We start from the raw sequence: 55,643 nt of genomic DNA, 5'->3' as shown, positions 1-55,643 counted from the left end.
GCCATCTGATTCTCTCAGGCCCTAAGATAGGCGCTTCCAGCGCTTGCCCTAAGCCTCAGCTGCGGCGCACCAGCTTGCCGTGATCCACCGCAATGACCCGATCCATGTATTTCGCGAGTTCGAGGTTGTGCGTGGCGATGAGAGCCGCCGCACCCTTTTTACGGACGAGGTCCGAAAGCGCCGCGAAAACAAAGGTCGAGGTATCCGGATCGAGGTTCCCAGTCGGCTCGTCGGCCAGGATCAGCACCGGATTGTTGACCATAGCGCGCGCGATAGCGACGCGCTGCTGCTCGCCGCCGGAAAGTTGGGCGGGCTGATGGTGGATGCGCTTGGCGAGGCCCATGACGCCGAGCAAACGCTCGGCTTCGTCGAGCGCCTCACGCTTCGGGCGGCCTGCGATCAGAGCCGGCAGCGCCACGTTATAGAGCGCGTCAAACTCCGGCAGCAGATGGTGGAATTGATAGACGAAGCCAATCTTGTTGCGGCGGATATAGGCGCGGCCTTCGTCGCCCATCGCCCAACCGGATTCACCGCCGATCGTGACGTCACCCGCGCTCGGCTTTTCGAGCATGCCGGCCGCGTGCAGCAGCGATGACTTGCCCGAGCCCGACGGGCCGATGAGACCAACGATTTCGCCCGGCGCAATGTCGAGATCGACATTGTCGAGCACGATCAATTCGGTGTCGCCCGATTGATAGCGGCGCGTGAGTCCTTTGAGGCTCAACACCGGCGCTTTGGCGGAGGATTGGCTTTGCACTTGCACGTCATTCATAGCGCAGCGCCTCCACCGGATCGAACCGCGACGCCCACCACGAGGTGATGAGTGTCGACGCAAAAGTCACGCCGATCGTGAACACGGAGATGAAGGCCACCTCGCCCCATTCGACGCGTGCCGGCAATGTTTCGAGCGAATAGACGGTGCCGGGGAAGAGATCGAACCCTGTGAGCGATTGGATCGTGTTCTGGATGAACTCGATGTTCATGCAGAAACCGATCCCGAGCAGCAGGCCGAGCGAGAGCCCGAGAACGCCAAGACTCGCGCTTGCCATAAAGAACACGCGCATGATGGCGCCGCGTGTGGCGCCGATCGTCCGCAGGATCGCAATATCACGGCCCTTGTTCTTCACGAGCATAATGAGACCCGTAATGACGTTGAGCGCGGCAATCGCGACAAGGATCATCAGGATGAGCCGCATCACATTGCGCTCAACCACCAGGGCGTCCGACAGCCCTTGGCTCTTCGCGCGCCAATCGTAGATGAAGGCGTCCGGCCCCAGGCGCGCGCGCAGATCCATCATAACTTGCAATGTGCGATCCGGATCTTGGACGCGAATTTCCAGCTCGTCCGCGCCATCGCCTTTGCCAAACATCACCTGCGCTTGTTCGAGCGGCATATAGATCAGCGCTGAATCAAATTCGGCCATGCCGACGCTGAAAACCCCGCCAACCAGGAAGGCCTTGCGGCGTGGTGTGAGGCCAAAGGGCGTGGCGGAGCCTTGCGGCGAGATCAAAGTAATCGCCATGTTCTCGGTGACGCCAAGCGCCGCGGCCAGGCGATCGCCGACGAGGATCGAAGGCGCTTCGACGCCCTGAAAATTCTCTAGCCCACCGCCAGGACGGATCGAATCCATCACGATCGGCAGCTGCGCTAGTTCTTCGCGCGGGATGCCGCGCACGATGACGCCGGAGGCTAGCCCCTCCGATGTCGCCAACGCCTGCGCATTGATGATTGGCGTCACGTGGGTAACTTCAGCGGATTCGCGCACGAGAGCCGAGAGGCGATCGATCTCCGAGCCTGGCATGTTGCGCACGTCAATATAGACGTGGCCGTTCACGCCGAGGATGCGCGAGAGCAGCGTTTCCCGGAAACCGTTCATCACCGACATAGTCACGATCAGCGCAAACACGGCGAGCGTGATGGCCACGACCGAGATAACAGAGATCAGCGCCACCCCGCCATGCTGACGCTTGGCGCGCAAATAGCGGCCGGCGAGCATGCGCTCGAACAAGCCGAACGGTTGGGAATTTCCGCTCATCAATATGCCCGCGCGATCAAAATCTCTTCCACGGCCTGTTCGCCGCTAAACATACATGTGCCGAACGAGGATGGTTGCGACGCTGGCGCGTTGCGAATGGTCAGCTTCAGCGCTTTCAGGCGTTCCCCGACCTTTTCCAGCGCATCCCCGGTCGGACGCGCCCAATGCACGCGCGCCCAGCCCTTGAACTCTCCCTCTTTGTCCTCGGTTCCATAATAGGCTTCGAGGTCGGCGAAGGTTTTAAAGTCAGCGCGGATATTGTTGTCCATCCGGGCCTTGGCTTCAGCGTAGAGCTCGGCTTGGGTCTCTTCCAGCAGCTTTGCGGCTTGGGCCACGAAGTCCACGCGGCTGACCGAGTGCGACTTGATCTTGTCGCCTTGGCGCAGCGCGTTGCGCTTGATGAAGGTGACTTGACCGTTAGCGGCGTCGCGCGGGCCGATTTCGCAGATCAACGGCGCGCCACGGCGCACCCAATCCCAGCGTTTGTCGGCGGGCTTGGCGTCTTTGATGTCGACATAGGCGCGCACGGGCCAACCGAAGGCGCTGAGCTTGTTCAACTCGGCGACGAGTGAGGCGCAATACTCCTTCAGCTCAGAATCTTCCGGTTTGCCGCGCAGCATCGGCACAATCACGATCTGGCGCGGCGCTGCAGCCGGCGGCGTACGCAGGCCGTCGTCATCGCCGTGCGTCATGATCACGCCGCCAATCATGCGCGTGGACATGCCCCAGGACGTGGTGTGCGCGAGTGTCTGCCCACCTTCCTTGTCCTGATAACGAATGTTCTGCGCTTCAGCGAAGTGCGTGCCGAGATAGTGCGAGGTGCCGGCTTGCAGCGCCTTGCCATCCTGCATCATCGCTTCGATCGAATAGGTGCGCACGGCGCCGGGGAAGCGCTCATTCTCCGGCTTTTCGCCGTGGATCACCGGCATCGCCAGATAATCTTCCGAGAAGCTGCGATAGAGTTCGAGCGCCCACATCGTCTCGACCATCGCGTCGGCTTCATCGACGTGAACCGTGTGGCCTTCCTGCCAAAGGAATTCCGCCGTGCGTAGGAACATGCGCGTGCGCATCTCCCAGCGCATCACGTTGGCCCATTGGTTCAGCTTCAGCGGCAGGTCGCGATAAGATTTTACCCAGCGACTGAACGCGTCACCAATGATTGTCTCCGATGTTGGGCGAATGATCAACGGCTCGGTAAGCTCCGCGCCGGGATCAGGCTTCAACACGCCGTCGATTTGCTTCAGGCGATGGTGGGTGACGACAGCCATCTCCTTGGCAAAACCATCGACGTGTTCGGCTTCCTTGGCGAAGAATGAGAGCGGGATCAGGAGTGGGAAATAATAATTGTCGTGGCCCGCGTCCTTGATGCGGCGATCAAGTTCGCCCTGGATGCGCTCCCACAGGCCCATGCCCCACGGCTTGATGATCATCGAGCCGCGCGTCGGCGAGAGCTCCGCCAGATCGGCGTCGCGCACGACGGTTTGATACCACTCAGGAAAGTCTTGGGCGCGCGTGACGCGGAGCGCATGCATGGAGTGCTAGTTCCTCAAATATGAGGCGCTTGGATAGACTGGCCGACGCCCGCCCGCAACGCAGCCTAGCCCGGACGCATGCCAAATAGATCGACCGAAACGCCCCAATACACGAGCAGCCACAAAACCGCCGCGATCCCGGCCGCCCAGAGCGCCTTCTTGCGCACATTGTGCACCTTCGGCGCGCCGACCTCGGAGCCAGGCTCCACCGTCTCGCCCGCCTCATGCGGGCTCTGCGCGCCCACTGGCAGCATCACGAAAAACGAGAGCCACCAGAGGATGACGTAGATCGCGACGCCGAGCAGCGGGCTCATCAGTGCGCGCCCTTCGGTGTTTCCATCAGCTCGATGAGGACGCCGTTGGAATTCTTCGGATGCACGAAAATGATCGGCGTACCGTGGGCGCCGATGCGCGGTTCGTTCAGCACGGTGGCGCCGCGCCTCACCATCTCATCGCGGGCGGCGTAGATATCGACGACTTCGAAGCAGACGTGATGCTGGCCGCCGCTTGGGTTCTTTTCGAGGAATTTGCGGATCGGCGAGTTTTCGCCGAGCGGCTCGATCAATTCGATCTGGGAATTGGCGACGTTGACGAAGGCGAACTTCACGCCTTGCGCGGCGAGTTCGCGCGTCTCGGTGATGTCGTTCTCCGGCACGCCATAGAGCGTGCGGTAGGTTTGCTTGGCTTCCTCGATGGAAGGCACCGCGACGCCAACATGATTGAGCCGCCCGATCATGGCCTACTCCCTTTGTTCAATTCCCGGCCAGCTTAGATGCGCAGCACCGTGACGTCGACCAGGGGCCGCTTGCGCCATAAGCGCTCAGCCGCCTTACGCACGGCGCGCATCAGATTGGCCTCCACGGTCTCGTCGTCACCGCGCTCCGAGCTATTGAGCTTGGTGAAGGCCGCCTTCGCGGTGCGTTCCAGCTCGTCCAGCGCAATATCCATATCCTCTTCGTCGTCCATCGAGAGGCCGCGGACGTTGACAGTGGGGCCTGCGAGGATGGCGTTCTTGCCGCTAACGGCAAGTGAGACGTTGACCGCCCCCTCAGCGCCCAGGCGCTTGCGATCCTTCAATGCATCGTCATCGGACCCGACAATGACGTTGCCATCAACATAGAGACGCCCCCACGGCACTTCATCGATCAGCGCCACTGGGCCAGGGGCGAGGCGGATCAAATCACCGTTGTTCGGCGCGATCTGCTCGGGCACCTGCATTTCCTGCGCGAGCTTCACGTGCTCGCGGATGTGACGCTTCTCGCCATGGACGGGCACCGCAATCTTCGGCCGCGCCCATTGGTACATTTGGCGCAATTCATCGCGCGCCGGGTGGCCGGAGACGTGAACAAAATGATCGTCCGCCGTAATGAGTTCGACGCCCCTTTCCAGAAACGCGTTCTGCATGTCGTGGATCGCCGCCTCGTTGCCGGGGATCACACGCGACGAGAAGATCACGGTGTCGCCCTCGCGCAGAGACACGTGGCGATGCTCGCCGCGCGCAATGCGTGAGAGCGCTGCGCGCGGTTCGCCCTGGCTGCCGGTGCACAGATAGAGCACGTGCTCGGGATCGAGCGCACCTGCCTCCTCCTCATCGATCGTCTGCGGGACGTCTTGCAGGAGGCCCACATTTTTCGCGGCGGCGAAGATGCGATGCATGGAGCGGCCAACAAGGCACGGCGTACGCCCTGTGGCTTTAGCGGCTATCAACGCCGTCTCCACGCGCGCGACGTTAGAAGCAAAAGCCGTCACCGCAACGCGGCCTTTGAGGCCCGCAATGACCTCGGTGAGCTTTTCACGTACTTCGGCTTCGGATCCGGCTGTGCCCTCCACCATGACGTTCGTGCTGTCGCATACCATCGCGAGCACGCCCTCTTCGGCCATCTCGCGCAGTTTCGCTTCGTCGGTGGTTTCGCCGATCAGCGGATCGGGATCGATCTTCCAATCGCCCGTATGCCAAACCAGCCCAAGTGGCGTGCGGATCGCCAAGCCATTCGGCTCCGGGATCGAGTGCGTCAAAGTGACGAAGTCGATCTCGAACGGCCCAAGCTTCAGATGGCCTTTGAGCGGAATTTCGGTGAGCGGCACTTTCTCGAGCAGATTGTGCTCCTTGAGCTTTTCGCGCACGAGCGCCGCCGTGAACGGCGTTGCATAAACGGGCGCTTTGAAACGCGGCCAAAGCCAACCGATGGCGCCGATATGATCCTCGTGCGCGTGGGTCAGCACGATGCCGATAATGTTGTCGCGCTCTTCTTCGAGGTAGGTCGGGTCCGGCAGAATGATGTCGACCCCCGGCGTCGCATCTTCGCGACCGAAGGTGACGCCGAGATCGACGATGATCCATTTGCGCGCGTCCGGCGGGCCGAAGCCGTACGCGTTGAGATTCATGCCAATCTCACCAGAGCCGCCAAGCGGCAGAAACACCAATTCGTCGTCGGGCTGCGCCTTCATCAAAACGTGCCGCCATTCCTTTTGTAAATTTCCAGCAGGCCGCGCGACGTCACATCTTGATCGAAGTGATCGATGTACGGGAACGAGCCTTCGAAGATCGACGCCACACCGCCGGTGGCGATCGTCTTCATCGGCTCACCGTACTCCGCGCGGATGCGCCGGCACAGCCCTTCGATCATGTCGATGGAACCCCAATAGATGCCCGATTGCATGGCGCTGACCGTGTCCTTGCCGATGACGCGGCCCGGATCGCGAATTTCAACACGCGGCAGCCGCGCCGCCGCTTCGTGCAACGCCTGCAGCGATAGATTGATCCCCGGCAAGATGATGCCGCCTTCAAAGGCGCCATCCTTGGCCACGATGTCGAACGTTGTGGCCGTGCCGCTGTCGATCACGATGCACGGCCCGCCATATTCGACGTACGCACCAACGGCGTTCACCAGCCGGTCAGCGCCGGCTTCGCTGGGCTTATCGATCCGCACCTCAATGCCAAGCGCCACGCCCGGTTCACCGATCACGAGCGGCTCGGCCTCGATGTAGCGACGCGAAAGATTGCGCAGATTGAACAGCGCTTGCGGCACGACCGTCGAGACGATGCAGGCGTGCATGTCGCTGAAGCTTAAGCCCGCGAGCGCCATGCTTTGGGAGAGCCAGGGCGCGTATTCGTCCGCGGTGCGGCGTGAGTCTGTAGAGGCGCGCCATTGTGCGCGCCATTCCTTGCCGTCATGGACGGCGAATTTCGTGTTGGTGTTGCCGACGTCAATCGCCAGAAGCATGGTTCAGCCCGCACTCTTGGGCAGTAACACATCGCCGGCGGCGATGAGCTTTCGGCCCGTCTCGGTGTCTAGTTCGAGTTCACCGCGCGCCGAGATACCAGCGATACGGCCTTCAATGCTATTTTCGCCCTGAACGATACGCGCTTCGCGGCCCAGGCCGTGCGCGCGTTGCAGCCACGCTTGGCGCAGCGGCTCAAAACCATCGCGTTGTGCGCGGGTGGACCAGGCCTCCAAGCGCGGGCGAAGTTGGGCGAGGAATTCGAGCGGCTCAGGCGCTGGCGCGTCAGGCGGAAGAATTGCGCGCAGGCTGATCGTGTCTTGGTCAAGATTTTCGGGCGCAGCGGCGAGGTTCACCCCGAAAGCCAGCGCCACCCACGCGCCGCCGCCCGGCAGCGAGCCGCTATCGAGCAATATGCCCGAGGCTTTAGCGCCATCGACGAACACATCGTTCGGCCATTTCAGCGTGGCGCTGCCCGCGCCGATAATGCTGTCGATGGTCTCCGCGATGGCGACGCCGGTGGCGAAGCCAAGCAGCGCGATCTCTGCTGGCGGTCGATCGGTGGTGAAGAGATAGGTTGCGAGCAGATTGCCGTCGAGCGAGGCCCAAGGCCGACCGCGACGGCCGCGGCCTGCGGTTTGACGTTTCGCAATGAGCCAACTAGGTCCGAGTTCGCCACGTTCGGCGCGCCGACGCGCCTCCAGAATAGTGGAGTCGATCTCGTCGAAGACTTCGACCGGCGCTTGGCCGTCGATCATCAGACCTGCTTTCTCAGTTCCACATCCGCACGGCTGTTTCGGCCCAACGCTGCAGCGCGCCAAGCGCCAACACCAGGACGGGGAAGCTCAGCACCGCAGCCACCGTCGCCGTGAGCGCCACGGCGCCGCTGGCCTTCTGCAACGCCGGCGCGGGCGCGGCAAACCACACTGACGCAAGGATACGCAGGTAATACGCCGCCGAGATCACGGCCGCGATCGCGCCGACGATGGCGAGCCACACGAGGCCCGCGTCCACCGCCGCCGAGAACACCAGAAACTTGCCGATGAAACCCGAGAAAGGTGGAATGCCGGCGAGCGAGAAGAGCAACAACGTGAACAGCCCCGCCATCCAGGCGCGCTTTTGCGCAAGGCCGGCGAGATCGCCGATCGTTTCGGCCGGTTCGCCATTGCGCTGCATCGAAATGATGAGCGCGAAGATGCCGATGTTCGCCGGCAGATAGAGCGCCAAATAAATCAGCGCCGAGGCTGGCCCCTGCTCTGGCCCAGCCGCGAGCCCCATGAGCGCGAAGCCCATGTTGGTGATCGACGAATACGCCATTAGGCGCTTCAGATTGGTTTGCAACAGCGCGCCGAAGGCGCCCCAAACCATCGAGATCGCGGCGAGCGCCATCACGACCTGCTGCCATTGCGCGATCATGCCGCCGAACGGCTCGTACAGAACACGCGCCATCAGCGCGACGGCGGCGACCTTTGGGGCTGCGGCGAAGAACGCCGTCACCGGAGTCGGCGCGCCTTCGTACACATCCGGCGTCCACATATGGAATGGCGCCGCAGACATCTTGAAGCCGAGCGCGCAGAGCATGAGCACCAGGCCGAAGACGAGACCGATGCCGCCAGCGCCTTCATTCACAGCGGCGGCGATCTGGTCGAAGCGGATCGAACCGGTGAAACCGTAGACGAATGACGAGCCGAACAGCAGGAGACCGGACGAGATCGCGCTCAGCACGAAATATTTGAGGCCGGCTTCCGAAGAGCGCGCGTCGTCACGACGCCACGCCGCCAGCACGTAGGCAGCCAAGCTTTGCAGCTCAACGCCAACGTAGAGGCTGATCAGATCTTGCGCCGAGACCATGACGAACATGCCGAGTACGGCCAGCGCCATGAGCACGGGATATTCGAAGCGCCTATCGCCCACGCGCGAGAAATGATCGGCGCCAACGAGTAGAGCCGCAGCAGCCGAGAACCCGATCAGCACTTTAGCGAAGACGGCGACGCCATCGACAACCATGGCGCCCTGGAAGATCGTCGCCGGCGCGCTTGGGTTTTGCATCCAGGCGATCGCGCCAGCAGCGGCGAGCACGCCCACGCCCAGAAGCGACAGCAGGCCAAACACCTTCTGCCCGCCCCATGCGCCAATTACGGCGCCGAGCAGCGCGAACGCCACCAAGAGCAATTCCGGCCGTGCGTACGGCAGCGAATGAAGGAGATCGTTCAGCGGGGTCATGGAGCGGCTCCCGCGAAAGCGGAGACAATCGTTTCAGCCGAAGCCTTGGTGAAATCGAGCACGAGGCTCGGCGCAAAGCCCATCACCAGCGTGGCGATGATCAGCGGCACGAACAAAATCCATTCGCGTGCGTCGATGTCGGTGATGCTGTCGAGCTTCGGGTTCTCGATATTGCCAAGCGCGACCTTGCGATAGAGCGTGAGCGCGTACGCGGCCGATAGAATGACGCCGAGGGCCGCAATCGCGGCGAACCAGGCGTTGGCCTGGAAGGCGCCCAGCATGGTGAGGATTTCACCCGGGAAGCCGCTCGTGCCCGGCAAGCCGACATTGCCCATCGTGAAGAGCAGGAAGATCGCCGCATAAACCGGCATGCGGTTCACGAGGCCGCCATAGAAGGCGATCTCACGCGTGTGCATACGGTCGTAAACGACGCCGACGCAGAGGAAGAGCGCGCCGGAAATGATGCCGTGTGAGAGCATCTGATAGATCGCACCCTGCACGCCCTGCATGTTGCCCGAGAAAATGCCGAGCGTAACGAAGCCCATGTGCGCCACAGACGAGTACGCGATCAGCTTCTTCATATCGAGCTGACGGAACGCGACGAGCGAGGCCCAAACGATCGCGATTACCGAGAGCGCGAACACGAAGTACTGGAAGTAGTGCGACGCGTCCGGGAACATCGGCAACGAGAAGCGCAGGAAGCCATAGCCGCCCATTTTCAGAAGGATCGCCGCCAGCACGACCGAGCCGGCCGTCGGCGCTTCGACGTGCGCGTCCGGCAGCCAGGTGTGGACCGGCCACATCGGCATCTTCACCGCGAAAGAGGCGAAGAAGGCAAGCCAGAGCCAGATCTGAATATCCGCACTGAAGCCGCCTTGCGCCGCGAACGCCGTCAGCGCCGGGATGTTCGACGGGTTTTCGATGCCGGCGTTGCGCGCCATCGCCATCATGGCGACGATCGCCACCAGCATCAGCAACGAGCCGAGCAAAGTGTAGAGGAAGAATTTGAACGCCGCATACACGCGGCGCTGCCCGCCCCACACGCCGATCAGGATGAACATCGGAATGAGGCCGCCTTCGAAGAATATGTAAAAGAGCACGATGTCCTGCGCGCAAAAGACGCCGATCATCAGCGTCTCGAGCACGAGGAAGAGCACCATGTAGCTCGCGACCTGCTTCTCGATGTGCCAGCTGGCGAGAATGCAGATCGGCATCAGGAACGTCGTCAGCAGCACCAGCGACATGGCGAGCGTATCGACGCCCATCGCGTAAGACATGCCGAACGCCCACGGCACATTTTCCGTGAGCTGGTAAGCGGGGTTGTTGGGGTCGAACACCGCAAACGCGAAAAGTGAGGCGATGAATGTCGCGAGCGTCACCACCAACGTGATGATGCGGACGCCCTGGTCGAAGCCGGGATTTTCGCCACGCAGCATGGCGCGCGCCGCGAGCACCCAAATGGCGCCCGCCGCCGGCAGGAAGGTGACGATGGAGAGCAGCGGCCAACCCGCGAGAAACTCGCTCATGGCGCGCCTCCGATGCCGGCGAAGATCGCATAGGCGCCAAACGCCACCGCCGCGATCAGCATGAGGAAGCTATAATGGTACACAAAGCCCGTCTGCAGACGCCGCAGATTGCGTGAGAAGAAGCGCGAGGTCGCAGCCACGCCATCGGGGCCGAGACCATCGATGGTTTTCTGGTCGCCCCACTTCCAGAAGATGTCGCCGATGGCGCGCGCGCCTTTGACGAAGATGAAGTCGTAGATCTCGTCGACGTACCACTTGTTGTAGAGGAACGCGTGCAGCGGGCCCTTGGCCATCGCCTTCGAAGCGCCGGGCTTCCAGAGATAGAAGATAATAGCGAGCAGGAAGCCCGTCACAGTCACGACCAGCGGCGCCCACAGCACCCAAGTCGGGAAATCGTGGTGGCCTTCGTGGAACGGGATGGCGTGGTCCCAGAATTCACCGGCGTGATGGCCGAGGAAGTAAGGATAGAACACGTAACCCGCGAGCACCGCGCCCGCCGCCAACACAAACAGCGGCACGAGCATCACCCACGGCGATTCATGCGCCGGCGCTGAACCGTCAGCCGGTTTGTGGTGATCGTCATGGCCGTGGTGGCCATGATCCTCATGCGCCACATGCGCGTGATCATCGTGCGCGGCGTGCTTGTGATGGTCGTGATGATGCGCGTGGGGATTGCCGCGATACTTGCCTTCGAAGGTCATGAAGGCGAGACGCCACGAATAGAAGCTGGTCATCAGCGCTGCGCTGATGCCGCACCAGAACGCGAATTGAGCGCCGATGCCGTGGCTGCCGTAAGCGGCTTCGATGATGGCGTCCTTCGAGTAGAAGCCGGCGAAGCCGCCGATGCCCGGAATGCCGAAGCCGATCAGCGCCAATGTGCCGATCGTCATCATCGCCCAGGTGATCATCATGGGCTTACGCACACCGCCCATGTAACGCATGTCCTGCTCGTGATGCAGGCCGTGGATGACCGAGCCCGCGCCGAGGAAGAGCAGCGCCTTGAAGAAGGCGTGCGTGAAGAGGTGAAACATCGCCGCGTTGTAGGCGCCGACACCCGCGGCAAAGAACATATAACCGAGCTGCGAACAGGTCGAATATGCGATCACGCGCTTGATGTCGTTTTGCGCCAGACCAACGGTCGCCGCGAACAGCGCCGTGACGGCGCCGATAATGGTGACGAAGCCCGACGTGAGCGGCGCCATTTCGAAGAGTTCACCGCAGCGCGCGACCATGAACACGCCGGCGGTGACCATCGTGGCGGCGTGGATGAGCGCGGAAACCGGCGTCGGACCTTCCATGGCGTCCGGCAGCCAGACGTGCAGGAAGAATTGCGCCGACTTGCCCATCGCGCCGATGAACAAAAGGAACGTCACCACTTCGATGGCGCGGAATTGCACCTCGCCGACGCCGAGCATCATGTCGGGTGCTGCGGCAGCCGCTTCGAACACGGCGTCGTACTGGATCGAGCCGTAGCAGAAGAACGCGGCCATGATGCCGAGCGCAAAGCCGAAATCGCCGACGCGGTTGGTCACGAACGCCTTGATCGAGGCGTCGTTGGCCGAGCGCTTCTGGAACCAGAAGCCGATCAGCAGATACGAGGCGACGCCCACCCCTTCCCAGCCGAAGAAGAGCTGCAGGAAGTCGTTCGCCGTCACGAGCGCGAGCATCGAGAAGGTGAAGAACGACAAGTAAGAGAAGAACCGCGCGCGGTGCGGGTCTTCGGCCATGTAGCCGATCGAATAGACGTGAACCAGGAACGAGACCGTATTCACGACCACGAGCATGATCGCCGAGAGCGTGTCGATACGCACGCTCCAGGTGGAGGTAAAGCCGGCAACGTCGATGAAGCGGAAGAGCTCGATCACGCGCGCTGTCTCATCGCCCCAGACGAAGCCGACGAAGATCGGCCACGAAAGCGCGAGCGAGACGCCGACCGAACCGGTGGTGATCGCCATAGCGACTTTGTCGCCGATATAGCGCTGCAAGAGACCGGCGAACGCGGCCGCGAACAGCGGGCCGAGGACGATCAGGACTTCGGGGGAGAATTGCACCGTCTCAGCCCCTCATCTGATTGATGTCTTCGACGGCGATGCCGCCGCGATTGCGGAAGTAGGTCACGAGGATAGCCAGGCCCACCGCGGCTTCGGCGGCGGCCACCGTGAGCACCATCATCGCGAAAATCTGGCCCTCGAGGTTCTGCAGGAAGGCCGAAAACGCGACGAGGTTGATGTTCACCGAGAGCAGAACCAGCTCGATCGACATCAGGATGATGATGACGTTCTTGCGGTTCACGAAAATGCCGAAGACGCCGATCGTGAAGAGGGCGGCGGCGACGAACAGATAATGGGCGAGCGTTATTTCCATCAGCCGATCCCCTGCCCTGGGCGGATGTCCTTAAGCTCGACACCATCGGAGCGCTTGCGGCCGACTTGGGCGGCGATGTCTTGCTTCTTGACGCCCGGACGATGGCGCAGCGTCAGCACGATCGCGCCAATCATGGCGACGAACAGCACCAAGCCGGCGAGTTGGAAGACGAGCAGATAGTCCGTGTAGAGCACGCGGCCGATGGCTTCGGCGTTGGTGACGTCGCCGGGCGCGGCCGGCGTCAGCGCGATCGGGGCGCCGTCTGCCGACATTGCAGCGCTGGCGACTAAGCCAAGCTCCCCCAGCAGCGCCGCCGCGACCAGCGCACCGATCGGCGCGTAACTCAGGAAGCCCTGCTTCAGCTCGGCGAAATCGACGTCGAGCATCATGACGACGAACAGGAAGAGCACCGCCACCGCGCCGACATAGACGACAATCAGCAGCATCGCCAAAAATTCGGCGCCAAGCAGCACGAACAATCCCGCCGACGTGAAGAAGGTCAGGATCAAAAACAAAACGGAGTGCACAGGGTTGCGCGCCGAGATCACCGCAAACGCGGATAAGATCGCAGTCGCAGCCAGCACGTAGAAGGCGATGCTCGCCAACATGCGTTACGCTCTCCTCTCCTCACCCGATTGCGGGGGAGGTGTCGTGAGCGAAGCGAACGACGGAGGAGGTGCGTCCGGCGGATGCCAGGCACCTTCGCCCCCTCAGTCCGCTTCGCGGACAGCTCCCCCGCAAGCGGAGGAGCATGATTAGTAGCCGCGCCCTATCGGTAAGGCGCGTCCAGTTCCAAATTCTTCGCTATTTCCCGCTCCCAGCGATCGCCGTTCGCGAGCAGACGTTCCTTGTCGTAATAGAGTTCTTCGCGCGTCTCGGTGGCGAACTCGAAGTTCGGACCTTCGACGATGGCGTCGACCGGGCACGCTTCCTGGCAATAGCCGCAATAGATGCACTTCACCATGTCGATGTCATAGCGCGTGGTGCGGCGCGAACCGTCTTCGCGCGGCTCGGCTTCGATGGTGATGGCTTGCGCCGGGCAAATGGCTTCGCAGAGCTTGCAGGCGATGCAGCGCTCTTCACCGTTGGCGTAGCGGCGCAGCGCGTGCTCACCGCGGAAGCGTGGGCTAAGCGGGCCCTTCTCGAACGGGTAATTCACCGTCGCTTTGCGGGTGAAGAAATACTTCATGCCGATGGCGAAGCCACCGATCATGTCGAGCATCAAAGCGCCCTTCGCGGCTTGGAGTAAGCGCGACATCTCTATCTCCCCGCGCACCGATAGGTACGGTACGCGAAACCATCGTAACGGGTGGCGGCGGACACGAACGTCGCAGCGCTTCGCCCACAATACTCATTTGCGCGCGCATCGACCTGCGCCTCGCTCTGCACGGCCGCGTCGTAGCGCACGTCGAACGTGTCGCCACCGGTCACGACCACCGCCGGCAGCGTCTGGCACGCGCCGAGCGCGGCGAGTGAGGCGAGAGCAAGCGCCACGCGCATCAGCCCCCCGCCACGGCTGTTGCAGCAGCGTCGGGCTGCAGGAACGCCACGTAATAGCCAAGCGCGATGACGGCCACGAGCGAGGTCGGCAGGAAGATCTTCCAGCCCAAACGCATCAGCTGATCGTAGCGGTAGCGCGGCACGATCGCCTTCACCATCGCGAACATGAAGAACATGATCCAGATCTTCACGTAGAAGACGCCCATCGCGATGAACGATGTCCAAAATGGATTTAGGCCCAGGCTCTCGATCGAACCCCACGGCAGGTGCCAACCGCCAAGGAACAGGATCGACGTCATCGCGCACATCATCACGATGTTGAGATATTCGCCGATCATGAAGAGCAGATAAGGCGTCGAGCTGTATTCGACCTGATAGCCAGCGACGAGTTCAGATTCCGCTTCCGGTAGATCGAACGGCGGACGGTTGGTTTCGGCCAGTGCAGAAACGAAGAACATCACCATCATCGCCAGCATGACGACGCCGACCAGAATGTTGTTCGGGAATTCCGCGAAATTGAACAGGCGAAAGCCGTGCCACATCCAAATGCCGTCGCTTTGATTGTCGACGATCGTGGTCAGGTTCAGTGAGCCGACCAGCAGCAGGACGGTGATGATGATGAAGCCGATCGAGACTTCGTAGGACACCATCTGCGCTGCCGAGCGTAGGCCGCCAAGGAACGGGTACTTTGAGTTCGAAGCCCAGCCCCCCATGATGATCCCGTACACGCCAAGCGACGAGATCGCGAAAAGGTAGAGAATGCCGACATTCAAGTCGGCGATCACCACGTCAGGGCCCCACGGCACCACCGCCCAGCCGATGAAGGCGAGCACAAAGGTGATGAGCGGCGCTAGGATAAAGACGGTTTTGTTCGCGCCTGCGGGAATAATGATTTCCTTGAACACGAACTTAAAGAAGTCCGCGAAGGATTGAAGCAGGCCGAACGGGCCGACGACGTTCGGGCCCTTGCGCAGCTGCACTGCCGCCCAGACCTTGCGGTCGAACAGCAGCAAGAACGCCAGCGAGATCAGCAGCAGGATCATGATGGCGAGCACTTGGCCCGACTTCATCAGCGTCCATTCAACTTCCACCGGGAAGTTGAAGAACGGAACGTAGTCAGCGTTCGGATTCATTCCGCCGCCACCTTGTCAGCCCCGGCGCGCAGGCGTGAGCATTCCGCCATCGTCTTCGAGGCGCGCGCGATCGGGTTGGTGAGATAGAAGTCTGCGACGCTGCTGCGGAACGGCTCGTTCGAGATCGTACCGTCAGCGCCAATGAGTGCGGCGTTGAAGCCGGCGGCGTCCGCCGCGCCCGGCGCGTAATCGACTTGGCCGAACGTCGGATGATCGGCGATCATCTTTTGGCGCAGCGCGCCCAGCGTGTCGTACGGCAGCGTCTTGCCGAGCGCACCGGAGAGCGCGCGCAGAATTGCCCAATCTTCCTTAGCGTCGCCCTTGGGGAACGTGGCGCGACGGCCGTATTGCACACGGCCCTCGGTGTTGACCCAGGTGGCTTCCTTTTCGGTGTACGCAGCGCCCGGAAGGATAATGTCGGCGCGGTGCGCACCGGCATCACCGTGCGTACCGACATAAATCACCGTACCGGTGTTCGGCAGCGCGACTTCATCGACGCCGAGCAACAGCAGCGTATCGAGGCCGCCCTTCAGCATATCCGAGGCGCTCCTGCCGCCCTCACCCGGCAGGAAGCCGAGATCGAGACCGCCAACGCGTGACGCCGCGCTGTGCAGCACGTTGAAGGCGTTCCAGCCCTCTTTCGCCACACTCGCCGCCAGCTTGCCAGCAGCGCGCAACACAGCGGCGCCATCGGCACGCATCAGTGCGCCGCTGCCTACGATGATCATCGGCTTCTGCGCGTTCTTCAGCACGTCACCGAAGGCGCCGAGATCGGCCAGCGATTGCGGGCCGGCGCCGAGATGCTTGTATTTATACGAGAGGTTCACCGCCTCGCCGACGACAGCGACTTCAGCGCCGCGCAGCCAAGCCTTGCGTATGCGTGCGTTCAGCACGGGCGCTTCAAGACGCGGGTTCGCGCCGATCAGCAGGATTGCGTCGGCTTCGTCGATGCCGGCGATGGTGGAATTGAAGAGATACGATTGGCGCGCGCCGCCGCCGATCTGGGCGCCATCGGCGCGACAATCGGTATTGGGCGAGCCCAGCGCACGGAAGAGATCGAGCGTCGCCTTCATGCTCTCGGCGCACGCGAGATCGCCAGCGATGGCGCCGATCTTTTTCGGATCGCCCGAAAGCGCCTTCGCCGTCGCTTCAAGCGCCTCAGCCCAGGTGGCTGCGCGGAGCTTGCCGTTTTCGCGGATATATGGGCGATCCAGACGTTGGCGCGACAGGCCGTCTTCGGCGTAGCGTGTCTTGTCGGAAATCCATTCCTCGTTGACGCCCTCGTTCACGCGCGGCAGCACGCGAAGAACGGCATCGCCCCGCGCATCGACGCGGATGTTCGATCCCAGCGCATCCATCACATCGATGGTTTCAGTCTTGGTGAGTTCCCAAGGTCGTGCATTGAAAGCGTACGGCTTCGAGGTGAGCGCGCCGACTGGGCAGAGATCAATCACGTTGGCGGAAAGCTCGCTCGTGAGCGACGCTTCCAGATACGTGGTGATTTCCATGTCCTCGCCGCGGCCCGTCGCGCCCAGTTCGGGCACGCCGGCGACCTCCGTCGCGAAGCGGACGCAGCGCGTGCACTGAATGCAGCGCGTCATCACCGTCTTCACGAGCGGGCCCATGAATTTCTCTTCGACCGCGCGCTTGTTCTCATCGAAGCGCGAACCGCCACGGCCATAGGCGACGGATTGGTCTTGCAGATCGCACTCGCCGCCCTGGTCACAGATGGGGCAATCGAGCGGGTGATTGATGAGCAGAAACTCCATCACGCCCTTGCGCGCCCTGTCGACGACGGCGCTGTTGGTGACGAGTTCGTTGAGCTTGTCGTCGCGCGGCGGCGGCAAATCTTTCACTTGCTGCGCGCACGACGCGACCGGTTTCGGGCCGGATTTACCGCCGACCTTCACCTCAATGAGGCACATCCGGCAATTGCCGGCGATCGACAGGCGCTCGTGATAACAGAAGCGCGGAATCTCAGCGCCCGCAGCCTCGCAAGCCTGCAGCAACGTGTATTCGGGAGGTACGTCGACTTCAGCACCGTCGACGAGAATCTTCGTCATTTCAGAGGCCCGTTTCGCGGACGCGCATGAACGATTTATTGCGTCGCCGCAAGGGGGCGAAACGTCCGTACTCAGACGTGCTTTTTGCGAACGGTTCGCACATGTTCGAACGTCACCGAAACGATCCGTGCGGATGTTCCGCTTCACTGCGTAAGCATCGGACGGAACTGCGATTTTGCCGGAACGGCCGGCGCCCTCAAGGGTTGGTGGCGCAAGGGCGGGCAACACAGGAGCTACCCATGGCGAACCAACAACAGCCGAACCAGGAACGCGAACGCCAAGCGCAACCCGACCGGCCGGATCAAGGCGATCGCCAACCGGGCCAAGAGCGTCCGGAACGCGACCAGGAGCGGATCGATAAGAATCGCGACGGCGACCAAAAGCGCCCGCAATAAGTTCGCACCGAAACGCTTGAGCGAATGGATCGGAGCGGTGAGAACCGCTCCGTTTTCGCGTGCAAATATGACCACGCCGACAACTGCCGCTAACGCGGCCTTCACCCTCTTCGACGGCCCGAATTTTAACTGCGTGCGTGAGATAAGCGCGCTCTAGAATTCTGGCAGACCGATGAACGTCATTCCTTTTCGCCCTCGTTCGCAGCCCCAGGCTGAGCCACTTGCCTTCGCTATTGGCGCGCGCGTTGACCTGCGTATCGGCGCTTTGGCCGCCGGCGTGGTGCGACCGCGTGGCGAGCTGGAAGATCTCTATTCCTTCTCAAACCTGGCGCGCACCCTCCGGGGCGCACGCATGGCGTGGCGCGAGCGTGGGGCGCAGGCGCCGCTGGTGCTCGCGATCGCGTCAGAAGTTCAGAATACGCTTGAAGCCGATCTGTTGAGCGAAGCCGCCTTCGAGGCCGGCTGCACGCGCCACATGATTGGCTTCGAACTCAACGAGCGTGAGATCGTCAATGCGGGACCCGCCCTGCCGGAGGGTCTCCGTGCCCGTGGCTGGAACGTGCTGTTGCGTGGCGATCCCCAGTGCCCGCTGCCGTTCGGCGCGCGCGTACGTGCGCTCTACAATGAGATTGTGGTCGACGTCCCGGATACGCCGGACCCGTTCCTGGCGCTCGAAAACGGCGACCGGACGCCACTTGGCCGTCGCATCCTGGCGGCGCGTGAAGCGGGCATGTTGATCACCGCCGAAAGCGTGCGCAGCGCCGCCCAAGCGCGCATTCTGGCGATCGCTGGTTTTGATCGCGGCGGCGGTCCGCTGGCCGAAGCCGGCCTGCGCTAGATCGCGGCCGCGCGTTCCTGCTGCAAACCGGACGCGTCCAGCTTCTCCAACAGATAATCGAGATCGTCTTTCGGGACCGATTGGAAGAGCGTGAGCGTGCGCTCCAGCATGCGCTTGCGGAAGGTAATGCGATCGCGCGCCGCACCTTCGCGCTCGATGCCGTGATAGACGTCAATCGCGGCGCGAATCGATGAGAAGAGACGCGGCGGTAGCCCTGCCCGCTCGCACGCCGACTTCAATCCAAGCGGTCCGCTATCGTGCATCATCAGCCACATGCGCTGATGCGACATGCCGGCAAGTTCGGCCATCGCGTGCTCAACAAAATCCATCTGCCCCAAGCACAAACCGCGCATCAGGATCGAGGGCGTCAGGCGTCCGTTCAGGTTCAATTGCTGCACGAAGCGCGGCAGGTCGCTTTGCCGAATCGCCTGTTCGACAATGTCGAGCGTGGCGCGCTCGCGCGACGCCATTGAGAGATCAATGGCGATCTGCGGCGGCAATTCGTGATTGTTGACGAGGTGATCAAACAATTCGCCCGTCACCATCGAGACGAGCTTTTCCGTCACGCCCACCGGCAGCACGCTGCGACGCACCATTGCCTGCATGATGTTCGACGTGCCGGCGAAGCGATAGAGCGCGGTGTCGAGCCCCTCTTCGTCGAACAGCGCGTTGTCGTTGGCGAGCGCGCGTTCCACGGCTTCGGTGACGGCGTATTCCGCAATCGCGCCGGTGACCTTCGTCGACAGATGTTCGCGGCTCGCGACAGCCACCTGTTTCGACGGCGGACACGCGCGAATGATCTCGATCAAATCCGCATCGGTCAGCACCGGCGAATTCATGATCACGGGCAGCGCGATCGTGTCTATATCTTGAGCAAGCTTATTGGCGATGTCGCGCGGCAAGCGCGGCGAATTCTTGAGCGCCACAGCGAGCGCGCGCCGCACCAAAACGGCCGCGTCAGCAGCCATGATGCCGATGATGCTTTCAGCGTGCTTGCGTTCCTCAACGGAAAGGTCAGCCTCGTCAATGCAGCGGCAGAGCTTATGCGCGGCTTGCGCGCGATCGTCGATCGTCGGCCCTTTGATAAGGGTACGGATATCGCTCTCGGTGAGATGAGCGCGCATGGTGACGATCGACATTCCGGCCTCTGACAAGTCACAGGTTCGGCGGCCGACTCTGGCCACCCCGCAGAAACACCCTTGATCCTAGCCCTTAACGAAAGCTTGATTGCGCCAACAACAAAGGGAGGGCCCGGTGCTCGAAGGCCTAAAGATCGTCGAATACGCCACCTATGTGGCCGCACCTGGCGCTGCGGGGATTATGCGCGATTGGGGCGCGGACGTAATCAAGGTCGAGCCGCCTGGCGGCGACCCGATCCGGCTCTTCTTCTCGTCACTTGGTGTCGATGCCGAAACCAATCCGATCTTCGAGATGGATAATCGCGGCAAGCGCGGCATCGTGCTCGACACGACAAAACCTGAAGGCCGCGATGCGCTGCTCAAGCTGATTGATCGCGCGGACATCTTCATCACCAATGTACGGCCCGGCGGATTGAAGCGTGCGGGCCTCGAGCCGAAGAGCGTGTTGAAACGCTGCCCGCGCCTGATCTACGCAACGCTCACCGGCTACGGTCTTGAAGGCCCTGACGCAGATCGCCCCGGCATGGATGCAGCGGCGTTCTGGGCGCGCTCGGGGCTCGCCGCGATGTTTCGACCGAAAGGCGGCGATCCAATTCAATTGCGCACGGCGTTCGGGGATCATGTTGCATCGCTCGCGATTGTCTCAGGCGTGCTCGCCGCCGTGCACGAACGCAGCACGACCGGCAAAGGCCGCTTGATCGATGCATCATTGTTGCGCACCGCGCATTATGTGGGCGGCAGCGATCTGGCCATCCAACACACACGCGGCCGCGTGGCGTCCAACCGCCCACGCAACGCCGTGCCCAATCCGCTCGTGAATACCTTTCGCACCAGCGACGATCGCTGGATCAATCTGTTGATGCGCCAGGGTGATAAGGATTGGCCGAAGATCGCGCGCGCCATCGGCGTTGACCCCTTGGTGAGCGATCCACGCTTTTCGAGCAGCCGCGCGCGTCGCGAGAACGCGGCTGCGCTCGTGTCGTTGCTTGACGCGGCGGTCGAACGCTTCACGTACGATGAGGTGACAACAGCGCTGGATCGAGAAGAATTGGTGTGGGCCCCTATTCTATCGCCCAGCGAAGCCGTGAGCGATCCGCAGGCGATTGCCGCGGGCTGCGTGGTGCAAACGCCGACGCATGAGGGCGGCGTGTTTAACGCGCCTGCTGCGCCCGTGCGCTTTCCCGGCGCCGATGACGGACCCAAGGGCCCTGCACCGCGCTTCGGCGAGCACACACGCGCGGTTCTTGCGGAGCTGGGATATTCAGATGCTGAGATCGATGCGCTCTATAAGAGCGGCGCGGCCGTTTAGTCGCGGCTCGCGCGCGTGTAGGCGGCAAGCGCACGCAGCGGATCTTGCGTCTCTTGATCATCGCCCGTGCCACGCAGGAGCGGCAGCAAAGCCATATTGAACAACGCTTGCGCGAGCGCAGGCGACATCGACTCGCCGCTGTCGCGGCCATACTCGATCCGACCGTGGCTACCGGCGCCCATGCTGGCATCCGCATCGAGCGACAAGCGATCGAGCAAACCTTGCGCGGAGCGCGGCTCACCGTTCGTATAAAACAAGCCACGATTGGCGGCCGCTTCCCGCGGGAAAATCGCGGCGGCACTCGTCGCGCCTTGCTGCGCCGCTTCGATCAAACGAATGGCGCCGCCTGATCCCATCACGTGCGCAGCGTAGAGTTCGCCAGCATTTGGCGCGCGCCCCAAACGCGCCTGCAGCGCGTTGGCGTTCTCACGCGCGAGTTCGGCGGCCATGCGCGCGGAGAGTTCTGGGTCGCTGCGCAATGCTAGAATATCGCGACGGGTCGCGGCGTCCGCGCCATTGCTCAACGCCGCTGCTTGCGGACCAAGGCCATGATTGCCGCCGTGACGGCGGACCATGTCGAGCCACGTGCTGTCGATGAATTGGAAAAGCCCCGTCGCGCTCGATGTCGCGGCGCGTGCATTCGGGTTCATCGCGCTCTCGCGGCGCGCGGTTTCAACAAGCAGCGAGAAATTCACGCCGGTCGCATCCGCTGCGCGGCGGATCGCGGTGCGGACGGCGTCTTGGGCGAGAGGCGCGATCGGATCGCTCATGCCTCACGCGTCGACCAATTCGATTAATCGCGCGTTAACCACGTTACATCGCCGCATTGGTGCGTGGGCGCAACGAGTTCAATAGCTCTTCGGCAACCCCAGCACGCGCTCAGCGATGAAGTTCAGGATCATTTCGCGGCTGACCGGCGCGATGCGCGCGATCATGGCTTCGCGGAAATAGCGCTCGACGAAATATTCCTTCGCATAGCCCATGCCGCCATGCGCCAGCACGGAGGCTTCGCATGCACGGAAACCGGCTTCGGCGCCCAGATACTTCGCAGCGTTGGCTTCGGCGCCGCAATCTTTGCCGGCGTCGTAGAGCGCCGCCGCCTTGAACGCGAGCAAATCAGCCGCTTCCAGCTCAGCCCACGATTTTGCGAGCGGATGTTGGATGCCTTGGTTCTGACCAATCGGGCGGCCGAACACGACGCGTTCTTTCGCGTATTGCGCCGCACGCTTCAAAGCAGCGCGGCCGAGGCCGATCGCTTCCGCTGCAAACAACACACGCTCTGGGTTCAAGCCCGTCAAAAGAATTTTGAATCCAGCGCCCTCTTCTCCGATCAGCTCCGCATTCGAAACTTCAAGGTCTTCGATGAAGAGTGTGTTGCACTCCACCGCCTTGCGACCCATTTTTGGGATCGGATTGGCTTCGATCTTGCTGCGATCGAAATCGGCATAGAAGAGCGACAGGCCCTCCGTCGGCCGCTTCACTTGATCCTTCGGCGTCGTACGCGCGATCAGCAAAATCTTGTTCGCGCGTTGCGCATTAGTCGTCCAAATCTTGCGTCCGCGAATGCGATAGCCGGTGTTGGTGCGCTCGGCCTTGGTTTCAAGGCTCGACGTATCGAGGCCGGAGTTTGGCTCAGTCACTGCGAAGCAAGCTTTGTCCGTGCCGTCCATGGCTGGCGGCAGGAAGCGCGCTTGCTGCTCTTCTGTGCCGAACTTCACGATCGGCATGAGGCCAAAAATGTTGAGGTGGATCGCGCTCGCGCCGGAAAACCCGGCGCCCGATTGCGCGACCGTCTGCATCATGAGCGCAGCTTCCGTGAGGCCAAGCCCGGCGCCGCCGAAGCGTTCTGGCATTGCCACGCCGAGCCAACCGCCGGCGGCGATATCAGCGACGAATTCTTCTGGGAATTTTCCGGTCTCGTCCGTCTTCAGCCAATAATGATCATCGTACTTCGCACAAATCTTTTGGATCGCTTCCTGGATCGCGGCCTGCGCTTCAGTGAGTTCGATACCGATGGTCATGACGCCTCAAATCTCGATGGCGCGAGCGCTGCCCACGCGGGCTCGATCTCGCGGCTGAATACGTATGCACTAATGATCTCTGCCGTGAGCGGCGCCAAGAGCCAGCCGTTCCGCGAGTGCCCTGCCGCGACGAAAACATCGCCAGAAGGCCCGACCACCGGCCATCCATCCGGCGACATCGGGCGAATGCCGGCCCAAGCGCGCCCCTCGGCCTTTACTTCGCCCGGCAAGAACGCGCGCGCCGCATCGAGCAACGCATCCACTTTGCTCTCATCGACGCGACGATCGTAGCGCCCAGGCTCCATCGTCGCGCCAATTACGACGTCCTCACGACGGCGCACCATGTAGAAATCTGGCGCATGCAGGTTCGGCCCGAGCGTCGCATCCGTTTCCACGGCGACGACGTGGCCCTTTGCAGGCTGCACATGCTTAAGCGCAGGCGCGGCGCGCATCAATTTTTCGGTCGCCCAAACACCCGGCGCCAGTACGACAGCATCGCCTTCATAGACACGATTGTCATGCGTCATCACGGCCGACTGGGTGACGTTCTCGACGTCGCGGTGATACTCGATCACCACGCCCATTGCGCGCGCCTGCATGGCGAGCCCTGTCAGCACACGCTGCGGATCGGCTGTGCCTTCGTCTCCGACGAAAATCGCGTTCTCAAGTTTCTTCGAAAGGCCAAGCCGCTTACGCGCCTGCCCCGCATTGAGCGCGCTGACGTCGAGACCCAGGCGCTGCGCGTTACGGAAAAAGTTCTGCGCGTCGTCGGCGTTCGCACGCACATGCACGCCGCCATCAAAGCGAACGCCGTCGGCCCATTCCGCGCCAGGCCGTAATTCGCGCCAGAGCTTCAGCGATTCAATCGCGAGCTGTTCGTGCGGTGAAGGCACTGCATCGAGTACGGCCAACATGCCGGCGGCGGCGGCTGAGGCGATTGGCCCGAACGGCGACGGATGCTCAGCTTCGGCCTCAAGCAACGTCACCTGCGCGCCGGCGATCCGCAGCCGCACGGCGCAGAACAAGCCAACGACGCCGCTGCCGACGATGACGACCTTTTTCATGGGGTCTCATGTCCACCCTGGGGCGGAGGCGCGCAAGGCCGGTGCGGCAGCCGGTCGCGTGAATTCGCGCTTAGCGCTTTTTCGGTTTCGCCTCAGCGGCGACCGCGCCGCTCACGGCGACGATGGCTTCGAGGCCGGCGCTCAAAAGCGCTTCAGGAGCGACAGTGCGACCCGTGAGTTTGGAGAGCTTCGCGGCGGCGGCTTCGAGCTTGGCCCAATGCTTCGCTTCGATGCGCACCGTCTTGAACGCCGGCGCCTTGGCCTTGCGCGGCGCCACAACCTTGGCGCTCTTCCGCGTCGCGGCGATCGCCTTCTTCATGTTGTCGACGTGCGCGCGGTCCTTGTCCTTCTCGACCTCGGACAGCTTCGCGTACGGCTTGAACAATGCCTTATCCAAGCTCTTGTCGTGCTTATTGCGCGCGATCCATGCCTTGTGCACTTCGATCGACGCGGCTTCGCGGTCGTTCGGGAATCTCATCACGGCGGCGTACGCATCGCGCGCGGCGATCTTGTTATCAGCCTTGGCATTCGGGTGCAGCTTCGACCATGGTTGATTGATATCAACCATAATCCCTCCGCGCATGCGCATGCGCGGCTGGCCCTTCTGCTCGGGGTTGGTTTTCAAAAGTTGTTTGCGCCACGCATCGTGTGAGCGACCAGCGAAATAATCGACCGCCGCATCCATGCGCGGATCGGCTTTAGTGGTTTGCTTTTTCTTAAGCGCGGCCATCAGCAGACCTTAACAAAAACTCGTAAGGCGATCGTTAGCTCGCGCGCCATTCGGCGAGATCGAACCTCGGATCGGGATAGGTCGCATCCACATAGGTTTTGCCTGCTGCGATACCCACCTCAAGCAAGAGCTCCATGTTGGCCTTCTTGCCGTTGTCCATCAGGTCAAGCCCTTCAAGCGTGATGGCGTCGAGTTCGCGCCCGAGCATGCGCTCAAGCTGTGTCATCGGCGGCGCCGGGTCGCTGCGCTTCTTAGCGCGCGGCTTCACTTCAAGCATGACGTCCATGCGCTGATAATCGAGCAGCGGCTCGCCTGTGATGCAGACGCCGTTCATGTCGCCGATCTCGGAATTGATGCGCCACGGTTTGCGCGGGTTCGAGAACGCCTGCATCAGCATGACGCCTTGCACCTGCGTATCATAAACCATCGCCCGTAGTGCATGAACGCCGCGTAGTCCCGGCGGCAGGCCCTGAAACGCTTTGCCGTCCACCGTCGGTCGGCGCATACCGGTTCCGCAAGATGTCATCATCAGATTGTCGGCGCCGGACTTCCAACCAAACTTATAGGAAGGTTCCAGCGCCAGCATGAAAAGCTGCAGGCTCGGATTGTTGTTCGCACTCACCGCGCCGTCGACGAAGAAACCCTTCTGGATTGGCCGGCGCTTCTCGTCGAACTCCACATCGATGGTGATTTCGTCGAAGAAAGTCGGCGCAGCGGCGCTCGCGAGCACAAGGTCCGCCAAGCGATAGCGCTTGTTCGGGAATATGCCGCTCTCCGCTGGCGGATCGTAAAACACTCCGAGCGGGTGATTGGTGACGACCCAGGCCGAACCCGTATCAATGCGCTTGGCGTGGATCGCGAGCCCCGTTCGAATGTCTTGCGAGCCAAGCGTCTTAGTTGAGAGCACCGATTGCAGCGCGCGGCGAAGCTTTTTGGATTCGAATTTCGATTGCAGAAAAACGCCGTCGCCCGCTGTCTTGCCGAACACGTCGGGGCCGAGCTTCATATAAAGCTCGATCATCTCATCGATGCTGAGGCCCAGCGACAAACCCGAGGCGATAATCGCGCCCGTCGAGGTGCCGCCGATCAGATCGTAATAATCGCAGAGACGAAACGCCGGATCGTCACCGGCGCGGCGACGCAATTCGTCCTCCAACGGCTTCAGCATGCCGAGCGTCAACACGCCCTTCACGCCGCCGCCGTCGAGCGACAGAATGCGTTTAGCCCCGGTGTCGGGCGATAGGTGCTCGAACAGCGTCTTGGGCATTGGTCCCCTCATGCCCTTTGTAGCCGGCCCGGCGGGTCAAAAGAAGGCCAAGCTCGCCGGATCGCGCCCAAGGTGGATCGCCCTGAACTCCGCCGCCAGAAAAAGCCCGCCGGCGACGAAAATCGACCGCCCAAGCGCCTTCGAAAACGCCAATTGGCGGGCGTCGGCCACGGATTCCGCTATGATTGTTTCGGCTTGCCGGTTCGCCGCCTGGGCGCAAGCCGCGATCTGGGCGGCGGCAGCGCCTTTGTGGCGCGCGGCGGCACAGATAATTGTGGAGAAGCCGGGCGCGAGCGCAGCGACGATCTGGTCCGCGTTTTTGTCATGCGACGCGCCGCACACGAGTACGGCAGGCGCCGCCATCGCTAGAAAGCCCTCGCGGGCGGCGCGAACGCCATCGGGCGTATGGCCGACATCGATCACGGTCAGCGGATCATCGTTGATGATCTCCAACCGACCGGGCCAGCGCGTCTTGAACAGTGCAGCACGCGCTTGTTTATCGCTGATCGCGTGTAGGTCGCGCGCGAGCGCCAATGCGAGCGCTAGATTTTGACGTTGGTGCGTACCTGATAGCGGCGCCTCCAGGTCGCTTGCGTTCACCCATTTGACTGAAACGCGTCGTTCGGCGCAGTGCGCTTCGATACTCGCATGCTCGTTCGCGCAACTGTCGCTGACGAATACACCAGCGCCGCTTGGTGCTGCATCAAGCTTGTCGCGTGCGATCTCCGCGCGCGTCTCACCCAAGAGCTGCGTGTGCTCCAGATCGAGCGAGGTAAGCGCAAGGCGTCGCGCTTCGATCAGGCGCACCGGATCGAGCCGCCCGCCGATCCCCGCTTCCCATATTGTGTGCACACAGCCCCGCGCCGCGAACCAATCCGCCGCGATCAGAAACAGAAACTCAAAGCCGCCAAGTTTGTCGCTTTCGCCCGTGATCGCTGCGGCTTCAACGACACGCCGCCAATGATGATCCAATTCGGCGTCGGTTATGTCCTCGCCATCGATACGAAACCGCTCGTTCAGAGCAAAGAGATGGGGCGAGGTGAAGAGCCCTACCGGCGCACTCACCCCTTGTAGCAGGGGTGCGCACATCGCCGCCGTCGAGCCCTTGCCGTTCGAGCCGACAATCACCGCGCCCTGCGCACCGAACCCAGCCAAGTCGACACCAAGCTGCGCGGCAATTCTCTTCACGCGTTCCAACCCCGGCCCGGCGCCGAATTTGGGATAAGGCACGCGCCAGATATTCATTGCAGCGCCGTCGCGAAATTCGCTTTCCATATCTCGATGATCAGATCCCAGCGCTCCACGTCTTCGAGCGTCGCGATCATCGGATTCGAATTGACCTCGATCACGACAAGATCGGAGCCATCACCGTTGGCCGACACGTCGAACATATCGACCGCCGCAAGCCGCAATCCCACCGCATCCGCCGCCGCAAGCGCTAAACGCGCCATCGCTTCGGGCGCACCATCGCGTACGCCAGCCGCACCCCCGCCGGCTGCGCGATTGGCCGGACCTTCCAGCGTCACGCTCGCACCGTTTGCCGGCACTGAATCGGTGCTGATCAGATGGCCTGATGCATCTCTTGCGCGAATTTTCGGGACAGGTGCGCCGGCGTCGCGCGGAAGCGTCGCGACGAGCTCCGCAACACTCAATCGCCCGTCGCCGACAACACTGGGTAAATGTTTGCGATAAGAGAAGAGCGCACGCCCTTCGAGTACGAACACGCGATACTCAACACCGCGCACATAGGGCTGGATCAGCACTGCGAAATGTTCGCGCGACACACGCTGCACGTAGTCTTCGAACACCTCGACGCTCTCGATGACTTCAGCGTAGAGCCCGTTCGACGCCGCCAGCGGTTTACAAAACACGGGAAGCGCAGCGCGCCGTACATAGTCCAAGGCATCTGCCGGTTCGCGTCCAGGATTGCGCATGTCGGCCCAACGCGACGTCACGAAAAATTTCTCGCCCGCCAGCACAGGCACGCCAGCCCCACGCAGCACCTCGGCCGAAAACGCCTTGTCCCGCGCGATCGAGGCCGCGCGAGTGTCGTTCAGCGCATAGGGCGTTCCCGCGCCGGCTGCGAATTGCGCACGCCGCTCCCCGTCGCTGACCTCGAAAAGATAGCCGTCCGCGCCATCAAGAGAACGGAACTCAAATCCGCAAGCGGCCGCAGCACGCGCCGCATAGCGCGCTTGAGCACTACGATAATCTACCAAAAACGGGGGCTCGATCGACACGGCTCAAAGCGCCTGATTGCGAAGCAAGCGGAGGCTGGTACCGCCTGCTGGGCTTGAACCAGCGACACCCGGCTCCACAAACCGGTGCTCTACCAACTGAGCTAAGGCGGCACTCTAGAAGCCTAGGCTTCCAAGGGCGCGGAAACTAGCCGCGCCCCCTGCCAGAAGCAAGGCGGATGCTGGGCTTAAACCGGGCCCCAGCCCTGCTGGTTGATATAATTGCGCAAACGCTCGATCCGGTTGTCCGGATCTGGGTGCGTGGAGAGGAATTCCGGGCCACGCGCGCCGCCGCCCGACTGCATACGCTGCCAGAACGGAATGGCTTGGCGCGGGTCGTAGCCGGCGCGCTGCATGTAGTTGAGACCGAGAATGTCGGCCTCGCTCTCCTGCTCGCGCGAGAACGGCAGACTCAAACCCACCTGCGCGCCAAGGCCGAGGGCGGCCATCGCCAATTGACTGTTGATCTGCGCACCAGCCACTTGCAGCGCTGTTTGAGTCGCCGCTTCGCGGCTGTAGCGCTCCGCAGCGTGGCGGCCCGTGACGTGGCCAACTTCGTGACCGAGCACAGTCGCCATCCAATCGTCGCGCTCGGAAATCTCATACAAACCACGGTAAAAGCCGACTTGGCCACCGGGCAACACGAAAGCGTTCTTCTCGGGGCTGTCGAACAACACGAATTCCCAATTCTGATTGCCGCGTCCTGCCGCGTTCACAACACGTCGGCCAACGGTTTCAAGCCGGCGCTGCGCAGCTGCGTTATTCCAGGTGCGCGTTTGCTGGCGCATCTGCGACCAGGCGCTGAGCGAGGCCTGCTGCAATTGCGCTTCATCGATCAAAATCAATTGGCTGCGGCCGGTCTCGGCGTTCGTGGCGCACCCCGACACCAGCACCAAAGTCCCGGCGGCGAGGCCCCGGAGCAGAAGCCGTCGATCCATCTTGGAAACGTCGACCAACTTCGCCTCGGCGGCATGATGTTCACACATACGTCTTCCTCCCACGCCGCGCGACCGAGCCCGCGCGGTAACTATCTTCCGTCCCAACGCCGCAGAGGCAAGGACCGTTTCGTGGCGACGGAAACTTCTGCGCCCGGCGGTGCAACCGGCGTGGACAAACCGGGGGCGGCGCGGCTATAGACCCTCTCCCGTCGGCCAGGGCCCCGCCCGAAGCCCGGAAACGTGGAACGCCTGGGTAGCTCAGTCGGTAGAGCAGCGGATTGAAAATCCGCGTGTCGCTGGTTCGATTCCGGCCCCAGGCACCACTGCCCTCCACACCTCTTCGATCTTTCAGCCGCACACACCGCTCGCGCATCCCTTCCTGGCTTGACAACCTTCGCACGCAACTATACCTTTTTATCACAAGGTAGCTTATGTCGGATGCGAACGAACAATTTGCCGGGCTTCGTAAGGGGCTTTTGGAATTTGCTCTCCTGACCGTGGTGTCGGGGCGGACGGTTTATGTCGGGGACATTCTCTCGACCTTGGCCCCCACCCCGTTCGCCACCCAGGAAGGCACGCTCTACCCGCTCCTCTCCAAACTCCGGCGCGAGGAATACGTCGATTACGAATGGGTCGAGAGCGGCCAGGGGCCACCGCGCAAATACTACCGGCTCACGGAGAAAGGCGCGGCGCGCCTTGAAGAATTGGCGGCCTATTGGCGTCGTCTCACCACCACCCTCGAAAGCTTGGGGCGCTAAGAACAATGGAACGTGTTGTCACCATCAATCTCAACGGCAATCCGTACCAGCTCGAAGAGCCGGCTTACGACGCGCTGCGGGCGTATATCTCGCGCGCGGAGACAGCGCTCGGCGCCAATCCCGATAAAGCTGAGATCGTGCGCGATCTGCAGCAAGCGATCGCCGACAAGTGCAATGGCTATCTCTCGCCGAGCAAGAGCGTGATCTCCCTCGCGGAAATGGCGCGCATCATCGAAGAGATGGGCCCCGTCGAGGGCGAGAGCACAGCCCAAGAAGCGCCGCGCGCCGAAGACACGAGCTATGATGCCGCAAGCGGCTCTATCGGATCAAGGAAGGCGCCAACATCGCCGGCGTTTGCACCGGCATCGCCGCCTATTTCGATCTCGATGTGAACATCATCCGCTTGCTCTTCATCATCGCGGCGATCGCGACGTCGGGGGGCATGATCCTCATCTACATCGCCATGATGTTCCTGATCCCTTCAGCCAATACGAGCGCGGAATGGGCGGCCGCACGCGGCGTCCCTTTTAACGCGCAGGAGATCATCGATCGCGCCAAGCACGAATATCGCAATTTCACCGAAGACAACGGCAAATCGTGGCGCACGCAAATGCGCGCGCAGCGTCGCGCCTGGAACGCGCAGATGCGCAGCTGGGATCAATCCTGGCGCAGCAGCGATCACGGCGCCGGCCCCTCCGCCGCGCCCGCGCAACCGGCAGGTTACGTGACGCGTGTGTTCGCCGGCTTCATGGCGTTCGTGTTCAGCATCATCACGGCAGCACTCTTCATCGCCTTCCTCGTCGCGTTCTTCTCACTGCTCGGCGCAGGCTCGATCCTGAGCTGGACGCCGCCAGCTGATGTGCCGATCTGGCTCGCGATCGTGGTGCTCTGCGTTGCCTACGCAGCGATCTCGGCGCCCTTCAGCGCGCTGCGCAAAGCTTCCTACGCCACCGTCAGCGGTCAACCGCAAAGCGGCGCTGGCGACGGCATCGTGACGCTCATCATCGTCGCCATCACCGCCTGGTTTGCCTGGATGTATTGGCCGGAAGCCCGCGAGTTGATGGAGGGCGCCTATCTCGTGATCCGTGATTTCGCGACGCACTGGGCCAATTTCTGGAACTAGCGCTCGCGTACCGCTCCATAGCCCTAGGGCGCGGCTTTCGGGTCGCGCCCAATTTTTTGGCTTAGCCCCAGGGGCCGCGTTTGCGTGGGGGCTGCGGCGCAGATGGTGTCGGCGCAACCGGCTCGGTTTGGCGCACAGCAACGCGACCGCCGGCGAACTTCACTAGTGCGTCGATGCGCTTCCCGATGGGCGGATGCGTCGCAAACATTGACGCGAAGTCCGAGTGCGGGTTCTCAATAAACATCTCGCGCACCTCAGATGGCGCGTTCACCGCCGCATTGCCTGAAATCTTCTGCAGCGCCGAGATCATCGCGTCGGGGTTCTTTGTCAGTTCCACCGCGCCGGCATCGGCCAGATATTCCCGCCGCCTCGACAACGCAAAACGAATGACAATAGCCAGCGCATAGGCGATCGCGATCATCGCGAGCGCGGCCAGAATGGCGATGAAGGCGCCGCCGGCATTCCGGCTATCGCCCGACGATGAAGACGACCGCGTGCGCGTTCCGCCGCCCGAATGCCAAAGCCCGCGAAACGCGACCTCGCCCACGAACGAGAAGATACCGACGAACACCACCGCGATCACCAGCAAGCGCACGTCGGCGTTTTGAATGTGCGTCAGCTCGTGCGCGAGCACAGCTTCAAGCTCTTCATCGTTGAGCCTATTCATCAATCCCCGTGTTACGGTGATCGAGTATTGTCCCTTATGGAGTCCGGTCGCGAAGGCGTTCAGCCCGTCCGTCTCCATGATCCGCAGCGCAGGCATGGTGATGCCGCGCGAGATGCACAGATTCTCAAGCAGATTGTAGAGCTTCGGCTCCTGGCTGCGCTCGACCTTTCGCGCGCCAGTCGCCGCATCAATGATCGCTTGGTACGACAGATACGCGATCCCAAACCAAACTAGCGCACCGACAAGCGCGAACGGCCAAGCGCCAGCGAGCGCGTCGCCCGCCCAGATGAACGGCCCCGCGATTGGATCAGGCCCATAGCTCATCCCGGTGAGACCGGCGAAGAGCAGAAAGAGCCCGTAGGTCAGCAACAACAACAGAATTGGAAAACCGGCCATGAGCAGGACGGTCTTCCAATTGTTGTTCCAGATATGAGTCTGGAGGCCGAAGGCGCCGCCCACTGGCGTCGATCCTTAATTGAACTTCACCTGCGGGGGCGCAGCGTCCATCGACGCGCGGCTGTCTTCACCGACATCGAAGAAGTCACGCGGGCCGAAGCCGAACATGCCGGCAAAAATAACAGCCGGGAATTGTTCCCGCGCGGTGTTGTATTCGCCGACGGCGTTGTTGAAGAAGCGACGCGCGGCGGCGAGCTTGTTCTCGATGTCCGAAAGCTCAGCTTGGAGCTGTTGGAAATTCGTGTTCGCCTTCAAGTCCGGATACGCTTCCGACAGCGCGATCAAGCGGCCGAGCGCTTGGCCCAGAATGCCTTCAGCCGCGCCCATCGCTTTCGGATCGCCGGTGCGTTCGGCGCTGACGGCGGCGTTGCGCGCCTTGATCACGGCTTCGAGCGTGCCGGATTCGTGGGCGGCATAGCCCTTCACGGTCTCGACCAGGTTCGGGATCAGGTCGTGGCGTTGCTTCAGCTGCACATCGATGTCGGCGAACGCTTGATTGCAATTCTGCCGCAGCGCGACGAGGCGATTGTAGATGCCGATCAGCAGCACCGCCAAAACGACGACGATGATCAGGACGATAAGTAGGACGCTCATTGACGCTCCCTCGGATTACGAGTCAGAGGCCTACATATATCAAAGCCCTGTGGGGAGCACGTTTTTCCAGTGTGACCGCGGTCTCTAAAAAGAGGCCCCTGGCTTCCTATGGACGACTAGCCGATCACGTCCGAGAAACGCCCGGAACGCGAAAAGCCCTTCGGCGCCACCTTGCCAGCCCCGCCGCGCTTGCCGCGATACTCCTTCCACTCCGCCACCACACGGGTGCGGCCAGCGGAATCCTCCCAACTCAACCCTTCGTCCTTGGCGAAGGTCTTCACGTCGGCTAGGCCGCGATCGGCATAGCTTTGCAGCTTCACGCCCTTGCCGCGCGTCATCTCCGGCAGCTCGGAGAGCGGGAAGATCAGCATCTTTTTGCGCTCGCCGATGACAGCCACCTGATCGCCCAACACCTTCGCCGCCTGCATGGCGCGCCCGTTGAGGATTTGTTTGCCGGAGCGCTTGGTCGCCAACATTTCGCTTTCGGGAATGATGAAGCCGTAGCCTTCGTGGCTCGCCACCACGCGCTTTGAACCTTCCTCGTATTTGAAAAGCGCCACCGCCTCGTCGATGTCGCCAAGCTCAACGGAGAGGCGCACCGGCTCACCGTGCCCGCGCCCACCTGGCAGCTTGTGCACGTCCAGTGTGAAGGCGCGGCCGTCGGACGCGAACATCAGAAGCTTGTCGGTGGTCTCGCATTGCACGATGTGCTGCGGCCCATCGCCTTCTTTGTATTTGATCTCGGAGAGATCGGCGAGGTGGCCTTTCATGGCGCGGATCCAACCCTTTTCGGAGAGCACGACCGTTACCGGCTCGCGCACGACGAAGGCTTCGACGTCGATCTCGGTCGGCACTTCACCGGCTTCGCCGAGTTCGGTGCGGCGCTTGCCCCACGGCGTGCCGGCGCCGAACAGCTTTTTGGTTTCCTTCAACTCGCCCGCGATCTTGCGCCATTGTTTGCGCGTGTCTTCGAGCAAGCCTTGCAGCTCCGCCTGCTCGGCACGCAGCGCAGCGTCCTCGCGGCGGATTTCCATTTCCTCAAGTTTGCGCAATTGGCGCAGGCGCGTGTTGAGGATGGCTTCGGCTTGCGTTTCGTTCAACTTGAAACGCGCGATCAGCTTCGCCTTCGGATCATCCTCATTGCGGATGATCCGGATCACTTCGTCGAGATTGAGGAAGACGATGAGCAGGCCGGCCAACACGTCCAAGCGCTGGGCGATCTTTTCAAGGCGGAACGCCGTCCGGCGCTGCAGCACGTCGCGGCGATGATCGAGGAAGGCGCGCAGCACGTCTTTCAAGCTCATCACGCGCGGCACGCCAGCGGCGTCGAGCACGTTCATATTCAGCGAAATGCGGGCCTCGAGTGCTGTGAGCTTGAACAAGCTCTCCATCAGCACGGCCGGTTCAACCGTGCGCGATTTTGGCTCAAGCACGAGGCGCATATCCTCGGCGCTCTCGTCGCGCACGTCGCCCAGCAACGGCGCTTTCTTGTTTTCAATCACAGCCGCCAAAGCTTCGACGAGCTTCGACTTCTGCACCTGGTACGGAATTTCGGTGACGACGATGCGCCACTGGCCACGGCCTAGATCTTCCGTCTGCCAGCGCGCGCGCACGCGGAAACCACCGCGCCCGGTTTCGTACGCGTCAAGAATGCTCTCGGGCGGTTCGACAACAATACCGCCTGTCGGGAAATCCGGGCCCGGCATGATCGTCAAAAGATCAGCTGTCGTCGCTTTCGAGTTGTCGATCAGCAGCAGCGATGCATCGATCAGCTCAGCCACGTTGTGCGGCGGCACACTGCACGCCATGCCCACGGCAATGCCCGATGCGCCGTTTGCCAACAAGTTCGGGAACGCCGCCGGCAAAACGGAGGGCTCTTCCTTCGAGCCGTCATAGCTTGGACGAAAATCCACCGCGTTTTCGTCGATGCCTTCAAGCAGCGCTTCGGCCGCTTTGGTCATGCGACTTTCGGTGTAGCGCATGGCGGCGGGGCTATCGCCATCGATGTTGCCGAAATTGCCTTGGCCGTCGATCAGCGGATAGCGCGAGTTGAAATCCTGCGCCAGGCGCACCAGCGCGTCATAGATCGATTGATCGCCGTGCGGGTGATAATCGCCCATCACGTCGCCAACGACTTTCGCGGATTTGCGGAATGCGGCGTCGGCGGTGAGGTTCAGCCGCTTCATCGCGTAGAGCACGCGGCGGTGCACCGGCTTCAAACCGTCGCGCACATCCGGCAGCGCCCGGCTCGTGATCGTGGAAAGCGCATAGGCAAGATAGCGCTTCGCCAGCGCCTCGCCGATCGGCTCCTCAACAATGCGCCCGCCTTCTTCCGGCGTGCGGGTGGCGTCATCAGCCATTCTTGGCTCTCCGAAACGATCTTGTGCGTTCTTGGCTGGTTAGATCAGAGTCGGCCAGCAAAACCCAATCGTTCGATCAGGCGGCGCCGAGTTTCTGGCAGGTTCTCGCCCCTTTGGTCGAACACGCGCCGCTCAAGGAAGTAGCCGGCGAGTGCAAAAGCATCCGCTACGTCGCCCTCTTCTAGTTCCGCCTCCGCATCAACGAGGAAGGGCGGCAGGCGCAACAGCAACTCGGCGTGCGGGGCACCCGCATCATAAGTGGCTGCCCGACCCGTGCGCGGGCTGACCCATGCAAGATTCTCGGTCTCTCCCGTCACCGCGCAGCGGCTAAGATCGAGCCCGTATCCCATCGCCGAAAGCAGGCCGAGTTCGAAGCGAGCATAAATCGCCGGCCAAATCTCGTGATGCGGCATCGCCTCGATCAACACGATCAGCGCGTCATAAAGTTGGGGATAGGCTTGCCGTTCGGGTGTAGCGCTGCGGATTAGGGTCACGGCCGAGGAGAGCCCTGCCAACGCAATCGGGTCGTCCAATAGGCGCGTCGCGTGCGGCTCGATGAGTTCAAGCGGCGAGTAAAAGCCAAGCTGCTCGGAGAGCCGCGCTTTCCACCCCGCATGCACGACGTTGCCCGCCTGCAGGATCGGTTGCGATTTACGGCCCGCATGCACGACGCCGCCATAGCGGCCATGCTCACGCGAGAACACTTCCGCCACCAGTTTGCCTTCACCGAAATGGCGCGCGCCCAGCACAATGGCGTCGTCGACCCATTCCATCGCCTAAGCTTCGTAATCCAAACCCAGCCGCTGATAGAGCGCGCGCTCTTCGGACCAGTTTTCGCGCAGCTTCACGTGCAGGAAGAGGTGAATGCGTCGGTCGAACGCGGCTTCCATTTCCTTGCGTGCGGCCTCGCCGATGATCTTGATGGTTTGGCCGCCGGCGCCGATGGCGATTTTGCGCTGGCTTTCACGCGCGACGAAAATGGTTTGATCAATCTTGGCGGAGCCGTCCTTGCGCTCTTCCCACGTCTCGGTCTCGACGATCATGTCGTAAGGCAATTCGTCATGCAGACGGAGCATCGCCTTCTCGCGCGTGATCTCGGCCGCGAGCACGCGGGCCGGCGCGTCCATCGTCTGATCTTCGGGGAAGAGCCAAGGGCCTTCCGGCGCACGCTCGGCGAGCACGCGCTTAATATCGTCCACGCCGTCGCCCTTCTTGGCGGAGATCATGAAGACGTCGGTGTATAAACCCTCTTCGACGAGTTTGGTCGTGAGCGCTAAGAGTTGAGGGCGCGAAACCGCATCGACTTTGTTGAGCACCAGAATGGAGGCCAATTCCATCTGCTTCAGTCTCGCTGAAATCGCGGCGGAATCGGCAATTGCGAGCGCATCTTGACCCTTCGGCGCATCGGCGACGTGCGCGGCCGCATCCACCACGTGAATGATCGCGTCGGCGCCTTCCAGCGCGCTCCAGGCCGCCGCCACCATCGCGCGATCCAGGCGACGCTTCGGCGCGAACACGCCGGGCGTGTCGATCAGGATGAGTTGGACTTCGTTGTGCATGGCGATGCCGCGCACGAGCGCGCGCGTCGTCTGCACCTTCTGCGTCACCGCCGCGACCTTTGCGCCGACGAGCGTGTTCACGAGCGTCGACTTGCCCGCGTTCGGCGCACCCAGCACCGCAACCACCGCACAGCGTTGCTCAGCCATGCTTCTCACGCTCCTTCAAGAACGCGGCCGCTGCCGCGCGTTGCGCATCGCGCTTCGAACCGCCCTCGCCGCGCACCGGCGGGTAACCATCGACCACCGCGTCGATAACGAAATGCGGCGCGTGCTCCGGGCCGGTTTGCTTGATCATAACGTAGCTCAAACCACGTTTCCGCGCCGCCGCCCACTCCTGCAGCGCGGTTTTTGCATCACGCGGCGCGGACTTCACATCGTCAAAGGCCTCGCCCCAGAATTTGGTAACGAAAGCGCGCGCTGTCTCGAAGCCGCTATCTAGGTAAAGAGCTGCGATCACGGATTCGCAGATGTCGGCCAGGATGGCTTCTTTACCCCGCCCGCCATTCGCCTCCTCGGAAGGGGAGAGCACGAGCGCCGCTCCCAAATCGGCCGCACGGGCCGCGCGGGCGCAGGCGTGCTTGTTCACCAGCGCATTGTAGCGCGGCGCAAGTTGGCCCTCTTGTTCGTTCTGGTGCTCGTCCAGCAAACGCTCGGCGACGATCAAGCCAAGCACGCGGTCGCCGAGAAACTCCAACCGATCGTAATCGCGCTTCTTCCGAGCACCATTGTCCACGCTGCCATGCGTCACAGCTTCGCGCAGCAGCGCGCGATCGTTGAACACATAGCCGATGCGTTGTTCCAGCTCAGCGAGCCGGGCGTCGTGATCGCGCCCGGTCATGGCCGCAAGCTCATTCGACCGCCTTCAAGAAGCGATCGCCGCGGAAGCCGGTGAACAGCGTCCACGGACGGAAAAGCGACGTGGTTTCGTCAAACGACACGACAACGAATTGTGCGGGGCCGACCAAATTGTCGTACGGTACATAACCCACCACAGAGGGCACGCGGCTGTCGGCGGAATTGTCGCGGTCGTCGCCCATCATGAAATAATGGCCTTCCGGCACTTCATAAACGCGCGTGTTGTCGAGTTCGCTGCGCTCGAGCTTGTCGCACGTGACGTAGCTCACGCCATTCGGCAGGGTCTCGCGATACATCGCCACCTCTGGCCTGGGACCGCCAGGGCATTCGTCGGTCATGCCGAGCAATTCACGCTGCACCGGCTCGCCGTTGATGTGCAGCGCGCCATTGATGATTTGAATTGTATCGCCCGGCAGGCCGATCACGCGCTTGATGAAGTCGCGATCCGGCTCCGGCACCGGGCGGAACACGACGACGTCGCCGCGCTCTGGTTCGCTGCCAAACAAGCGGCCGTGCGGCAGCAGGCCCTCAAGAGGCGCGAACGAGAAGCGGCCGTAGCCGTACGACCATTTCGTCACGACGATGTAGTCGCCGACAGCCAGCGTCGGCTGCATCGAGCCCGAGGGAATCCGAAACGGCTGCGCAATCGTGAAGCGCAGCACCATGGCAAGCGCGAGCGCATAGAGGATCGTTTTCACGTTATCCCAAAAGACGGCCATCGCCGGTTCTGAACTGCCCGTGGTCGACATGCTCATACGTTTCTCACTCGCGACCCGACCCGGCGGCGGCCCGGGCGGGCGCCCAACGAAACGAGCGTCTTTTCACTGACGTAACGGGCCCCAGCGCGGCCAAGCTTTTCCCCATTCGGGTGGAGGGTCCTCACGAGCCAACCCCCGGCTCTGTCGGGGTCAACTCGGCCGAAATAATGACGAAACTGACAGCAAGCGGGTAGTCGTCGGTCAATGTGACATGGATGTATGCGGTATGCCCCGGTGGCGTGATTTTCGCCAAACGCGTAGCCGCGCCATTGGTCAAGAGCATGGTCGGCTGGCCGCTGGGCATGTTCGCCACCCCCATGTCACGCCAAAACACCCCTTGTTTCAGGCCGGTGCCGAGCGCCTTGGAGGTCGCCTCCTTGGCCGCGAAACGCTTGGCGTAGGTCGCCGCGCGCTGCTCCGGCCGGCGCTCGGCTCGGGCGCGCTCCTTTTCGGTATAGACCCGATGGGTGAAGCGATCGCCAAAGCGCTCCAGCGCCTTCTCGATCCGGCGGATGTCGATGATGTCGGAGCCGATGCCCAGGATCATGCGCCGCTCCGCCCCAGATCAATGTGGCGGCGCATCTCCGCGATCGCAGTGGGCAGGCCGACGAAGATGGCCTCGCCGATGATGAAGTGGCCGATGTTCAGCTCACGCACTTCAGGCACGGCCGCGATCGGGGCCACGCTCTTATAGGTGATGCCATGGCCGGCGTGGATTTCGAGACCACGCGCCGCGCCATCTTTCGCGGCGACGCGAATGGCTTCCAGTTCGCGCGCGGCGCGAGCTTGGTCGCCTTCGGCGACGGCTTCACAATATGCGCCAGTGTGTATCTCGACGACGGGCGCGCCTAGACTTTGCGCGGCTTCCATCTGGCGCACATCCGGATCGATGAACAGCGACACGCGCACGCCCGCTTCACGCAATTGGCGCACGAAGGGCGCGACGTGATTGTGGTGACCCGCGACGTCGAGCCCACCCTCGGTGGTACGCTCCTCGCGCCGCTCCGGCACCAAGCAGACCGCGTGTGGTTTCACTTTGAGCGCGATGGCGAGCATTTCTTCCGCGCAGGCCATTTCCAGATTGATCGGCAATTTCACCGCTTCGACCATGCGGAATAGATCGTCTTCGCGTACGTGGCGGCGATCCTCGCGAATGTGCAACGTGATGCCGTCCGCGCCCGATTGTTCAGCGATGATCGCCGCCCGCACCGGATCGGGCACGGCGCCGCCGCGGGCGTTACGAATGGTGGCGACATGGTCGATGTTCACGCCAAGCCGCACGTGCGTGCTCATGCGGCGAGACCTCGTGAACCAGGCTTGATCGCCGGCAGCGCGGCAAGTTCCGGCGGCAATTGATCGGCGGGATAGGCAGGCGCCGAAACGCTCGCGAGCGAGACGAGCTTGGCGCCAATGTCGGCTTTGCCACCCGAACGATCGATCAGGCACGCGGCGCCAACGAGTTCGCCCGGATGACCACGAATGGCGTCGAGACATTCGCGCGAAGAGAGGCCGGTGGTGACGACGTCCTCCACCATCAGCACGCGTTCGCCCTGCTTGATCTCAAAACCGCGGCGCAATTGGAATTCACCCTTCTCGCGCTCCACAAACATCGCGCGCGCACCCAAGTGCCGCGCCGTCTCGTAGCCTGGGATGATCGCACCCACTGCCGGCGACACCACCGCATCGATTTTGCCGAACGCCGCTTGCGCCTTCTCGGCCAGCGCCTTGCAAAGGCGCTCCGTGCGCGCGGGATCCATGAATACTGCGTTCTTCTGGAAGAAAACGGGGGAGTGGAGCCCGGAGGAAAGAATGAAATGCCCTTCCAGCAGGGCGCCCGCCGCGCGGAATTCGTCGAGAACTTGGTCTTGATTCATGGCTGCCTAGATAGCCTTCCGCCCGAGCCGCGTCACGTGGCGCTTAACCTTTGACCCGCTCGGCTTCCTTCACCGCCCGAATAGCGCGCAGCGCGGCCAGGATGTTGGTCAGGTGCTTGGCGTCGGCGACTTCAATGTCGAATTGCATGTCGAAGAAATCCGCGGTGCGCTTGGCCAGCCGCAGATTGATGATGTCACCTTCGTTTTCCGCGATGGTGCGGCACAGGTCAGCCAGAACGCCGCGCTTGTTTTCCACAGTCACCAGCACGCGGCTGGTCGCGAGCGCACGGTTGAGCGCCGCCGGCGTCCAGGCGAGATCGACCCAGGTGACGTCCTTATCGTCTTCCAAAGCCGCAAGCTGTTCGCAATCGATCGTATGAATCACGACGCCCTTGCCGGGGATCTGCACACCGATGATGCGGTCGCCCGGAATGGGCGAGCAGCACTCGGCAAAGTGCAGCGCCACGCCCGGTGTAAGCTCGCTCCCTTTGACGTAGAGCTTGGCTTTCTCAGCTTCCATCGGCTTGCGGCCGGAATCCTTGCGGACTTTTTCCTCAAGGCCAGGGAAAGCAGCGACAGCCACAGCGTTCGCTTTCAGCGTGCCTTCGCCGACGGCGATGAAGAGCTCTTCCTCATCCTCCTTGCCCAGGCGCTCCGCCGCTTTTTGAAGCGCGGTGTCAGCAAGTTCGTGACCGTAGCGATGCAGCGCGTGTGCGACGAGGTCGCGGCCGAGGCGCATGAATTCATCGCGCTTGGCTTGACGCTCCAGGCGACGCTGTGCGGACTTCGCGCGGCCCGTTTTTGTCAATGCTTCAAAGCCCGGCACGGGCGCAACTTTGTCGCCGATGATAACTTCAACCACGTCGCCATTCCGCAATGAGGTGCGCAGCGGGCGCTCCACGCCATTGATCTTCGCGCCGGTCATGCGGTCGCCAATGCCCGAGTGCACGGCGTACGCAAAGTCGAGCGGTGTGGCGCCTTGCGGCAATGGGATCAGCGCGCCCTTCGGCGTGAAAGCGAAGACGTGATCCTGATACATTTCGAGCTTGGCGTGCTCGAGGAATTCCGACGCGTCACCGCCATGCTCTGCAATCTCAAGCAACGAGCGCGTCGCCTCACGCGCGTCGAGGCCAACGGAAGCCGCGGTCTCTTCGTCAAAACCGTAAGATTCGTTCTTGTAGCGCCAGTGCGCGGCGACGCCGTTTTCCGCAATCTGATCCATATCGTCGGTGCGGATCTGGATCTCGACGCGGACGTTGCCCGGGCCAATCACGATCGTGTGGATCGAGCGATAGCCGTTGGGCTTCGGGTTCGAGATGTAATCCTCGACCTTATCCGGCACGCAGCGCCACGTCTGGTGCACGAGCCCCAAGGCGCGATAGCAATCGTTCGCATCACTCACGATGACGCGGAATGCATAGACGTCCGCGAGATCGGAGAATTCAACACTCTTGCGCTGCAGCTTGCGCCAGATCGAATAGGCCTGCTTCTCGCGCCCATAGACGCGCGCGTCGATGCCGGCGAACTCGAACACTTCCATGATCGTCTGAATGATGATGGCGACGTTGGCGCCCTTCTCGACCCGCAATTGCTCAAGGCGCGCGTTAATCGCTGCTTCAGCTTCTGGATACGCCTCATGGAACGAGAGGTTCTCCAATTCCCGCGCCATCTTCTCCATGCCGATGCGGCGCGCGAGGGGAGCGTAGATTTCGAGCGTCTCGGTGGCGATACGGCGGCGCTTGGTCGGGTTCGGGATGTGAACCAAGGTGCGCATATTGTGCAGGCGATCCGCCAGCTTCACGATTAGGACGCGCACGTCCTTCGACAAAGCCAAGATAAATTTTTGCAGGTTCTGCGCCTGCTTGTTTTCCTCGGACTGGATCTCAAGCTTCGAGAGCTTGGTGACGCCTTCAACCAGATCGGCGATCTGTTCGCCGAAACTGCCTTCGATCTCTTCACGCGTGGCGTCGGTGTCTTCGATCGTATCGTGCAGCAGGCCGGCGACAATCGTGGCCGCGTCGAGTTTGTATTCGGTGAGTATGCCCGCGACCTGGATCGGGTGGGCGAAATACGGGTCGCCCGAGTGCCGCTTCTGACTGCCGTGTTTGACCGTCGCGTACACATACGCGCGGTTTACCAGGCTCTCATCGAGTGAGGGATCGTACTCACGCATCCGCTCCACCAATTCGAACTGGCGGAGGAAGCGTGCTCGTGGCGGCGCATCTCCCGCGCCAGCTGGTTTAGAGCCGGCGGGGATTTTGGCGGCGACAGCGTCGTCACCGCCCGCCATCGGCTCAGTACCGTTCGTCGCGCTGCGCTTCGGCTTCTTGTTGGAGCGCGCGCAGGACGTCTTCTTCGCTGGTCTCGACCGGAGCGGCGAGCGCCAGGCGATCCTGCTCGTCCTCGGCTTGAGCAGCCGGGGCGACGTCTTGGTAGAGGTTCACATAGCTGTCGCGCAGCTCTTCCGGGCTGATCGCCGAGTCAGCGATTTCGCGGAGCGCCACGACCGGGTCTTTATCGCGGTCGCGATCGACCAGCGGCTCGGAACCCGAGGAAATATTGCGCGCACGATGCGCGGAGAGGAGCACCAGCGAGAACCGGTTCGGGATTTTATCTACGCAATCTTCGACGGTTACGCGGGCCAAGGCGTGCTTCCTCCAGGTCAATTTGACGGATCGGGCGCATAAACTAGTGCCCCGGGAGGTATTTCGCAATGCGAAGCACGACCGCAGGCGCGAAAAGGACAGCCCTCCCCTACCCCACCGACGGGGGGAAATCACTAATTCGCCGGTAACCCCCTGTCGCCGCGAGGGCCGCAAGCAGCGCAGCGGCGGTCTGCCCCAGTTCCGGGTGCCGCCAGCCCGGCTCCAGCTCGGCCAGAGGCGCAAGCACGAAAGCCCGTTCCGCCATCCGCGGATGCGGCAGCTCGATGCCGTCAAACGACCCGGCTAGATCGCCCATCGCGACGATGTCGAGATCGAGCGTGCGGACGCCCCAGCGCTCCCGACGCTGCCGCCCGAAGCGCCGCTCGATCGCGCGCAGCACCGCGTAGAGCGCGCGCGGATCGCGATCGCCGGCATCTGCCTCCAACAGGGCGTTGAAATAGTCCGGCTGATCCGTTCCCGCAGGCCAAGCATCGCTTTGCCACACCCCGGAACAACGCAACACGTTCACGCCTTCATTCATCAGATCATCACGCGCGCGCGCAAGCAAAGCGGCGCCAAACACGCCATCGAACGGCATGTTGGTTCCCATTGCGATCCAGGCGCTTGTGCTGTGCATGTCCGTTTATTGAATCGCGCGCGCGGCGCTGATGGATAAAGAAGAAAAATGAATTTGCTCGACCGCCTCATTCATCCCGACGAACGCATTGCGCTCTTCATTGACGGCGCAAATCTCTATTCGGCGGCGAAGGGGCTGACCTTCGACATCGACTACCGCAAGCTCTTGGACGAGTTCAAGCAGCATGGCCGCCTCGTGCGCGCTTATTACTACACGGCGCTCGTTGAAGATCAGGACTTCTCACCGATCCGCCCCTTGGTCGATTGGCTCGATTACAACGGCTACTCGCTCGTGACGAAGCCCGCCAAGGAATACACCGACGCCAATGGCCGCCGCCGCTTCAAAGGCGACATGGACGTCGAAATCACCGTCGATCTGCTGCAAGCGACGGCATTCGTCGACCACGCCTTCTTGTTCTCCGGCGACGGCGATTTCCGCGCCGCGATCGAGGCGGTGCAGCGCAAGGGGATGCGCGTCAGTGTCGTCTCCACAATCAAGTCGAATCCGCCGATGGCGTCCGATGACGTGCGGCGCACGGCAGACAATTTTGTCGATCTGGTCGATTTGGCTAATCTGATTGGCCGCCCGCCACGGGAGCGCTCGGAAGGCCGACACGATTATGCCCAGGAAGACAAAGACCGAGACTAAAGCGCCGCCAGACCCCCAGGCCAAGTGTCCGCTTTGCCCGCGCCTTGTCGCGTATCGTGAAGCTAACGAACGCGCCGAGCCGACTTGGTTCAATGGCGCAGCGCCTTCGTTCGGTGATCCTAACGCACGGCTCCTGATCGTCGGCCTCGCGCCCGGCCGCAGCGGCGCCAATCGCACAGGGCGGCCATTCACCGGCGATTACGCCGGCGACCTGCTCTACGGCACGCTGAAGAAACTAAAGCTCTCGGAAGGGGAGTTTCGCGCCGACCCGAACGATGGCCTGAAACTCAAAGACGCGATGATCACCAACGCAGTGCGTTGCGCGCCGCCGGAGAACAAGCCGACCCCGGCGGAGATCGCGACGTGCCGACCGTTTCTGACGTCGCGCACAGAAGCATTATCGAAGCTGCGCGCCATCATGGCGCTCGGCTCGATCGCGCATGAAAGCGTGCTGCGCGCACATGGTCTCAAACCCACCGCGGCCAAATTCGCACACGGTGTCGAGTTCGAGCTGCCGAGCGGCGTGTGGCTCGTCTCCAGCTATCATTGCTCGCGCTACAACACCCAGACGCGCCGGCTCACCACCGAGATGTTCGAAACCGTGATGACGCGCGCGAAAGAACTGGCGTTCGCTTAAGACGCCAGCGCGACCGGCGCGTGCGCCACACCTTCCGCCTGACGCGGCAGGATGAGCGAGAACGTCGAGCCCTTGCCCGGCGCGCTCACCACTTCCACTTCGCCACCCATCAAGCGCATCAGACGCTGCGTGATGGAAAGCCCAAGGCCGGTGCCGCCATATTTGCGCGTGATGCTGGCGTCGGCTTGCGTGAACGGCTGGAAAAGACGCTTCACTTGCTCGTCCGTCATGCCGATGCCGGTATCGGTGATCGCGATCTCAGTGCACCCGACGCTCTGCTTTACCGCGATGGTGATCACGCCGTTCTCGCAGAATTTCGCGGCATTAGACGTCAGGTTAAGCAAGCATTGCTTCAAGCGGAAAGCATCGGCTTGAACCGGCTTTAGCCCCGGCGAGAGCGAGACAACAAGCGTGTTACCGCGTGCGGAGGCCACGGCGCGCATCGTGTCGCTTACGTCGCCGGCCATGGCGCTCAAGTCGCACTCTTCCACCATCATCTCCATGCTGCCGGCTTCGATCTTCGAGAGATCAAGCACCTCGTTCAGCAATTGCAGCAGATGGCGCGCGGAGCGGAGAATCCGCTGCGCATCTTCACGCGTGGGCGCTTCCTCGCTCTCCTCGCTGATGAGCTCGGAATAGCCAATGATGGCGTTGAGCGGCGTACGCAACTCGTGGCTCATGTTGGCGAGGAATTGTGACTTGGCGACGTCGGCCTGCTCGGCGCGCTCGGCGCGGCGACGCATGGAAACGTCGCGCACGGCCGTGACGTAAAGGCCTTCCGCCGCGTTGAACAAGCGGCTGTGCACTTCAACATCGACCGGGCCATGCTTGCCCAACAACACAGCTTCCACCGGATATTCGCGACGGCCCGCGCGCGCATCGGCCAAGTCCGGACGCGAATGCGGCGCGATCAGATCGAAGATCGGCGTATGGATGAGATCACTCGGCTCAAAACCCAACAGCGCGCAGAAGCGCCCATTGACGTCGAACACCTTGGTGTCGTCATGCAGCAAAATGCCTTCAAGTGCGGCGTCCGCAAGGCGCTGTACGCGCTCGGCGCCCGCCAACCTTTCCGCGGCCAAGCGGCGATCCAGGAAGGAAAATACCGCGGCGACGAACAGCATGATCATCGCGCCGATCACGATGGCTTCGGCCAGCTCACCACGATTGAGCACGTCCGCTGCATCGGCAAACGGGTCCGGCGCCACGGTGAGCGCGCCCATGCCCGTGAAGTGCAACGCGACGACACCGCCCACGAACGCGAGCCCAAGAAACACCTTACCGCGCAGACCCTTTGCGCGCTCCAACAGCGTGAAGGCTACGATGAAGGCCGCCGTCGATATCAAGACGGAGGCCACGATCAAATCCCAGGCCCATTCGCGCTGGATGGCCACCACGCCGGCCATACCGATATAGTGCAGGCCTGTGACGGTGAGCGACATCGCAGCGCCCGCCGCAATCGCGGGGCGCGCCGTCAGATGACGAGATGCAATTTCAAAAGCGCCCCAGGCGCCTGTCACCGCGATCAAGGCAGAGATTACGGTCGTGGCGAGGTCAAAGCCCAAATTCATTTGCGGCTGGTATGCGAGCATGGCGACGAAGTGCGTCGCCCACGTGCCGCCGCCCGCGGCCACGCCCGCGAGCAACAACCAAAGCATGCGGATGCGCGCCGTCGCCACCTTGGCGCGTTCAAGCACCATCAGAGCGCCCGCCCAACTCAGCACACAGACAAGTGCTGCAACGCCAACGAGCCACAGATCGTGCTGCTCAAAAACGCAGCCGAAAACACGCATCATAAAGGAGAGCCCGCCCACCGTAGTGGACGCTACAATACGAGAAGAGCCTTAATGGACGCTCACCACGGCTGCGTTCTCACTGCAAATCGCGACGGCGAGCGATCCCGTCAGAGTGACAAATTGTACGTTGCGTATTGCACGCCGATGCCGGGTTCCATCGTTTCGGCTTGGCGCATATCCGCATCGGCCAAGTCCTTTCGCCCCATCGCGCGATGCGTGAGGCCACGACCATAGAGATAATGTCCGTTGTTCGGCTCAATCGCTAACGCGGCCTCATAGTCTGCAAGCGCCCGCGCGTAGTCGCCGCGCTTTAGATAAACGAGACCCCGGCTATCGAGCACGGCGCTGTAGCGCGGCTCGCGTGCAAGCGCTGCGTTGCAATCGGCCAGCGCGAGATCGAGGTCATCGCCGTTCACTGCCCGCGTCCAGCAACGATTGTTGAGCAATTCGACATTGTTCGGGTCGCGCAGTAACGCTTGGTTCAGCATGTTGAGCTCTCCGCGCCACGGCTCGACCGTATAGCCCATCGCTTCTTCGCGACGTTGCCAGGCGATATCGAGACCCGGATCGAGATCGAGTGCGGAGTCATAGCTTGCCACGGCGCTGTCGAAGGCGCCGCGATCCTGGTGGACGATGCCGCGCTGCAAATAGGCGTTGGCGTTTTGCGGATCGATGCGCAGAGCCCGACCAAAATCAGCGACCGCGCGCCCGTGCTCACCCAAACGCGCACGCTCCACGCCACGATTTATGAAAGCTTGCACGCGTTGCTCTGGCGAACTGGCGGGATCGGCGATGATGGCCGAGCACGCAAGCATGCGTTGATTTTCGAACGCGCTCGTCGCGCAGGCGCCAGTTCGCTGTTCGGCCAGCACAAGCGGATCGCTAGGTCCGCACGCGGCGAGCGCCAACACCAAAAGCCCAGCCGCCGCCCGTTTCATCAGCCCCGGTCCCGTAACAATCGCCCCTGCTGGCGTTTCCAATCACGATCTTTCGACGCTTCGCGCTTGTCGTGGGCTTTCTTGCCCTTGGCGAGCGCAATCTCAAGTTTAGCGACGCCGCGCTCATTAAAATAGAGTTTGAGCGGCGCAATCGTGCGGCCGTCGCGCTCGACCGCACCCATCAGCTTCTTCAATTCGCGCCCTTTGACCAAGAGCTTACGCCTGCGCCGAGGCTCGTGATTGAATTGCGCGGCGGGCGCGTATTCGGGAATGTGCGCGTTGACCAGCCAGAGTTCGCCCTTTTCTGGCGCGGCATAACTCTCGGCGATATTCGCGCGCCCAGCGCGCAGCGCCTTGACTTCGGTGCCGAGCAATTGAATGCCGGCTTCCATCGTCTCTTCGATCAGATAATCGAAGCGTGCGCGGCGGTTCTCGGCCACGAGCTTGCGATTATCGGTGTCCTTCTTCTTCGCCATGACTAGATCAACCCTGTCTGCGTCATGGCCTGGCGCACTTGCGCCTTGGCGCCATCCGTCAATGTCAGGATCGGGAGCCGCACTTCATCGGTGCACAGGCCGAGCAGCGAACAAGCGTACTTGGCCGGCCCCGGCGACGGTTCAACAAACATCACCTTGTGCAACGGCGCCAGCGTGTCATCGATAGCGCGCGCTGAATCGAAAACGCCCTGCGCGGACAGATTCTGAATTTGAGCGCAGGGCTTCGGCGCCACATTGGCCGTCACCGAGATAACGCCCTTGCCGCCATGCGCGTTGAAGCCCAGCGCGCTCGGATCATCGCCAGAGAGCAAAATGAATTTGTCACCGGCGAGCGCGCGATGGCGCGCAAGACGCGTCATGTCGCCCGTCGCATCCTTGACGCCGAGCCCATGCTTCAACCCAGCGATCTTGCCCATCGTCTCGACGCTAATATCCACCACCGTGCGCGACGGCACGTTGTAGGCGACGATGGGAATATCGACCGCGTCATTGATCGCTTTGAAATGCGCGAAGATACCGTCCTGGCTTGGCTTGCTGTAATAGGGCGCGACTACCAGCACCGCATCGGCGCCGACGCGCTTCGCGTGCCTAGCGAGTTCGATCGAGTGAGCGGTATTGTTCGAGCCCGCGCCCGCAATCACCGGCACGCGCCCCGCTGCGGCTTCGACGCACAGCTCGACCACGCGCACGTGCTCCTGGACACTCAGAGTCGAGGCTTCACCGGTCGTCCCGCATGGAACAAGCCCATGGGAACCTTCGGAAATCTGGCGCTCCACAAGCGCTTGAAAAGCCTGTTCATCTACGATTCCGTTCCGGAAGGGCGTAATGAGGGCCGGGATCGAACCGTGAATCATCTGTGCTTCTGGTTGAGGTGGCATTGGCGCGATTCCTGCCACAGTGTTGGGCAAGGTTAAATAGTGGTCGGCCGTCTCCGGGGGATTGGAGCGCCGGTGTTTCGGAATGGTGCGGAGGGAGTGACATGGACACAGCAAAGCTGATCCGCGTCGGCTTAGCGGCGGTGGCGTGCAGCGCCCTGCTTGGCTCCGGCAGCGCCGGACAATCCACAGCCCAGCCCGGCCCCGCGACCGCGCAGGCCGTCGCCTACAATGCGCCGCCCGCCCTGCCCGAATCGGCCGAACGCATGCGCCTGCGCGACGGGTTGGCCGCCGCAGAACAGCGCGATTGGGTGGGCCTTGCCCAATTGCGCGACAACGCCTCCGATCCGCTGGTGCGCCGCATGCTGCAATGGCGCTGGGCGGCATCGACGGACGCGCCCCTCTATTTCGATGACCTCTCGCGCGCCTTGAACGATCTGCAGGGATGGCCCGGCCGCACGACGATGCGTCAGCGCGCCGAGCAGGCCATTCTGGATTCACGCCTTTCAGCCTCTGAGCGCATCGCATTCCTGCGCAGCGACAATGGCCCCGCCACTGGCGACGGCCGTATCGCACTGGCGATCGCACTCCAGGATGCGCGCCAACGCTCCGAGGCCAACGAAATCGCGCGCGCCTCGTGGCGCGAAGATGTGCTGAGCACCAACGCCGAAGACCGCGCCATGGCGGCGTTCTCTTCCGTATTCACGGCGGAAGATCATGCCGCGCGCGTCGACGCGCTGCTGTGGCGCGATCAACGTACGGCGGCGCAGCGTTTGATGCCGCGCATTCCCGCCGCGGACCGCCTCGTCGCGAACGCGCGCATCGCGTTGCAAACGCGTCAACGCGGCGGCCTGCAAGCGGCCGTCGATGCGGTGCCCGCGTCGCGCGCCGACAATCCAGGCCTCATGTACGACCGCGCGCAATATCGTCGCCGCACCGGCAACCCGGAAGAAGCACTGCCGCTGATGGTGGAAATCGATCCGCGTCAGGCGCCGCTCGCCGCGCGCAGCGACATCTTCCGCGAACGCCGCCTATACGTGCCGCGCGCTATGCGCGCCGGCAATTATCGCCAAGCCTACCAGCTTGTTTCCAACCATGGCCTCACGTCTGGTGAATCCTTCGCTGACGCCGAATGGCTCGCAGGCTGGCTCTCGCTGCGCTATCTCGACCAACCGCAGCGCGCGTTGGAACATTTCTCGCACCTCAGTGAGAACGTCTCATCGCCCGTCAGCCTGTCGCGCGCGCTTTACTGGCGCGCCGAAGCGACGCGTGCGCTGGGCCGCAGCGGGGAGGCTGACCAGCTTTACGACCAAGCCGCCCGCTTCAACTTCACTTACTATGGTCAGCTCGCAGCAACACGCGGCAACCGCACCGCCATGCTCTCGCTGCCGGAAACCGCGCAAGTCACGACCGAAGCGCACAATCGCTTCAACAGCCGCGAATTGGTGCAAGCGCTGCGCCTCATGTCCGAAGTCGGCGCACAGCGCGATTTCGAATCTATCGCCTTTTATCTCGACGACACGCTGGACGATCCGATGGAGCTCGAGCTGCTTGCCGCAATGGCGCGCGAGCAAAATTACCATCGCACCGCGCTCCGCAGCGCCAAGGCCGGCCTCTTCCGCAACGTCGTCGCCACCAACGCCGCCTATCCGACCATCGAGCTGCCGCCTGTCGTGCGCTCGAGCAATCGCATCGAGCCCGCGCTGGTGCACGCCATCATCCGCCAAGAAAGCGAGTTCGATCCGAACGCCATCTCCAGCGCCAACGCGCGCGGCCTGATGCAACTCATTCCCTCAACCGCGCAAATGCAGGCGCGACGCGAGGGCATGACATTTGAGCGGGCGGCGCTGACGAGCAATCCCGAATATAACGTCACGCTTGGCTCGGCGCACCTCGCCGATCTCGTAAATGACTTCGGCGGCTCATACGTGCTAGCGATCGCCTCGTACAATGCGGGCTCACAGAACGCCCGCAATTGGATCAATGATTGGGGCGATCCGCGTTCACCTTCAGTGGACGTGGTGGATTGGATCGAGCTGATCCCGTTCTCGGAAACGCGCAATTACGTGCAGCGCGTGACTGAGAACCTTCAGGTCTATCGCTATCGCCTCGCCGGCCAGCCGACCGAAATTCAGCTCGAACGCGATCTGCAGCGGGGCCGTTACTGAACCGCGAGCGCGGTCGTAAACGTCTCCGCATCCACATTGCCGCCGCTGGCGATGATCGAGACCGTCTTGCCTGCGATATCGACGCCGCCTTCGAGTGCAGCAGCCAACGCCGCCGCGCCCGAGGGTTCGAGCACGATCTTGAGATTGAAGAACGCGAACTTCATCGCGCGCCGCGCCGCGTCGTTCGACACGACGACGACGCGCTCGAAACGCTGGCGTGCAATCTCGAACGGGATTTCGCCCATGCGCTCGGTCAGCAGGCCATCGCAGATGGAGCGGATGCCGGGTGGGTTTTGTTGAATTGAGCCCGCCGCCAATGTGCGCGCGATGTCGTCGTGCCCTTCCGGCTCCACCGCGATCACGCGCGCGTTCGGTAGCGCAAGCGCCACGCCCGACGCCAAACCTCCGCCGGATGCTTGCACGAACACGATGTCCGGGCTGATCTCTTCGCCGATCTCGAGACCGGCCGTGCCTTGGCCGGCGATGACGAACGGATCGTCGAACGGCTTAATCAGGCTCCCGCCCTTCTCGCGCAACAAGCGCGCGCCGATCTCTTCGCGGCTCTCACCGACGCGATCATAGGTCACCACGTCGGCGCCCAAAGATCGCGTCGTCTCCAACTTAATCTTGGGCGCGTCTGCTGGCATGACGATGGTGGCGGCGATGCCGAAATGCCTGGCCGCGGTCGAAACCGCGATCGCGTGATTGCCCGACGAGAACGCGATCACGCCCTTGGCGCGCACGTCCGGCGCAAGCGCCGAGATGGCGTTCGCCGCGCCGCGCATCTTAAACGCCCCGCCGCGTTGCAAGCATTCGGCTTTCACGAACGCCTTGGCGCCGAGTTTCGCGTCGAGCACATCGTTGCGCACCAGCGGCGTGCGCACGGCGATGCCTTTGATGCGCTCGGCCGCGGCTTTCACGTCTTCGATCGTCGGCACGTACATTAGGAGCCTCGTGGTTTGGCGCGACGCGTCGGCGGCGCGGTCAATGGATCTTCGGGCCAAGGATGCTTCGGGTAACGCCCGCGCATCTCGCTGCGCACAGCCGCATACGAGCCGCGCCAGAAACCAGGCAAGTCTTTCGTGGTCTGAACGGGTCGATGCGCAGGCGAAAGCAGACGCAAGCTCAGAGGCACGCGCCCATTCGCGACACTGGGATGTTTGTCCTGGCCAAACAATTCCTGCAGCCGCACCTCCAGCGCAGGACCCCCGTCCCCCGCGTAGTCGATCCGCAGCGACGAGCCCGCCGGCGTCTCCAACCGCGCGGGCGCTTCGGCATCGAGTTTGCGTCGCAGATCGTAGGGCAAGGCATTCGCCAGCGCCTCGGCGACGTTGACATCCTTCAGGCGCGAGCGATTCATCAGCGCTGGCGCGAGCCAGTCCTCAAGCGATGCAACGAGGGTCTCATCGCTCCAGTCGGGCCAGATCTCCGCATCAAGCCCATGCATAAACGCGACGCGCGCGCGCATCTGCAGCGCCGCGTCATCCCAATCCAACAGCGACAAACCGTCTTCCCGCACAGCGCCGAGCAAAGCCTGCTGCAAATCCTCGCCGCTCAACCGCTCCAACGGGGCTTCTGACAACACCACACGCCCCAAACGCCGCGTGCGCCGACCACGCACGGCGCCTGTCGCGGGATCGACGGTGGCGGAGGCGCCCGTCTCGATCTCATCTGCAAACATCGTCTCGATGTCCGCCAATGCGATCGGCGCGCCTAGGAGAATTTGCGCACGCCCTGCTGCGCCGGAAATGTCCGCGATCACCAGGAATGGCTCGCGCGCCAAAGGCGACGCCGGCTCGATCGCCGCCGCGCGACCATTGACCATCGTGAACGCGCTGCCGCGCGATTTCGCGACACGATCAGGATAAGCGAGCGCCAGCAGCACGCCCGCGCGTTCCTCCTCTACATCATTGCGCACCCCGCCGGCATTGCGCGCGATACGATCCGCCAAGCTCCGCGCCGCATCCGCACGTTGCCCGCGCTCCGTGCCGAAGCGATGTAAGCGCTCACGCAGATCGGCGCTGCGACCGCCTAGACCTTGCTCAGTCAGCAAGATCGCAATGCGCGCCGCGAGCAGCGCTTCGCCATTTCGCGCCGCGACGATCACCATGTGCGCCAAGCGTGGCGGCAAAGGCAAACGCGCCACCACGCCGCCATGCTCCGTCAAGCGCCCGCTTTCATCCAAAGCGCCAATGCGCTTCAGCAACGCAATTGCTTCGGCCCAAGCCGGCTTTGGCGGCGGATCGAGCCACGCTAATGTCGTGGGATCGCTTACACCCCACGCGGCCAGATCAAGCGCCAAGCCCGAGAGATCAGCGTCGAGCATTTCAGGCCGATCAAACTCCGGCAGCGCGCGCGTTTCGCCTTCGCTCCACAAGCGCCAACATACGCCGGGTTCCAACCGCCCCGCACGGCCGGCGCGCTGCGTGATCGCCGCTTGGCTCGCACGTACTGTTTCCAACCGCGACAGACCAAGCGCCGGCTCAAAGCGCGGGCGTCGCGCCAGGCCCGCGTCCACGACGATGCGCACGCCATCGATGGTCAAACTGGTTTCCGCAATCGAGGTGGCGAGCACCACCTTGCGCCGCCCTTGCGGCGCGGGCGAAATCGCGGCGTCCTGATCGGCGGGGCTCATCGCGCCATAGAGCGGGCGAATATCGACGCTCGGATCACTCACACTCGCGCGCAGAGTTTCCGCCGTGCGCTCGATCTCTCGCACGCCCGGCAAGAACACGAGCGCACTACCGCGCTCCGCCGACAACGCCGCGCGCACGGCCGCTGCAGTTTCCTCCTCCAGGCGACCGCGAGGATCGCGTGGCCAATAGACATGCGTCACCGGAAACATACGGCCTTCGCTGACGATCACGGGCGCATCGTTCAGCAGCGCAGCAATCCGCGCTGCATCGAGCGTCGCCGACATCACGACGATCTTCAGATCGGGGCGCAGCGCGCTTTGCGCATCACGCGCGAGCGCCAAGCCGAGATCGCCCTCCAAGCTACGTTCGTGGAATTCATCGAACAGTACCGCCGCAACGCCATTCAGCTCGGGATCGTCCAAAATCATCCGGCTGAACACGCCCGCGGTGACGACCTCTATGCGCGTCTTCGGGCCGATGCGCGAATCGAGGCGCACGCGATAGCCGGTCGTCTCACCAACGCGCTCGCCAAGCTCGAACGCCATGCGTGCAGCGGCGGCGCGCGCGGCGATACGCCGGGGCGAGAGCAGGATGATTTTGCCAGCTTGCGCCCAAGGCTCGCCCAGCAACGCTGGCGGCACGCGCGTCGTCTTGCCGGCGCCGGGCGGCGCCACCAGCACAGCCTCGCTGCGCGCCGCCAAAGCGGCGCACAAATCGGGCAGAACCTCCTCAACCGGCAACATGAGCGGGAATTAGCCTTTCGCGCCGTCCATGTCTCGCCGCATTGGCGTTGTCACCTGGGATCGGTATAGGCTGGCCGTTCAGGCACGGAGTGGGACATGCGGGCGAAAACTTGGGGCGCGTTGGCGGCGGTGTTGGTGCTGAGCCTTGGCGCGGCGTCGTGCTCCACCGGGCGCACCGCGGACACACGTCGCGGCATCACCGACGCCGCTTACACGCCCCTGCGCGACGTGAATCTGATGCGTCAGGAAATCCCGCTGATCCTGCGCAATTTGCAGTACCCGTATTCAACCGCGACTCTTACCGATTGCGCCGCCGTCGCGCGGGAGATCGGCAATCTCGACGCTGTGCTTGGCCCGGAGAGCTATCAGCCGGGACCGGACCGCAACATTTGGGACCGGAGCGGCGATTTCGTCGAGGATCAAGCGATCGAGGCCGTGCAAGGCACAGCGGAAGATTTGATCCCGTTCCGCTCGTGGGTGCGTCGCATCTCGGGCGCGAGCCGCGCTGAGCGCGAAGCTTTGCGCGCTGTCGCCAACGGCCAACAACGTCGGACCTTCCTTCGCGGCTATGGCGCGTCGCTTGGCTGCCCGAGCATCATTCCGCCGCCCCCCCCGGCGCAACCAGCGCGTAATCGCAATTAAGCGCGCTGGCTCGCGCGGAATTGCTCTCGGAAATCTTGCAGCTGCCCCGCCGCGATCGCTACGCGTAAGCGCTGCATCAGCGATTGGTAATACGCGATGTTGTGCCACGAGAGCAGCACTTGGCCGAGCAACTCGCCGGCCTTGAACAGGTGATGCAGGTACGCCTTGGAATAGTCGCGGCTCGCCGGGCAATCGATGCTTTCATCGAGCGGACTTGTATCTTCCGCGAAGCGCGCATTG

Annotated in this window: 57 protein-coding genes and 2 tRNA genes (2 of these 59 cut by a window edge); 11 read left to right on the top strand and 48 right to left on the bottom strand. The window is 62.6% G+C overall.

Translation table 11 applies throughout. From position 1 onward, the window contains the following. The 18 genes from dnaE to nuoG form a co-directional block, all read right to left on the bottom strand. Window positions 1-5, bottom strand: partial view of a DNA polymerase III subunit alpha gene (gene dnaE, locus EPJ54_RS02420; protein WP_135210073.1) — the 5' end (the start) only. It extends 3,406 nt beyond the left edge of the window; only the first 5 of its 3,411 coding nucleotides appear in the window; the start codon lies at window positions 3-5; its stop codon lies beyond the left edge, outside the window. Between the two features lie 50 nt (window positions 6-55). Next, entirely contained in the window at window positions 56-772 is a 717-nt protein-coding gene (locus EPJ54_RS02415; protein ID WP_135210072.1) for an ABC transporter ATP-binding protein, read from the bottom strand. Next, window positions 765-2,036, bottom strand: a complete 1,272-nt coding sequence (locus EPJ54_RS02410; RefSeq protein WP_135210071.1) for a lipoprotein-releasing ABC transporter permease subunit — start codon at window positions 2,034-2,036, stop codon at window positions 765-767. The genes EPJ54_RS02415 and EPJ54_RS02410 overlap by 8 nt, the downstream gene beginning before the upstream one ends. Further along, window positions 2,036-3,568, bottom strand: a complete 1,533-nt coding sequence (locus tag EPJ54_RS02405) for an aminoacyl--tRNA ligase-related protein (protein WP_135210070.1) — start codon at window positions 3,566-3,568, stop codon at window positions 2,036-2,038. Before EPJ54_RS02405 ends, EPJ54_RS02410 begins: the two co-directional genes overlap by 1 nt. 65 nt (window positions 3,569-3,633) lie before the next feature. Further along, entirely contained in the window at window positions 3,634-3,882 is a 249-nt protein-coding gene (locus EPJ54_RS02400) for a DUF1467 family protein (protein WP_135210069.1), read from the bottom strand. After that, window positions 3,882-4,304, bottom strand: a complete 423-nt coding sequence (mce, locus tag EPJ54_RS02395; protein WP_135210068.1) for a methylmalonyl-CoA epimerase — start codon at window positions 4,302-4,304, stop codon at window positions 3,882-3,884. The genes EPJ54_RS02400 and mce overlap by 1 nt, the downstream gene beginning before the upstream one ends. Window positions 4,305-4,336: 32 nt before the next feature. Beyond that, window positions 4,337-6,016: a ribonuclease J gene (locus EPJ54_RS02390; RefSeq protein ID WP_135210067.1), complete on the bottom strand. Its 1,680-nt coding sequence runs from the start codon at window positions 6,014-6,016 to the stop codon at window positions 4,337-4,339. Next, entirely contained in the window at window positions 6,016-6,792 is a 777-nt protein-coding gene (locus EPJ54_RS02385; RefSeq protein WP_135210066.1) for a type III pantothenate kinase, read from the bottom strand. Before EPJ54_RS02385 ends, EPJ54_RS02390 begins: the two co-directional genes overlap by 1 nt. Window positions 6,793-6,795: 3 nt before the next feature. Then, window positions 6,796-7,548 carry a biotin--[acetyl-CoA-carboxylase] ligase gene (locus tag EPJ54_RS02380; protein WP_135210065.1) on the bottom strand — a complete coding sequence of 251 codons (753 nt, stop codon included), beginning with the start codon at window positions 7,546-7,548 and terminating at the stop codon, window positions 6,796-6,798. A 13-nt stretch (window positions 7,549-7,561) separates the two neighbouring features. After that, on the bottom strand, window positions 7,562-9,013 hold the full coding sequence (gene nuoN, locus EPJ54_RS02375; protein ID WP_135210064.1) for an NADH-quinone oxidoreductase subunit NuoN: 1,452 nt from the start codon (window positions 9,011-9,013) through the stop codon (window positions 7,562-7,564). Further along, the gene (locus EPJ54_RS02370; protein ID WP_135210063.1) at window positions 9,010-10,539 is read right to left on the bottom strand and encodes an NADH-quinone oxidoreductase subunit M; all 1,530 of its coding nucleotides are present in this window, start codon (window positions 10,537-10,539) and stop codon (window positions 9,010-9,012) included. Before EPJ54_RS02370 ends, nuoN begins: the two co-directional genes overlap by 4 nt. After that, window positions 10,536-12,590, bottom strand: coding sequence for an NADH-quinone oxidoreductase subunit L (gene nuoL / locus EPJ54_RS02365; protein WP_167755537.1), 2,055 nt, complete (start codon window positions 12,588-12,590; stop codon window positions 10,536-10,538). Before nuoL ends, EPJ54_RS02370 begins: the two co-directional genes overlap by 4 nt. Before the next feature lie 4 nt (window positions 12,591-12,594). Continuing rightward, window positions 12,595-12,903, bottom strand: a complete 309-nt coding sequence (nuoK, locus tag EPJ54_RS02360) for an NADH-quinone oxidoreductase subunit NuoK (protein ID WP_135210062.1) — start codon at window positions 12,901-12,903, stop codon at window positions 12,595-12,597. Then, entirely contained in the window at window positions 12,903-13,511 is a 609-nt protein-coding gene (locus EPJ54_RS02355; protein ID WP_135210061.1) for an NADH-quinone oxidoreductase subunit J, read from the bottom strand. Before EPJ54_RS02355 ends, nuoK begins: the two co-directional genes overlap by 1 nt. Before the next feature lie 161 nt (window positions 13,512-13,672). Then, window positions 13,673-14,161, bottom strand: a complete 489-nt coding sequence (nuoI, locus tag EPJ54_RS02350) for an NADH-quinone oxidoreductase subunit NuoI (protein WP_135210060.1) — start codon at window positions 14,159-14,161, stop codon at window positions 13,673-13,675. A 2-nt stretch (window positions 14,162-14,163) separates the two neighbouring features. After that, window positions 14,164-14,403, bottom strand: a complete 240-nt coding sequence (locus EPJ54_RS02345) for a hypothetical protein (protein WP_135210059.1) — start codon at window positions 14,401-14,403, stop codon at window positions 14,164-14,166. Beyond that, a complete protein-coding gene (gene nuoH, locus EPJ54_RS02340; RefSeq protein ID WP_135210058.1) occupies window positions 14,403-15,536 on the bottom strand; it encodes an NADH-quinone oxidoreductase subunit NuoH in 1,134 nt (377 codons plus the stop codon). Before nuoH ends, EPJ54_RS02345 begins: the two co-directional genes overlap by 1 nt. After that, the gene (gene nuoG, locus EPJ54_RS02335; RefSeq protein ID WP_135210057.1) at window positions 15,533-17,599 is read right to left on the bottom strand and encodes an NADH-quinone oxidoreductase subunit NuoG; all 2,067 of its coding nucleotides are present in this window, start codon (window positions 17,597-17,599) and stop codon (window positions 15,533-15,535) included. The genes nuoH and nuoG overlap by 4 nt, the downstream gene beginning before the upstream one ends. Window positions 17,600-17,838: 239 nt before the next feature. On the opposite strand from nuoG, the gene EPJ54_RS19680 reads away from it, so the two are divergent. Both EPJ54_RS19680 and EPJ54_RS02330 read left to right on the top strand, forming a co-directional pair. Beyond that, window positions 17,839-17,994: a hypothetical protein gene (locus EPJ54_RS19680; protein ID WP_167755536.1), complete on the top strand. Its 156-nt coding sequence runs from the start codon at window positions 17,839-17,841 to the stop codon at window positions 17,992-17,994. A gap of 172 nt (window positions 17,995-18,166) precedes the next feature. Continuing rightward, complete coding sequence (locus EPJ54_RS02330) at window positions 18,167-18,832, top strand: hypothetical protein (protein ID WP_135210056.1); 666 nt, start codon at window positions 18,167-18,169, stop codon at window positions 18,830-18,832. On the opposite strand, the gene spbR is transcribed toward EPJ54_RS02330, so the two are convergent. Further along, window positions 18,829-19,971, bottom strand: coding sequence for a SpbR family protein (gene spbR / locus EPJ54_RS02325; RefSeq protein WP_135210055.1), 1,143 nt, complete (start codon window positions 19,969-19,971; stop codon window positions 18,829-18,831). The genes EPJ54_RS02330 and spbR overlap by 4 nt on opposite strands. A gap of 115 nt (window positions 19,972-20,086) precedes the next feature. Here spbR and EPJ54_RS02320 point away from each other — a divergent pair, with 115 nt between their 5' ends. Continuing rightward, window positions 20,087-21,280 (top strand): CaiB/BaiF CoA transferase family protein, encoded by a 1,194-nt coding sequence (locus tag EPJ54_RS02320; RefSeq protein ID WP_135210054.1) that lies wholly within the window; start codon window positions 20,087-20,089, stop codon window positions 21,278-21,280. Here the strand turns inward: EPJ54_RS02320 and EPJ54_RS02315 are convergent. From EPJ54_RS02315 to EPJ54_RS02275, 9 genes are all read right to left on the bottom strand, one after another. Then, the gene (locus EPJ54_RS02315) at window positions 21,277-22,050 is read right to left on the bottom strand and encodes a transglycosylase SLT domain-containing protein (RefSeq protein WP_135210053.1); all 774 of its coding nucleotides are present in this window, start codon (window positions 22,048-22,050) and stop codon (window positions 21,277-21,279) included. The genes EPJ54_RS02320 and EPJ54_RS02315 overlap by 4 nt on opposite strands. A gap of 78 nt (window positions 22,051-22,128) precedes the next feature. Next, the gene (locus EPJ54_RS02310; RefSeq protein WP_135210052.1) at window positions 22,129-23,301 is read right to left on the bottom strand and encodes an acyl-CoA dehydrogenase family protein; all 1,173 of its coding nucleotides are present in this window, start codon (window positions 23,299-23,301) and stop codon (window positions 22,129-22,131) included. Continuing rightward, a complete protein-coding gene (locus EPJ54_RS02305; protein WP_135210051.1) occupies window positions 23,298-24,365 on the bottom strand; it encodes an NAD(P)/FAD-dependent oxidoreductase in 1,068 nt (355 codons plus the stop codon). The genes EPJ54_RS02310 and EPJ54_RS02305 overlap by 4 nt, the downstream gene beginning before the upstream one ends. Window positions 24,366-24,435: 70 nt before the next feature. After that, a complete protein-coding gene (locus tag EPJ54_RS02300) occupies window positions 24,436-25,095 on the bottom strand; it encodes a hypothetical protein (RefSeq protein ID WP_135210050.1) in 660 nt (219 codons plus the stop codon). 34 nt (window positions 25,096-25,129) lie between these two features. Then, entirely contained in the window at window positions 25,130-26,362 is a 1,233-nt protein-coding gene (locus EPJ54_RS02295; protein ID WP_167755535.1) for a patatin-like phospholipase family protein, read from the bottom strand. 36 nt (window positions 26,363-26,398) lie between these two features. Continuing rightward, window positions 26,399-27,637: a bifunctional folylpolyglutamate synthase/dihydrofolate synthase gene (locus tag EPJ54_RS02290; RefSeq protein ID WP_135210048.1), complete on the bottom strand. Its 1,239-nt coding sequence runs from the start codon at window positions 27,635-27,637 to the stop codon at window positions 26,399-26,401. Beyond that, entirely contained in the window at window positions 27,604-28,602 is a 999-nt protein-coding gene (locus EPJ54_RS02285; RefSeq protein WP_135210047.1) for a hypothetical protein, read from the bottom strand. Before EPJ54_RS02285 ends, EPJ54_RS02290 begins: the two co-directional genes overlap by 34 nt. Window positions 28,603-28,637: 35 nt before the next feature. Beyond that, window positions 28,638-28,713: transfer RNA gene (locus tag EPJ54_RS02280), tRNA-His, on the bottom strand. A 74-nt stretch (window positions 28,714-28,787) separates the two neighbouring features. After that, window positions 28,788-29,585: a M48 family metallopeptidase gene (locus EPJ54_RS02275; protein ID WP_135210046.1), complete on the bottom strand. Its 798-nt coding sequence runs from the start codon at window positions 29,583-29,585 to the stop codon at window positions 28,788-28,790. Between the two features lie 199 nt (window positions 29,586-29,784). On the opposite strand from EPJ54_RS02275, the gene EPJ54_RS02270 reads away from it, so the two are divergent. The 4 genes from EPJ54_RS02270 to EPJ54_RS02255 all read left to right on the top strand — a co-directional run bounded on the left by EPJ54_RS02270 (window position 29,785) and on the right by EPJ54_RS02255 (window position 31,418). Next, window positions 29,785-29,860: transfer RNA gene (locus tag EPJ54_RS02270), tRNA-Phe, on the top strand. Between the two features lie 108 nt (window positions 29,861-29,968). Beyond that, a complete protein-coding gene (locus EPJ54_RS02265; RefSeq protein WP_135210045.1) occupies window positions 29,969-30,295 on the top strand; it encodes a PadR family transcriptional regulator in 327 nt (108 codons plus the stop codon). Window positions 30,296-30,300: 5 nt separating this feature from the next. Then, a complete protein-coding gene (locus EPJ54_RS02260) occupies window positions 30,301-30,687 on the top strand; it encodes a hypothetical protein (RefSeq protein WP_135210044.1) in 387 nt (128 codons plus the stop codon). Next, window positions 30,621-31,418: a PspC domain-containing protein gene (locus tag EPJ54_RS02255; protein WP_135210043.1), complete on the top strand. Its 798-nt coding sequence runs from the start codon at window positions 30,621-30,623 to the stop codon at window positions 31,416-31,418. Before EPJ54_RS02260 ends, EPJ54_RS02255 begins: the two co-directional genes overlap by 67 nt. Before the next feature lie 61 nt (window positions 31,419-31,479). Here EPJ54_RS02255 and EPJ54_RS02250 read toward each other — a convergent pair whose 3' ends face one another. The 13 genes from EPJ54_RS02250 to folK form a co-directional block, all read right to left on the bottom strand. Continuing rightward, window positions 31,480-32,544 carry a M48 family metallopeptidase gene (locus tag EPJ54_RS02250; RefSeq protein WP_239590726.1) on the bottom strand — a complete coding sequence of 355 codons (1,065 nt, stop codon included), beginning with the start codon at window positions 32,542-32,544 and terminating at the stop codon, window positions 31,480-31,482. A 12-nt stretch (window positions 32,545-32,556) separates the two neighbouring features. Next, window positions 32,557-33,135, bottom strand: a complete 579-nt coding sequence (locus EPJ54_RS02245) for a LemA family protein (RefSeq protein WP_135210042.1) — start codon at window positions 33,133-33,135, stop codon at window positions 32,557-32,559. 116 nt (window positions 33,136-33,251) lie between these two features. Next, the gene (gene parC, locus EPJ54_RS02240) at window positions 33,252-35,495 is read right to left on the bottom strand and encodes a DNA topoisomerase IV subunit A (protein WP_135210041.1); all 2,244 of its coding nucleotides are present in this window, start codon (window positions 35,493-35,495) and stop codon (window positions 33,252-33,254) included. A gap of 44 nt (window positions 35,496-35,539) precedes the next feature. Then, window positions 35,540-36,268 (bottom strand): DNA repair protein RecO, encoded by a 729-nt coding sequence (gene recO / locus EPJ54_RS02235; RefSeq protein ID WP_135210040.1) that lies wholly within the window; start codon window positions 36,266-36,268, stop codon window positions 35,540-35,542. 3 nt (window positions 36,269-36,271) lie between these two features. Further along, window positions 36,272-37,201: a GTPase Era gene (era, locus tag EPJ54_RS02230; RefSeq protein ID WP_135210039.1), complete on the bottom strand. Its 930-nt coding sequence runs from the start codon at window positions 37,199-37,201 to the stop codon at window positions 36,272-36,274. After that, window positions 37,194-37,892 (bottom strand): ribonuclease III, encoded by a 699-nt coding sequence (gene rnc / locus EPJ54_RS02225; protein ID WP_135210038.1) that lies wholly within the window; start codon window positions 37,890-37,892, stop codon window positions 37,194-37,196. Before rnc ends, era begins: the two co-directional genes overlap by 8 nt. Before the next feature lie 10 nt (window positions 37,893-37,902). Next, window positions 37,903-38,664 (bottom strand): signal peptidase I, encoded by a 762-nt coding sequence (lepB, locus tag EPJ54_RS02220; protein ID WP_239590725.1) that lies wholly within the window; start codon window positions 38,662-38,664, stop codon window positions 37,903-37,905. A 124-nt stretch (window positions 38,665-38,788) separates the two neighbouring features. After that, complete coding sequence (gene acpS, locus EPJ54_RS02215) at window positions 38,789-39,214, bottom strand: holo-ACP synthase (protein ID WP_135210037.1); 426 nt, start codon at window positions 39,212-39,214, stop codon at window positions 38,789-38,791. After that, the gene (locus EPJ54_RS02210; protein ID WP_135210036.1) at window positions 39,211-39,960 is read right to left on the bottom strand and encodes a pyridoxine 5'-phosphate synthase; all 750 of its coding nucleotides are present in this window, start codon (window positions 39,958-39,960) and stop codon (window positions 39,211-39,213) included. Before EPJ54_RS02210 ends, acpS begins: the two co-directional genes overlap by 4 nt. Next, a complete protein-coding gene (gene pyrE / locus EPJ54_RS02205) occupies window positions 39,957-40,541 on the bottom strand; it encodes an orotate phosphoribosyltransferase (protein WP_135210035.1) in 585 nt (194 codons plus the stop codon). Before pyrE ends, EPJ54_RS02210 begins: the two co-directional genes overlap by 4 nt. 43 nt (window positions 40,542-40,584) lie before the next feature. Then, window positions 40,585-42,831: a RelA/SpoT family protein gene (locus EPJ54_RS02200; RefSeq protein WP_135210034.1), complete on the bottom strand. Its 2,247-nt coding sequence runs from the start codon at window positions 42,829-42,831 to the stop codon at window positions 40,585-40,587. 4 nt (window positions 42,832-42,835) lie between these two features. Further along, the gene (rpoZ, locus tag EPJ54_RS02195; RefSeq protein WP_135210033.1) at window positions 42,836-43,186 is read right to left on the bottom strand and encodes a DNA-directed RNA polymerase subunit omega; all 351 of its coding nucleotides are present in this window, start codon (window positions 43,184-43,186) and stop codon (window positions 42,836-42,838) included. A gap of 109 nt (window positions 43,187-43,295) precedes the next feature. Next, window positions 43,296-43,823: a 2-amino-4-hydroxy-6-hydroxymethyldihydropteridine diphosphokinase gene (gene folK, locus EPJ54_RS02190; protein ID WP_135210032.1), complete on the bottom strand. Its 528-nt coding sequence runs from the start codon at window positions 43,821-43,823 to the stop codon at window positions 43,296-43,298. A 48-nt stretch (window positions 43,824-43,871) separates the two neighbouring features. Between folK and EPJ54_RS02185 the strand changes: the two genes are divergently transcribed. Beyond that, complete coding sequence (locus EPJ54_RS02185) at window positions 43,872-44,471, top strand: LabA-like NYN domain-containing protein (RefSeq protein WP_135210031.1); 600 nt, start codon at window positions 43,872-43,874, stop codon at window positions 44,469-44,471. Further along, entirely contained in the window at window positions 44,443-45,108 is a 666-nt protein-coding gene (locus EPJ54_RS02180) for a uracil-DNA glycosylase (RefSeq protein ID WP_135210030.1), read from the top strand. The genes EPJ54_RS02185 and EPJ54_RS02180 overlap by 29 nt, the downstream gene beginning before the upstream one ends. Here the strand turns inward: EPJ54_RS02180 and EPJ54_RS02175 are convergent. The 4 genes from EPJ54_RS02175 to dapA all read right to left on the bottom strand — a co-directional run bounded on the left by EPJ54_RS02175 (window position 45,105) and on the right by dapA (window position 49,193). Next, the gene (locus tag EPJ54_RS02175; protein WP_135210029.1) at window positions 45,105-46,904 is read right to left on the bottom strand and encodes a sensor histidine kinase; all 1,800 of its coding nucleotides are present in this window, start codon (window positions 46,902-46,904) and stop codon (window positions 45,105-45,107) included. The two genes, EPJ54_RS02180 and EPJ54_RS02175, sit on opposite strands and share 4 nt — an antisense overlap. A gap of 107 nt (window positions 46,905-47,011) precedes the next feature. Further along, the gene (locus tag EPJ54_RS02170) at window positions 47,012-47,842 is read right to left on the bottom strand and encodes a tetratricopeptide repeat protein (protein ID WP_135210028.1); all 831 of its coding nucleotides are present in this window, start codon (window positions 47,840-47,842) and stop codon (window positions 47,012-47,014) included. Next, window positions 47,842-48,318, bottom strand: a complete 477-nt coding sequence (gene smpB / locus EPJ54_RS02165; RefSeq protein WP_135210027.1) for an SsrA-binding protein SmpB — start codon at window positions 48,316-48,318, stop codon at window positions 47,842-47,844. Before smpB ends, EPJ54_RS02170 begins: the two co-directional genes overlap by 1 nt. Window positions 48,319-48,320: 2 nt before the next feature. Next, the gene (gene dapA, locus EPJ54_RS02160; RefSeq protein ID WP_135210026.1) at window positions 48,321-49,193 is read right to left on the bottom strand and encodes a 4-hydroxy-tetrahydrodipicolinate synthase; all 873 of its coding nucleotides are present in this window, start codon (window positions 49,191-49,193) and stop codon (window positions 48,321-48,323) included. Between the two features lie 125 nt (window positions 49,194-49,318). Here dapA and EPJ54_RS02155 point away from each other — a divergent pair, with 125 nt between their 5' ends. Continuing rightward, the gene (locus tag EPJ54_RS02155; RefSeq protein ID WP_135210025.1) at window positions 49,319-51,382 is read left to right on the top strand and encodes a lytic transglycosylase domain-containing protein; all 2,064 of its coding nucleotides are present in this window, start codon (window positions 49,319-49,321) and stop codon (window positions 51,380-51,382) included. Here the strand turns inward: EPJ54_RS02155 and EPJ54_RS02150 are convergent. Together EPJ54_RS02150 and hrpB are read right to left on the bottom strand one after the other, a co-directional pair. Next, window positions 51,376-52,326 carry a threonine ammonia-lyase gene (locus EPJ54_RS02150; protein WP_135210024.1) on the bottom strand — a complete coding sequence of 317 codons (951 nt, stop codon included), beginning with the start codon at window positions 52,324-52,326 and terminating at the stop codon, window positions 51,376-51,378. The genes EPJ54_RS02155 and EPJ54_RS02150 overlap by 7 nt on opposite strands. Further along, complete coding sequence (hrpB, locus tag EPJ54_RS02145) at window positions 52,326-54,761, bottom strand: ATP-dependent helicase HrpB (protein ID WP_135210023.1); 2,436 nt, start codon at window positions 54,759-54,761, stop codon at window positions 52,326-52,328. The genes EPJ54_RS02150 and hrpB overlap by 1 nt, the downstream gene beginning before the upstream one ends. Before the next feature lie 96 nt (window positions 54,762-54,857). On the opposite strand from hrpB, the gene EPJ54_RS02140 reads away from it, so the two are divergent. Next, on the top strand, window positions 54,858-55,403 hold the full coding sequence (locus tag EPJ54_RS02140; protein ID WP_135210022.1) for a hypothetical protein: 546 nt from the start codon (window positions 54,858-54,860) through the stop codon (window positions 55,401-55,403). On the opposite strand, the gene tgt is transcribed toward EPJ54_RS02140, so the two are convergent. Next, window positions 55,400-55,643, bottom strand: partial view of a tRNA guanosine(34) transglycosylase Tgt gene (tgt, locus tag EPJ54_RS02135; RefSeq protein WP_135210021.1) — the final stretch only. It continues 869 nt past the right edge of the window; the window shows 244 of its 1,113 coding nt (coding positions 870-1,113); its start codon lies off the right edge, out of view — the gene reads right to left on this strand; the stop codon is at window positions 55,400-55,402. The genes EPJ54_RS02140 and tgt overlap by 4 nt on opposite strands.

The sequence above is a fragment of the Vitreimonas flagellata genome (assembly GCF_004634425.1).
GTDB classification, from domain to species: Bacteria; Pseudomonadota; Alphaproteobacteria; order Caulobacterales; family Aquidulcibacteraceae; genus Vitreimonas; species Vitreimonas flagellata.
This window is presented reverse-complemented; position numbering and strand designations above follow the sequence as displayed.

Bases quoted from the DNA above. Each gene is read 5' to 3' on its own strand.
- EPJ54_RS02415 (WP_135210072.1), bottom strand. From the start codon at position 772: ATGAATGACGTGCAAGTGCAAAGCCAATCCTCCGCCAAAGCGCCGGTG.
- EPJ54_RS02410 (WP_135210071.1), bottom strand. From the start codon at position 2,036: ATGAGCGGAAATTCCCAACCGTTCGGCTTGTTCGAGCGCATGCTCGCC.
- EPJ54_RS02405 (WP_135210070.1), bottom strand. From the start codon at position 3,568: ATGCATGCGCTCCGCGTCACGCGCGCCCAAGACTTTCCTGAGTGGTAT.
- EPJ54_RS02400 (WP_135210069.1), bottom strand. From the start codon at position 3,882: ATGAGCCCGCTGCTCGGCGTCGCGATCTACGTCATCCTCTGGTGGCTC.
- mce (WP_135210068.1), bottom strand. From the start codon at position 4,304: ATGATCGGGCGGCTCAATCATGTTGGCGTCGCGGTGCCTTCCATCGAG.
- EPJ54_RS02390 (WP_135210067.1), bottom strand. From the start codon at position 6,016: ATGAAGGCGCAGCCCGACGACGAATTGGTGTTTCTGCCGCTTGGCGGC.
- EPJ54_RS02385 (WP_135210066.1), bottom strand. From the start codon at position 6,792: ATGCTTCTGGCGATTGACGTCGGCAACACCAACACGAAATTCGCCGTC.
- EPJ54_RS02380 (WP_135210065.1), bottom strand. From the start codon at position 7,548: ATGATCGACGGCCAAGCGCCGGTCGAAGTCTTCGACGAGATCGACTCC.
- nuoN (WP_135210064.1), bottom strand. From the start codon at position 9,013: ATGACCCCGCTGAACGATCTCCTTCATTCGCTGCCGTACGCACGGCCG.
- EPJ54_RS02370 (WP_135210063.1), bottom strand. From the start codon at position 10,539: ATGAGCGAGTTTCTCGCGGGTTGGCCGCTGCTCTCCATCGTCACCTTC.
- nuoK (WP_135210062.1), bottom strand. From the start codon at position 12,903: ATGGAAATAACGCTCGCCCATTATCTGTTCGTCGCCGCCGCCCTCTTC.
- EPJ54_RS02355 (WP_135210061.1), bottom strand. From the start codon at position 13,511: ATGTTGGCGAGCATCGCCTTCTACGTGCTGGCTGCGACTGCGATCTTA.
- nuoI (WP_135210060.1), bottom strand. From the start codon at position 14,161: ATGTCGCGCTTACTCCAAGCCGCGAAGGGCGCTTTGATGCTCGACATG.
- EPJ54_RS02345 (WP_135210059.1), bottom strand. From the start codon at position 14,403: ATGCGCGTGGCGCTTGCTCTCGCCTCACTCGCCGCGCTCGGCGCGTGC.
- nuoH (WP_135210058.1), bottom strand. From the start codon at position 15,536: ATGAATCCGAACGCTGACTACGTTCCGTTCTTCAACTTCCCGGTGGAA.
- nuoG (WP_135210057.1), bottom strand. From the start codon at position 17,599: ATGACGAAGATTCTCGTCGACGGTGCTGAAGTCGACGTACCTCCCGAA.
- EPJ54_RS19680 (WP_167755536.1), top strand. From the start codon at position 17,839: ATGGCGAACCAACAACAGCCGAACCAGGAACGCGAACGCCAAGCGCAA.
- EPJ54_RS02330 (WP_135210056.1), top strand. From the start codon at position 18,167: ATGAACGTCATTCCTTTTCGCCCTCGTTCGCAGCCCCAGGCTGAGCCA.
- spbR (WP_135210055.1), bottom strand. From the start codon at position 19,971: ATGTCGATCGTCACCATGCGCGCTCATCTCACCGAGAGCGATATCCGT.
- EPJ54_RS02315 (WP_135210053.1), bottom strand. From the start codon at position 22,050: ATGAGCGATCCGATCGCGCCTCTCGCCCAAGACGCCGTCCGCACCGCG.
- EPJ54_RS02310 (WP_135210052.1), bottom strand. From the start codon at position 23,301: ATGACCATCGGTATCGAACTCACTGAAGCGCAGGCCGCGATCCAGGAA.
- EPJ54_RS02305 (WP_135210051.1), bottom strand. From the start codon at position 24,365: ATGAAAAAGGTCGTCATCGTCGGCAGCGGCGTCGTTGGCTTGTTCTGC.
- EPJ54_RS02300 (WP_135210050.1), bottom strand. From the start codon at position 25,095: ATGGCCGCGCTTAAGAAAAAGCAAACCACTAAAGCCGATCCGCGCATG.
- EPJ54_RS02295 (WP_167755535.1), bottom strand. From the start codon at position 26,362: ATGCCCAAGACGCTGTTCGAGCACCTATCGCCCGACACCGGGGCTAAA.
- EPJ54_RS02290 (WP_135210048.1), bottom strand. From the start codon at position 27,637: ATGGAAAGCGAATTTCGCGACGGCGCTGCAATGAATATCTGGCGCGTG.
- EPJ54_RS02275 (WP_135210046.1), bottom strand. From the start codon at position 29,585: ATGTGTGAACATCATGCCGCCGAGGCGAAGTTGGTCGACGTTTCCAAG.
- EPJ54_RS02265 (WP_135210045.1), top strand. From the start codon at position 29,969: ATGTCGGATGCGAACGAACAATTTGCCGGGCTTCGTAAGGGGCTTTTG.
- EPJ54_RS02260 (WP_135210044.1), top strand. From the start codon at position 30,301: ATGGAACGTGTTGTCACCATCAATCTCAACGGCAATCCGTACCAGCTC.
- EPJ54_RS02245 (WP_135210042.1), bottom strand. From the start codon at position 33,135: ATGAGCGTCCTACTTATCGTCCTGATCATCGTCGTCGTTTTGGCGGTG.
- parC (WP_135210041.1), bottom strand. From the start codon at position 35,495: ATGGCTGATGACGCCACCCGCACGCCGGAAGAAGGCGGGCGCATTGTT.
- recO (WP_135210040.1), bottom strand. From the start codon at position 36,268: ATGGAATGGGTCGACGACGCCATTGTGCTGGGCGCGCGCCATTTCGGT.
- era (WP_135210039.1), bottom strand. From the start codon at position 37,201: ATGGCTGAGCAACGCTGTGCGGTGGTTGCGGTGCTGGGTGCGCCGAAC.
- rnc (WP_135210038.1), bottom strand. From the start codon at position 37,892: ATGACCGGGCGCGATCACGACGCCCGGCTCGCTGAGCTGGAACAACGC.
- lepB (WP_239590725.1), bottom strand. From the start codon at position 38,664: ATGAGCATGTCGACCACGGGCAGTTCAGAACCGGCGATGGCCGTCTTT.
- acpS (WP_135210037.1), bottom strand. From the start codon at position 39,214: ATGATCCTGGGCATCGGCTCCGACATCATCGACATCCGCCGGATCGAG.
- EPJ54_RS02210 (WP_135210036.1), bottom strand. From the start codon at position 39,960: ATGAGCACGCACGTGCGGCTTGGCGTGAACATCGACCATGTCGCCACC.
- pyrE (WP_135210035.1), bottom strand. From the start codon at position 40,541: ATGAATCAAGACCAAGTTCTCGACGAATTCCGCGCGGCGGGCGCCCTG.
- EPJ54_RS02200 (WP_135210034.1), bottom strand. From the start codon at position 42,831: ATGGCGGGCGGTGACGACGCTGTCGCCGCCAAAATCCCCGCCGGCTCT.
- folK (WP_135210032.1), bottom strand. From the start codon at position 43,823: ATGCACAGCACAAGCGCCTGGATCGCAATGGGAACCAACATGCCGTTC.
- EPJ54_RS02185 (WP_135210031.1), top strand. From the start codon at position 43,872: ATGAATTTGCTCGACCGCCTCATTCATCCCGACGAACGCATTGCGCTC.
- EPJ54_RS02180 (WP_135210030.1), top strand. From the start codon at position 44,443: ATGCCCAGGAAGACAAAGACCGAGACTAAAGCGCCGCCAGACCCCCAG.
- EPJ54_RS02175 (WP_135210029.1), bottom strand. From the start codon at position 46,904: ATGATGCGTGTTTTCGGCTGCGTTTTTGAGCAGCACGATCTGTGGCTC.
- EPJ54_RS02170 (WP_135210028.1), bottom strand. From the start codon at position 47,842: ATGAAACGGGCGGCGGCTGGGCTTTTGGTGTTGGCGCTCGCCGCGTGC.
- smpB (WP_135210027.1), bottom strand. From the start codon at position 48,318: ATGGCGAAGAAGAAGGACACCGATAATCGCAAGCTCGTGGCCGAGAAC.
- dapA (WP_135210026.1), bottom strand. From the start codon at position 49,193: ATGATTCACGGTTCGATCCCGGCCCTCATTACGCCCTTCCGGAACGGA.
- EPJ54_RS02155 (WP_135210025.1), top strand. From the start codon at position 49,319: ATGGACACAGCAAAGCTGATCCGCGTCGGCTTAGCGGCGGTGGCGTGC.
- EPJ54_RS02150 (WP_135210024.1), bottom strand. From the start codon at position 52,326: ATGTACGTGCCGACGATCGAAGACGTGAAAGCCGCGGCCGAGCGCATC.
- hrpB (WP_135210023.1), bottom strand. From the start codon at position 54,761: ATGTTGCCGGTTGAGGAGGTTCTGCCCGATTTGTGCGCCGCTTTGGCG.
- EPJ54_RS02140 (WP_135210022.1), top strand. From the start codon at position 54,858: ATGCGGGCGAAAACTTGGGGCGCGTTGGCGGCGGTGTTGGTGCTGAGC.